Source organism: Tahibacter soli (assembly GCF_025717065.2).
GTDB lineage: Bacteria > Pseudomonadota > Gammaproteobacteria > Xanthomonadales > Rhodanobacteraceae > Tahibacter > Tahibacter soli.
In genome coordinates this window covers 570,178-626,309 of record NZ_JAOVZO020000020.1, presented here as the reverse complement: position 1 = coordinate 626,309, position 56,132 = coordinate 570,178, and the positions used below count along the sequence as shown (strand labels likewise).

55 protein-coding genes and 1 pseudogene (2 of these 56 only partly in view) are annotated in these 56,132 nt (G+C 68.0%); 31 read left to right on the top strand and 25 right to left on the bottom strand.

All coding sequences use genetic code 11. The features are described 5' to 3' along the window. The 3 genes from yajC to secF all read left to right on the top strand — a co-directional run. On the top strand, positions 1-200 hold the 3' portion of the coding sequence (gene yajC, locus OD750_RS23760) for a preprotein translocase subunit YajC (protein ID WP_263545182.1). The gene continues 136 nt to the left of window position 1, outside the view; 200 of the gene's 336 nt are visible here — the last part of the coding sequence; the start codon falls outside the window, past its left edge; its stop codon occupies positions 198-200. A 61-nt stretch (positions 201-261) separates the two neighbouring features. Next, positions 262-2,127: a protein translocase subunit SecD gene (secD, locus tag OD750_RS23755; RefSeq protein WP_263545181.1), complete on the top strand. Its 1,866-nt coding sequence runs from the start codon at positions 262-264 to the stop codon at positions 2,125-2,127. A gap of 15 nt (positions 2,128-2,142) precedes the next feature. Next, a complete protein-coding gene (secF, locus tag OD750_RS23750; RefSeq protein ID WP_263545180.1) occupies positions 2,143-3,165 on the top strand; it encodes a protein translocase subunit SecF in 1,023 nt (340 codons plus the stop codon). Positions 3,166-3,464: 299 nt separating this feature from the next. Here the strand turns inward: secF and OD750_RS23745 are convergent, their stop codons facing one another. Both OD750_RS23745 and OD750_RS23740 read right to left on the bottom strand, forming a co-directional pair. Then, complete coding sequence (locus OD750_RS23745) at positions 3,465-4,268, bottom strand: inositol monophosphatase family protein (protein ID WP_263545179.1); 804 nt, start codon at positions 4,266-4,268, stop codon at positions 3,465-3,467. Positions 4,269-4,448: 180 nt separating this feature from the next. Further along, positions 4,449-9,824 (bottom strand): pre-peptidase C-terminal domain-containing protein, encoded by a 5,376-nt coding sequence (locus OD750_RS23740; RefSeq protein WP_263545178.1) that lies wholly within the window; start codon positions 9,822-9,824, stop codon positions 4,449-4,451. 231 nt (positions 9,825-10,055) lie between these two features. Between OD750_RS23740 and OD750_RS23735 the strand changes: the two genes are divergently transcribed. Beyond that, positions 10,056-10,808, top strand: a complete 753-nt coding sequence (locus OD750_RS23735) for an RNA methyltransferase (protein WP_263545177.1) — start codon at positions 10,056-10,058, stop codon at positions 10,806-10,808. 64 nt (positions 10,809-10,872) lie between these two features. Here OD750_RS23735 and OD750_RS23730 read toward each other — a convergent pair whose 3' ends face one another. Both OD750_RS23730 and OD750_RS23725 read right to left on the bottom strand, forming a co-directional pair. After that, positions 10,873-11,478, bottom strand: a complete 606-nt coding sequence (locus OD750_RS23730; RefSeq protein WP_263545176.1) for an exopolysaccharide biosynthesis protein — start codon at positions 11,476-11,478, stop codon at positions 10,873-10,875. Positions 11,479-11,500: 22 nt separating this feature from the next. Further along, complete coding sequence (locus OD750_RS23725; protein WP_263545175.1) at positions 11,501-12,823, bottom strand: hemolysin family protein; 1,323 nt, start codon at positions 12,821-12,823, stop codon at positions 11,501-11,503. A gap of 116 nt (positions 12,824-12,939) precedes the next feature. Here OD750_RS23725 and OD750_RS23720 point away from each other — a divergent pair, with 116 nt between their 5' ends. Together OD750_RS23720 and OD750_RS23715 are read left to right on the top strand one after the other, a co-directional pair. Then, positions 12,940-13,566, top strand: coding sequence for a DUF47 domain-containing protein (locus OD750_RS23720; protein ID WP_263545174.1), 627 nt, complete (start codon positions 12,940-12,942; stop codon positions 13,564-13,566). A 16-nt stretch (positions 13,567-13,582) separates the two neighbouring features. Next, entirely contained in the window at positions 13,583-14,713 is a 1,131-nt protein-coding gene (locus OD750_RS23715) for an inorganic phosphate transporter (protein WP_425508266.1), read from the top strand. Between the two features lie 758 nt (positions 14,714-15,471). On the opposite strand, the gene OD750_RS23710 is transcribed toward OD750_RS23715, so the two are convergent. Then, positions 15,472-18,834 carry a S8 family serine peptidase gene (locus tag OD750_RS23710; protein WP_263545172.1) on the bottom strand — a complete coding sequence of 1,121 codons (3,363 nt, stop codon included), beginning with the start codon at positions 18,832-18,834 and terminating at the stop codon, positions 15,472-15,474. A 379-nt stretch (positions 18,835-19,213) separates the two neighbouring features. On the opposite strand from OD750_RS23710, the gene OD750_RS23705 reads away from it, so the two are divergent. From OD750_RS23705 to OD750_RS23695, 3 genes are all read left to right on the top strand, one after another. Continuing rightward, on the top strand, positions 19,214-20,095 hold the full coding sequence (locus tag OD750_RS23705; RefSeq protein ID WP_272842132.1) for an AraC family transcriptional regulator: 882 nt from the start codon (positions 19,214-19,216) through the stop codon (positions 20,093-20,095). A 151-nt stretch (positions 20,096-20,246) separates the two neighbouring features. Next, positions 20,247-20,612 (top strand): nuclear transport factor 2 family protein, encoded by a 366-nt coding sequence (locus OD750_RS23700; RefSeq protein WP_263540732.1) that lies wholly within the window; start codon positions 20,247-20,249, stop codon positions 20,610-20,612. Between the two features lie 26 nt (positions 20,613-20,638). Next, entirely contained in the window at positions 20,639-21,295 is a 657-nt protein-coding gene (locus OD750_RS23695) for a hydrolase (RefSeq protein WP_263540731.1), read from the top strand. A 174-nt stretch (positions 21,296-21,469) separates the two neighbouring features. Here the strand turns inward: OD750_RS23695 and OD750_RS23690 are convergent, their stop codons facing one another. The 5 genes from OD750_RS23690 to OD750_RS23670 form a co-directional block, all read right to left on the bottom strand. Further along, the gene (locus OD750_RS23690) at positions 21,470-21,874 is read right to left on the bottom strand and encodes a VOC family protein (RefSeq protein ID WP_263540730.1); all 405 of its coding nucleotides are present in this window, start codon (positions 21,872-21,874) and stop codon (positions 21,470-21,472) included. Between the two features lie 87 nt (positions 21,875-21,961). After that, entirely contained in the window at positions 21,962-22,567 is a 606-nt protein-coding gene (locus OD750_RS23685; RefSeq protein WP_263540729.1) for a TetR/AcrR family transcriptional regulator, read from the bottom strand. After that, positions 22,567-23,061 (bottom strand): hypothetical protein, encoded by a 495-nt coding sequence (locus OD750_RS23680; protein WP_263540728.1) that lies wholly within the window; start codon positions 23,059-23,061, stop codon positions 22,567-22,569. The genes OD750_RS23685 and OD750_RS23680 overlap by 1 nt, the downstream gene beginning before the upstream one ends. A gap of 242 nt (positions 23,062-23,303) precedes the next feature. Then, positions 23,304-23,720, bottom strand: a complete 417-nt coding sequence (locus OD750_RS23675) for a DUF1801 domain-containing protein (protein ID WP_263540727.1) — start codon at positions 23,718-23,720, stop codon at positions 23,304-23,306. A 149-nt stretch (positions 23,721-23,869) separates the two neighbouring features. Further along, positions 23,870-24,385, bottom strand: a complete 516-nt coding sequence (locus tag OD750_RS23670; RefSeq protein ID WP_263540726.1) for an HIT family protein — start codon at positions 24,383-24,385, stop codon at positions 23,870-23,872. A 484-nt stretch (positions 24,386-24,869) separates the two neighbouring features. On the opposite strand from OD750_RS23670, the gene OD750_RS23665 reads away from it, so the two are divergent. The 4 genes from OD750_RS23665 to OD750_RS23650 all read left to right on the top strand — a co-directional run bounded on the left by OD750_RS23665 (position 24,870) and on the right by OD750_RS23650 (position 27,580). Next, the gene (locus tag OD750_RS23665; protein WP_263540725.1) at positions 24,870-26,249 is read left to right on the top strand and encodes a serine hydrolase domain-containing protein; all 1,380 of its coding nucleotides are present in this window, start codon (positions 24,870-24,872) and stop codon (positions 26,247-26,249) included. Positions 26,250-26,317: 68 nt separating this feature from the next. Next, on the top strand, positions 26,318-26,692 hold the full coding sequence (locus OD750_RS23660) for a DUF6249 domain-containing protein (RefSeq protein ID WP_263540724.1): 375 nt from the start codon (positions 26,318-26,320) through the stop codon (positions 26,690-26,692). Further along, complete coding sequence (locus tag OD750_RS23655; protein WP_263540723.1) at positions 26,685-27,260, top strand: RNA polymerase sigma factor; 576 nt, start codon at positions 26,685-26,687, stop codon at positions 27,258-27,260. Before OD750_RS23660 ends, OD750_RS23655 begins: the two co-directional genes overlap by 8 nt. Beyond that, positions 27,257-27,580 carry a DUF5056 domain-containing protein gene (locus OD750_RS23650; protein ID WP_263540722.1) on the top strand — a complete coding sequence of 108 codons (324 nt, stop codon included), beginning with the start codon at positions 27,257-27,259 and terminating at the stop codon, positions 27,578-27,580. The genes OD750_RS23655 and OD750_RS23650 overlap by 4 nt, the downstream gene beginning before the upstream one ends. Before the next feature lie 60 nt (positions 27,581-27,640). Here the strand turns inward: OD750_RS23650 and OD750_RS23645 are convergent, their stop codons facing one another. Beyond that, positions 27,641-28,231, bottom strand: coding sequence for a helix-turn-helix domain-containing protein (locus OD750_RS23645; protein WP_263540721.1), 591 nt, complete (start codon positions 28,229-28,231; stop codon positions 27,641-27,643). Positions 28,232-28,326: 95 nt separating this feature from the next. Beyond that, entirely contained in the window at positions 28,327-29,343 is a 1,017-nt protein-coding gene (locus tag OD750_RS23640; protein WP_263540720.1) for an AraC family transcriptional regulator, read from the bottom strand. 115 nt (positions 29,344-29,458) lie between these two features. Between OD750_RS23640 and OD750_RS23635 the strand changes: the two genes are divergently transcribed. Together OD750_RS23635 and OD750_RS23630 are read left to right on the top strand one after the other, a co-directional pair. Continuing rightward, positions 29,459-30,127: a sterol desaturase family protein gene (locus OD750_RS23635; protein WP_263540719.1), complete on the top strand. Its 669-nt coding sequence runs from the start codon at positions 29,459-29,461 to the stop codon at positions 30,125-30,127. A 23-nt stretch (positions 30,128-30,150) separates the two neighbouring features. Further along, positions 30,151-30,618, top strand: coding sequence for an SRPBCC family protein (locus OD750_RS23630; protein WP_263540718.1), 468 nt, complete (start codon positions 30,151-30,153; stop codon positions 30,616-30,618). Between the two features lie 58 nt (positions 30,619-30,676). On the opposite strand, the gene OD750_RS23625 is transcribed toward OD750_RS23630, so the two are convergent. Next, positions 30,677-31,315 (bottom strand): hypothetical protein, encoded by a 639-nt coding sequence (locus OD750_RS23625; protein ID WP_263540717.1) that lies wholly within the window; start codon positions 31,313-31,315, stop codon positions 30,677-30,679. A 142-nt stretch (positions 31,316-31,457) separates the two neighbouring features. Between OD750_RS23625 and OD750_RS23620 the strand changes: the two genes are divergently transcribed. Continuing rightward, a complete protein-coding gene (locus OD750_RS23620) occupies positions 31,458-33,443 on the top strand; it encodes a choice-of-anchor Q domain-containing protein (protein ID WP_263540716.1) in 1,986 nt (661 codons plus the stop codon). Between the two features lie 58 nt (positions 33,444-33,501). Here OD750_RS23620 and OD750_RS23615 read toward each other — a convergent pair whose 3' ends face one another. The 3 genes from OD750_RS23615 to OD750_RS23605 all read right to left on the bottom strand — a co-directional run bounded on the left by OD750_RS23615 (position 33,502) and on the right by OD750_RS23605 (position 35,782). After that, a complete protein-coding gene (locus tag OD750_RS23615; RefSeq protein WP_263540715.1) occupies positions 33,502-34,077 on the bottom strand; it encodes a hypothetical protein in 576 nt (191 codons plus the stop codon). A 97-nt stretch (positions 34,078-34,174) separates the two neighbouring features. Further along, positions 34,175-35,056, bottom strand: coding sequence for an SDR family oxidoreductase (locus OD750_RS23610; RefSeq protein ID WP_263540714.1), 882 nt, complete (start codon positions 35,054-35,056; stop codon positions 34,175-34,177). 60 nt (positions 35,057-35,116) lie between these two features. Then, entirely contained in the window at positions 35,117-35,782 is a 666-nt protein-coding gene (locus OD750_RS23605; RefSeq protein ID WP_263540713.1) for an O-methyltransferase, read from the bottom strand. A gap of 83 nt (positions 35,783-35,865) precedes the next feature. On the opposite strand from OD750_RS23605, the gene OD750_RS23600 reads away from it, so the two are divergent. Next, a complete protein-coding gene (locus OD750_RS23600) occupies positions 35,866-36,498 on the top strand; it encodes a TetR/AcrR family transcriptional regulator (RefSeq protein WP_263540712.1) in 633 nt (210 codons plus the stop codon). Between the two features lie 23 nt (positions 36,499-36,521). Here OD750_RS23600 and OD750_RS23595 read toward each other — a convergent pair whose 3' ends face one another. Further along, positions 36,522-37,043, bottom strand: coding sequence for a hypothetical protein (locus OD750_RS23595; RefSeq protein ID WP_263540711.1), 522 nt, complete (start codon positions 37,041-37,043; stop codon positions 36,522-36,524). A gap of 191 nt (positions 37,044-37,234) precedes the next feature. Here OD750_RS23595 and OD750_RS23590 point away from each other — a divergent pair, with 191 nt between their 5' ends. The 4 genes from OD750_RS23590 to OD750_RS23575 are packed head-to-tail and all read left to right on the top strand — an operon-like array spanning position 37,235 to position 39,226. Further along, positions 37,235-37,627 (top strand): type II toxin-antitoxin system RelE/ParE family toxin, encoded by a 393-nt coding sequence (locus OD750_RS23590; protein WP_263540710.1) that lies wholly within the window; start codon positions 37,235-37,237, stop codon positions 37,625-37,627. Next, positions 37,599-37,901 (top strand): helix-turn-helix domain-containing protein, encoded by a 303-nt coding sequence (locus OD750_RS23585; RefSeq protein WP_263540709.1) that lies wholly within the window; start codon positions 37,599-37,601, stop codon positions 37,899-37,901. Before OD750_RS23590 ends, OD750_RS23585 begins: the two co-directional genes overlap by 29 nt. A gap of 52 nt (positions 37,902-37,953) precedes the next feature. After that, the gene (locus tag OD750_RS23580) at positions 37,954-38,745 is read left to right on the top strand and encodes an alpha/beta fold hydrolase (protein ID WP_263540708.1); all 792 of its coding nucleotides are present in this window, start codon (positions 37,954-37,956) and stop codon (positions 38,743-38,745) included. A gap of 4 nt (positions 38,746-38,749) precedes the next feature. Further along, positions 38,750-39,226, top strand: a complete 477-nt coding sequence (locus OD750_RS23575) for a DUF3606 domain-containing protein (protein ID WP_272842131.1) — start codon at positions 38,750-38,752, stop codon at positions 39,224-39,226. A 174-nt stretch (positions 39,227-39,400) separates the two neighbouring features. Here OD750_RS23575 and OD750_RS23570 read toward each other — a convergent pair whose 3' ends face one another. From OD750_RS23570 to OD750_RS23555, 4 genes are all read right to left on the bottom strand, one after another. Continuing rightward, complete coding sequence (locus tag OD750_RS23570; protein WP_263540706.1) at positions 39,401-40,036, bottom strand: Crp/Fnr family transcriptional regulator; 636 nt, start codon at positions 40,034-40,036, stop codon at positions 39,401-39,403. Between the two features lie 162 nt (positions 40,037-40,198). Further along, positions 40,199-40,423, bottom strand: a complete 225-nt coding sequence (locus tag OD750_RS23565; protein WP_263540705.1) for a DUF3309 domain-containing protein — start codon at positions 40,421-40,423, stop codon at positions 40,199-40,201. A gap of 139 nt (positions 40,424-40,562) precedes the next feature. Further along, positions 40,563-41,414 carry a BON domain-containing protein gene (locus OD750_RS23560; RefSeq protein ID WP_263540704.1) on the bottom strand — a complete coding sequence of 284 codons (852 nt, stop codon included), beginning with the start codon at positions 41,412-41,414 and terminating at the stop codon, positions 40,563-40,565. Between the two features lie 268 nt (positions 41,415-41,682). Continuing rightward, positions 41,683-41,997, bottom strand: coding sequence for a hypothetical protein (locus OD750_RS23555; protein WP_263540703.1), 315 nt, complete (start codon positions 41,995-41,997; stop codon positions 41,683-41,685). Between the two features lie 9 nt (positions 41,998-42,006). Here OD750_RS23555 and OD750_RS23550 point away from each other — a divergent pair, with 9 nt between their 5' ends. Next, a complete protein-coding gene (locus OD750_RS23550) occupies positions 42,007-42,162 on the top strand; it encodes a hypothetical protein (protein ID WP_263540702.1) in 156 nt (51 codons plus the stop codon). A gap of 478 nt (positions 42,163-42,640) precedes the next feature. Here OD750_RS23550 and OD750_RS23545 read toward each other — a convergent pair whose 3' ends face one another. After that, entirely contained in the window at positions 42,641-43,612 is a 972-nt protein-coding gene (locus OD750_RS23545) for a sulfurtransferase (protein ID WP_263540701.1), read from the bottom strand. A 317-nt stretch (positions 43,613-43,929) separates the two neighbouring features. Here OD750_RS23545 and OD750_RS23540 point away from each other — a divergent pair, with 317 nt between their 5' ends. Then, complete coding sequence (locus tag OD750_RS23540) at positions 43,930-44,331, top strand: DUF4357 domain-containing protein (RefSeq protein ID WP_263540700.1); 402 nt, start codon at positions 43,930-43,932, stop codon at positions 44,329-44,331. 57 nt (positions 44,332-44,388) lie between these two features. On the opposite strand, the gene OD750_RS23535 is transcribed toward OD750_RS23540, so the two are convergent. Together OD750_RS23535 and modB are read right to left on the bottom strand one after the other, a co-directional pair. After that, the gene (locus OD750_RS23535; RefSeq protein WP_263540699.1) at positions 44,389-45,072 is read right to left on the bottom strand and encodes an ATP-binding cassette domain-containing protein; all 684 of its coding nucleotides are present in this window, start codon (positions 45,070-45,072) and stop codon (positions 44,389-44,391) included. Further along, positions 45,065-45,751, bottom strand: coding sequence for a molybdate ABC transporter permease subunit (modB, locus tag OD750_RS23530; protein WP_263540698.1), 687 nt, complete (start codon positions 45,749-45,751; stop codon positions 45,065-45,067). Before modB ends, OD750_RS23535 begins: the two co-directional genes overlap by 8 nt. A gap of 256 nt (positions 45,752-46,007) precedes the next feature. Here modB and OD750_RS23525 point away from each other — a divergent pair, with 256 nt between their 5' ends. Further along, the gene (locus OD750_RS23525) at positions 46,008-47,717 is read left to right on the top strand and encodes a flavin monoamine oxidase family protein (RefSeq protein WP_263540697.1); all 1,710 of its coding nucleotides are present in this window, start codon (positions 46,008-46,010) and stop codon (positions 47,715-47,717) included. A 147-nt stretch (positions 47,718-47,864) separates the two neighbouring features. Here the strand turns inward: OD750_RS23525 and OD750_RS23520 are convergent, their stop codons facing one another. Further along, complete coding sequence (locus tag OD750_RS23520; RefSeq protein WP_263540696.1) at positions 47,865-48,623, bottom strand: AraC family transcriptional regulator; 759 nt, start codon at positions 48,621-48,623, stop codon at positions 47,865-47,867. Positions 48,624-48,906: 283 nt separating this feature from the next. Here OD750_RS23520 and OD750_RS23515 point away from each other — a divergent pair, with 283 nt between their 5' ends. From OD750_RS23515 to OD750_RS23485, 7 genes and pseudogenes are all read left to right on the top strand, one after another. After that, positions 48,907-51,237 carry a M9 family metallopeptidase gene (locus tag OD750_RS23515; protein ID WP_263540695.1) on the top strand — a complete coding sequence of 777 codons (2,331 nt, stop codon included), beginning with the start codon at positions 48,907-48,909 and terminating at the stop codon, positions 51,235-51,237. 290 nt (positions 51,238-51,527) lie between these two features. Next, a complete protein-coding gene (locus OD750_RS23510; protein WP_263540694.1) occupies positions 51,528-52,466 on the top strand; it encodes a proline racemase family protein in 939 nt (312 codons plus the stop codon). Further along, positions 52,463-53,596 carry an NAD(P)/FAD-dependent oxidoreductase gene (locus OD750_RS23505; RefSeq protein ID WP_263540693.1) on the top strand — a complete coding sequence of 378 codons (1,134 nt, stop codon included), beginning with the start codon at positions 52,463-52,465 and terminating at the stop codon, positions 53,594-53,596. Before OD750_RS23510 ends, OD750_RS23505 begins: the two co-directional genes overlap by 4 nt. After that, positions 53,593-53,838, top strand: a complete 246-nt coding sequence (locus tag OD750_RS23500) for a (2Fe-2S)-binding protein (RefSeq protein ID WP_263540692.1) — start codon at positions 53,593-53,595, stop codon at positions 53,836-53,838. Before OD750_RS23505 ends, OD750_RS23500 begins: the two co-directional genes overlap by 4 nt. After that, positions 53,831-54,715 (top strand): annotated as a pseudogene (locus OD750_RS23495) (NAD(P)/FAD-dependent oxidoreductase); the annotation flags it as partial. The gene OD750_RS23500 and the pseudogene OD750_RS23495, both read left to right, overlap by 8 nt. Positions 54,716-55,143: 428 nt before the next feature. After that, entirely contained in the window at positions 55,144-56,043 is a 900-nt protein-coding gene (locus OD750_RS23490) for a dihydrodipicolinate synthase family protein (protein WP_263540690.1), read from the top strand. An 18-nt stretch (positions 56,044-56,061) separates the two neighbouring features. Further along, on the top strand, positions 56,062-56,132 hold the beginning of the coding sequence (locus tag OD750_RS23485; protein ID WP_263540689.1) for an aldehyde dehydrogenase (NADP(+)). Its footprint extends 1,507 nt past the window's final position; the window shows 71 of its 1,578 coding nt (coding positions 1-71); it begins with the start codon at positions 56,062-56,064; its stop codon lies off the right edge, out of view.

The following is a 56,132-nucleotide window of genomic DNA, read 5'->3' as shown; positions in this document are numbered from 1 at the left end:
AGCGCGCCAAGGAGCAGCGCTCGATGATCGCCGCGCTCGTCAAGGGCGACGAAGTCGTCACCGCGGCGGGCATGCTCGGCCGCATCGAAGAAATCACCGATTCGTACGTCACGGTGGAAATTGCGCCGAATGTACAGATCAAGCTGCAGAAGCAGGCGATCACCGCCGTGCTGCCGAAAGGCACGTTGAAATCGGCGTAAACCGCGACGCGGAACGCAACGTCGCCGCGCGAGGGGCGCGGCCAATCCTGGGATTTACGGCATGAACGAGTTTCCCCGCTGGAAATACGCGCTGGTGGTGCTGGCGCTGCTGTTCGGATTTCTGTACGCGCTGCCCAATATGTATCCGAAGCAGCCCGCCGTGCAGATTTCGGCGAACCGCGGCTTCACCGTCGACGGCGCGCTGAAGGAAAAGGTCCAGGGCATCCTGGAGACGCAGAAGATCGCCTTCACCGCGGTCGAGCTCGAAGGCGACCGCCTGCTCGTGCGCGTGCCCGACCTCGAAACGCAGACCAAGGCGTCCGACGCGGTCAAGACCGGCATCGATTCGGCCGGCTACGTCGTCGCGCTGAACCTCGCGTCGACCGTGCCGGGCTGGCTCACGTCGATCGGCGCGCACGGCATGGCGTGGGGCCTGGATCTGCAGGGCGGCGTGCACTTCCTGATGGAAGTCGATCAGAAGAGCGTCGTCGACAAGCAGGAGCAGCACTACACCGACGAACTGCGCAGCCTCTTGCGCGAGAACAAGATCGGCAACAGCCGCGCCGAGCGCGGCGCTCAGGGCGTCGTCGTCACGCTGCGCTCGGCCGAAGACCGCACGAAGTTCGCCGGCATCGCGGGCAAGGCGTTCCCCGAGCTGATCATCACCGAGGGCGCCACGACCGGCGATGCGTTCGCGCTCGTCGCGAAGGTGCGTCCGGAGAAGCTCAAGGAGCTCGCGCTCAACACGATCCGCCAGAACGTCGGCACGCTGCGCAACCGCATCAACGCGCTCGGCGTCGCCGAACCGATCATCCAGCAGCAGGGCGACACGCGCATCGTCGTGGAGCTGCCGGGCCTGCAGGACACCGCAGCGGCGAAGAAGGTGCTCGGCGCGACCGCGACGCTCGAATATCGCGCGGTCGACATGACCAACGACCCGGCCACCGCCGAACGCACCGGCAACATCCCGCCCGACTCGCGCCTGTACCGCATGCGCGAAGACGGCCGCCCCGTGCTGCTCAAGAAGAAAGTGATCGTCAGCGGCGACGAGCTCGTCGACGCGTCGGCGCAGCCCGACCAGCGCACCGGCACGCCGGCCGTGCACGTCACGCTGAACGCGAACGGCGGCAAGAAGATGCTCGACTTCACGATGAACAACGTCGGCAAGAACATGGCCGTCGTCTACATCGAGCGCATTCCGGAAGTGAAGATCGTCGACGGCAAGGAAGTGCGCACGGCCACCGTCAAGGAGGAAGTGGTCTCCAACGCGGTGATCCAGGGCGTGTTCTCCAAGCAGTTCCAGACCACGGGCCTCGGCAGCATGAAGGAGGCGTCGGAAACCGCGCTGTTCCTGCGTGCCGGTTCGCTCGCCGCGCCCGTCGACATCGTCGAGGAACGCGTGATCGGTCCGAGCCTCGGCCAGGACAACATCGCCAAGGGCCTGTTGTCGGTCGTCATCGGCGTGACGCTGGTCGTATTGTTCGTCGGCCTGTACTACAAGCTGTTCGGCCTGATCGCCGACGTCGCGCTGCTGCTCAACCTCGTGCTGCTCGTGGCGATCCTGTCGCTGGTGCAGGCGACGCTCACCCTGCCGGCGATCGCGGGCATCGTGCTCACGCTCGGCATGGCGATCGACGCGAACGTGCTGATCTGCGAACGCATCCGCGAAGAATCGCGCAACGGCTCCACGCCGATGGCGAGTATCAAGGGCGGCTATGAAAAGGCGTGGGCGACGATTCTCGACGCGAACGTCACGCACCTCATTGCCGCGTTCGGCCTGATGGCGTTCGGCTCGGGCCCGATCCGCGGCTTCGCCATCACGCTCGCCATCGGCATCATCACGTCGATGTTCACGTCGGTCACCGTCACTCACGTTCTGGTCGGCCTGATCTTCGGCGGCCGCCGCGTGAAGACGTTGTCGGTCTGACGGGAGAAAGGGAACATGGAACTTTTCAAGGCCAATACCAACATCGACTTCATGGCGGTGCGCAAGCCCGCCCTGGCGATTTCGCTGATCCTCATGGTGCTGTCCGTGGCGATCATCTTCGTGCGCGGTCTCGACTACGGTCTCGACTTCCAGGGCGGCGCGATGATCGAGGTCGCGTACGAGACGCCGGCCGACGACTCCGCCGTGCGCGCTTCGCTCGAAAAGGGCGGCTTCCACCAGGCCGTCGTGCAGTCGCTCGGCAGCTCGCGCGAATACGCGATCCGCATCAAGCCGCAGCAGGGCGAAGCGCAGGCGGCCGCCATGCCGCCGGCCGATGCGAAGCCGGCCGACGACAAGGCCGCGGCCGAAGCCGCGCCGCCGGCCGATCACGCGGCGAACAACAAGATCGCCGACGAAGTGCTGAAGGCGCTCAAGGCCGATCGCGCCGACGTCGTCGTCAAGCGCAGCGAATTCGTCGGCCCGCAGGTCGGCGAGGAACTGCGCAGCGACGGTCTCGTCGCGGTGCTGTTCGTCATCATCGGCATCATGGTGTACCTGTGGATGCGCTTCGAATGGCGCTTCGCGGTGTCGGCGGTCGCGAGCGAAATCCACGACACGCTGCTCACCGTGGGCGTCTTCGCGCTGACCGGCCGCGAGTTCGACCTGCCGGCGCTCGCCGCGGTGCTGTCGGTGGTCGGCTACTCGATCAACGACAAGGTCGTCGTGTTCGACCGCGTGCGCGAAATCTTCCGCAGCTCGCGCAAGGGCGAGCCGTACGAGATCCTCAACCGTTCGATCAACTCGACGATGTCGCGCACGATCATGACGGGCCTGACGACGTCGCTCGCGGTCGGCACGCTGTTCTTCGTCGGCGGTCCGGCGCTCGAAAACTTCGGCCTGATCATGCTGATCGGCATCTTCATCGGCACGCTGTCGTCGATCTTCTTCGCCAACCCGATCCTCCTGTGGCTCGGCGTGTCGAAGCAGGATCTGATGCCGCAGACGAAGGAAGATCCGGAGCTGGCGCGGATGCCGTAAGGCGTCGCGTCGAAGCCGCAAAAACAAAACGGCCCGGGAAACCGGGCCGTTTTTTTGGCTTGAACCCTCTCCCCCAAGCTTGCTTGGGGGAGAGGGCAGGGTGGCCGCTCCTGTGCATCCTGCACTCGCGGCATTAGTACATCCATGTACGTCAAGGGGGCGACGTCTAGTACTTCTTCAAGCTCGACGAAGTGCGAAGCGCCGCCCCCTCACCCCAACCCTCTCCCCCACAAGCGTGTGGGGGAGAGGGAGTCGTACGTCCGATCGCCGTGCGGCGTTCGAAGCGAACGCGTCGCACCTCACCCCGCCAGCAACACCGGCGTCAGCGCCGGCGCCATCGTCTCGACCATGCCGAAAGCGACCTTGTGGCTGCCCGCGACGAGGTTGCCCGATTCGGGCAGGCCTTCGCGGCCGGCGAAATCGCAGTAGCGGCCGCCGGCTTCGCGCACGAGCAGGCAGCCCGCCGCCATGTCCCACGGCTTCAGGCCGGTTTCGTAGTAGCCGTCGAGACGGCCGCAGGCGACGTAGGCCAGATCGAGCGCTGCCGAACCGGTGCGCCGGATGTCCTCGGCGCTGCCGAGCAGCAGCTTCGTCGCTTCGAGCTGCGCGTCGAGATGGCGGCGCTGGCGATAGGGGAAACCCGTCGCGAGCAGCGCGCCGGGCAGGCCTTCGCGCTGGCTCACGCGGATGCGGCGGTCGTTGAGGAACGCGCCGTCGCCCTTGCTCGCGGTGAAGGTTTCGTCGCGCAGCGGATCGAAGATCACGCCGTACACCGGCTCGCCGTCTTCGAGCATCGCGATCGACACGCAGAAATGCGGAAAGCCGCGCAGGAAGTTGTGCGTGCCGTCGAGCGGGTCGATCACCCACTGCTGGCGCGCCCTGCCGTGCTCGCCCGATTCCTCGGCGAGAAACGAGTGGCGCGGATACGCGCGCTTGAGCTCGCGCATGATCAGCGCCTCGGCCGCGCGGTCGACTTCGCTGGCGAAGTCCATGCGCTCTTTTTCCATCACGACCAGGCCTTCCACGCGATTGAGGTTGCGCAGGATCAGGGTTCCGGCTGCGCGCGCGGCGCGCACCGCGACGTTGACGGCGGGTCTGGGCATGAAGGCTCCGGGAAGGCGGCTTGGAAAGAGCGTCGCCGGCGTCTGGGCCGGCGCGAGGGCGCGAAGGGTACCAGAACCGAGGTTCTGCGCCAAAAAGCCGGCAAAAAAAAGCCCGGCATCAATGCCGGGCCCCGAGGATGAGCGCCGCCGCGTACATTGCGCGGCGGCGCTTCTTGCGTTCTAACCGTACCGCCGGCGGCGCGCGCCGGCAAATGCCAGGCCGATCGCGAGCAGCGCAAGGCCGAACGGCGTCAGGCCCGGCACCGGCACGATCTGCACCGGGCCGCCGACGACGAAGTCGGTCGAGTCCGCCGGGCCGCCGACGCCCGGATCGTCGGTCGTCACCGTCGCGTTGTTGGTGCCGTTCGCGTCGTTGTCGAAGAAGATCTGACCCTGGTTGCTGACGGTGCCGGTCGCGCCGGCGTTGATCGTCGCCGTGATCGCGATCGTGACCGTGCCGGCCGGCGCGATCGTGCCGTTCCACGTCACCGTGTTCGTGCCGACGTTCGCCACGGCCGTGCCGCTCGTCGCGGTCGCCGATACGAGCGTCAGCTGCGAGGGCAGCACGTCGCTGAACTCGTCGCCCGGATTGTCGGCCTGCGCGCCGAGGCCGGCGTTCGTGAGCACGATCGTGTAGGTCACGGTGCCGCCGGCGACGAACGCGCCGGCCGCCGTCTTCGTGCCGGACACGCTCGCGGACGGACCCGCGCTGACGGTCGTCGTGTCGGTCGCGCTGTTGTTGGCCGGATTCGGATCGCTCGCGCCGACCGGCACCGCCGCGGTCGCGGTGTTCGTGATCACCGTGCCCGTCGGGACGGCCGCGCCGACCGGGCAGGTCGCCGTGAACGTCGCCATCGCGCTGACCGGAAGATCGACGCTCGCCGCGATCGCGCCGCTGCCGCCCGGCGGGCAGGTGCCGCCGCCGGTAGCCGTGCAGGTCCAGGTCGGCGCCGTGCATTCGGCCGGGAACGTATCGGTGACCGTCGCCCCGGTGATCGCGCTCGGACCGAGGTTGCCGACCGTGATCGTGTAGGTCGAACTCGTCCCGGCCACGACGGCGGTGAGACCGTCGGTCTTGGTGACGACGAGGTCGGCCGCCGCACCGAGCGCGAACGACGTCGGATCGCCCGCGACGCCCGTGCCCGGATCGTCGGTGACGCCGTTCGACTCGTTCGTGCCGTTGTTGTCCGCGTCGTAGGCGATCGTGCCCTGGTTGCTGATCGTGCCGGTCGCGCTTGCGTTCACGGTTGCCGTGATCGTGATCGTCACGCTGCCGCCGGCCGGAACCGGGCCGTTCCAGGTGACCGTGTTCGTCGCGACGCTCGCCACGGCCGTGCCGCTCGTCGCGTTCGCCGACACGAGCGTCAGCGACGCCGGGAGCACGTCCGAGAATTCGTTGCCCGGGTTGTCGCCCTGCGCGGCGCCGCCGGCGTTGTTCAACACGATCGTGTACGTCACCGTGCCGTTCGGCAGGAACGTGCCGGATACCGTCTTCGTACCCGTGACGGCCGCCGGCACGACGATCGTGTCGGTGTCGGTCGCGCTGTTGTTGCCCGGCGTCGGATCGATCGCGCCGGCCGGTACGGCAACGGTCGCGGTATTCGAGAGCGTGCCCGTCGCCGAGCCGTTGATCGCGCACACGGCAGTATACGTGACGGCCGCGCCGAACGGCAGGTTCACCGTGTCGGCGATGTTGCCCGAGCCGCTGCCCGTGCAGGTGCCGCCGTCGCTGCCCGCGCAGGTCCACGTGCAGGTGAGGCTGGCCGGGAACGTGTCGGCAACGGTCGCACCGGTAATCGAATTCGGGCCGGTGTTGGTCGCGACGATCGTGTACGTCGTCGAACCGCCCGCGGTCACGCTCGTCACGCCGTCGGTCTTGGTGATCGACAGGTCGGCCGTCGGCGTGATGCCGAAGGTCGTCGGGTCGTTCGCGGCGCCGGTGCCCGGATCGTCGGTCGTCGCGGTCGCGTCGTTCGTGCCGTCGCCGTTCGAGTCGTAGCTGATCGTGCCTTGATTCGAGACGCTGCCGCTCGCGCCGGCGTTGATGGTCGCCGTGATCGTTATCGTCACGCTGCCGCCCGAAGGAATCGTGCCGTTCCACGTCGCGGTGTTGCCGGCGGTGCTCGCGGTGCCGCTCGTCGCGGTCGCCGATACGAGCGTCAACTGCGCCGGCAGCACGTCGGTGAACTCGTTGCCGGGGTTGTCGGCCTGTGCGCCGCCCGTATTGCTGAGCGTCACCGTATAAGTGACCGTGCCGCCCGACGAGAACGTGCCGGACACCGTCTTCGTGCCCGAGACCGCGGCCGGCACGAGGATCGTGTCGGTGTCGGTCGCGCTGTTGTTCGCCGGATTCGGATCGGTGACGCCGCCCGGCGCCGCGACCGTCGCGGTGTTCGACAGCGAGCCCGTCGCCCCCGCACTGACGGTGCACGACGCGGTATAGGTGGCGCTGCCGCCGGCCGGCAGGTTCGCCGTGCTGTTGATGTTGCCGCTGCCGGATGCCGTGCAGGTGCCGCCGCCGGCGCCCACGCACGTCCACGTGCACGTGAGCGACGCCGGGAACGTATCGGCGACCGTTGCGCCGGTCGCGTTGCTCGGTCCCGCGTTCGCCGCGGTGATCGTGTACGTCGTCGAGCCGCCCGCCGTCACGCTCGCGACGCCGTCGGTCTTGGTGATCGACAGGTCGGCCTGCGGCGTCAGCGTGTCGGTGTCGGTCGCGCTGTTGTTGCCCGGCGTCGGATCGGTGACGCCGGCCGGCGCCGCGACGGTCGCGGTGTTGGAGAGCGTGCCGCTCGCGGCCGCGCTGACGGCGCAGGTCGCAGTGTAGGTGACGCTGCCGCCCGCCGGCAGATTCGCCGTGTCGCTGATATTGCCGCTGCCCGCGGCCGTGCACGTGCCGCCGCCGGCGCCGACGCACGTCCACGTGCACGTGAGCGACGCCGGGAACGTATCGGCGATCGTCGAACCCGGCGCGTTGCTCAGGCCGGCGTTCGACGCGGTGATCGTGTACGTCACGCTGCCGCCGGGCGTCGCGGTCGTCACGCCGTCGGTCTTCGTGATCGCGAGGTCGGCGTTCGGCGTCAGCGTGTCGGTATCGGTCGCCGAGTTGTTCGCCGGATTCGGATCGCTGATCGTAGACGACACCGTCGCGGTGTTCGACAGCGTGCCGGTCGCGCTCGCGTTGACGGCGCAGGTGGCCGTATACGTGACGCTGCCGCCGACCGGCAGGTTCGTCGCGTCGCTGATGTTGCCCGAGCCCGCCGCCGTGCACGTGCCGCCGCCCGCGCCGACGCACGTCCAGGTGCAGGTTTCGACGGCCGGGAACGTATCGGCGACGGTCGCGCCGGTCACGGGATCGGGGCCGGCGTTCGACGCGGTGATCGTGTAGGTCGCACTGCCGCCCGGCGTCACGGTCGTCACGCCGTCGGTCTTGGTGATCGAGAGGTCGGCGACGAGCGCGCGGCACGCGGTGACGGTGACGTCGTCGATGGCGGCTCCGCCGTAGTTGACCGTCCCGTTCGAGTCGAGATGGAACACGAGTTCCGAGTTCAGGCCCGCGAGCGCGTCGGCGCGCGCGCTGACGCGGCCCCAACCGGCGCTGGCGCCGATGTTCACGGCCGGGTTGCCCACCGCGTCGATCATCGTGCCGTCGAGCCACTCGAACATGCGCACGGGCGTCGCGCCGCCGACCTGGCGGAAGTCGACGCTGTAGTGGTCGTTCGACGCGGTCTCCATCTGGTAGCGCTGCGACCAGCTCACGACCACCGGCGCGGACAACCCGGCGAGATTGATCGCGGGCGAGACGAGATCCTGCGAACTCGTCGCGTCGTAGGTGTTGTCGAGATCGGTCTTCCAGCAGTTCACGCCGCTCGCGCAGGTGTTGAACGCCGCGACCGGCGTCGCCGTCGTCGTCGCGACGGTCGCCGGCAGGCCGAGCTCCCATTCGTCGGCCGTGCCGCTGTGCGTGAAGCCCGCGGCGCCGGATTCGAAATCGGTCGAGTACACGGTCTGCGGGCCGAAACCCGGCGGGCAGGCCGGCGGCGGCGGCGCCTCGCAGATGCGCAGGCTCCACGACGTCAGCGTGCCGCCGTTGGCGCCGGCGACGTCGTCGCGCAGGTCGAGCGTCCACGTGCCGCCGGCGTTTTCGCCGTCGAGCCAGGAGAGGCGGTAGGGCGATTCGGGCTTGAGCCGCGTGCCCTTGAATGCGGTGAACGTCGGCGTTATCGCCGCTTCGTCGTCGTAGACGACATCCATCTGCTGCTGACCGCCCGTCGCCGCGGCGCCGATGTCGGTGAACAGGCCGATGTCGTTGCCGGCCGGCGAACGCAGGTGCGCGTCGATGTCCTGCATCAGCGCGTGGTTGAGCACGATGTCGACGTCGACATCCGAAATGACCGGATTGCCGGGCACCGTGATCACCGAGCTGACGAGGCCGGTGCCCGGCCCGATCGTCTTCGGCACGTCGGTGCTGGTGTAGGTCGTGCAGGTCGGTTCCGGCGTCGGCGGCGGGGCCACGCTGACGCTGAGCGTATACGTCGCCGTCGGACCGCCGACCGCGGCGGAAGCGGAGTCGACGAACGCGAAATACGTGCCGCTCGTCTTGACCGTCATGAACATCGCTTCGGACAGCGGGTTCGTCGCCGAACCGGTCGAGGCGTCGTTGACCACGAGAATCTGGTTGCCCGCGTCGCCGAACAAGGCGATGCCGAGGCGGCCGTCCCATTGCACGTTGTCGCGCTCGGGGTCGACGTCGAGGCTGAGGAACACCGTGTCGCCGGCATTCGCCGTGAAGCTGTACCAGTCCTGCTCGGTCGCCGCGGCCGGATTGCGCGTGCCGCTGACCCAGCCGTTCGCCGGCAGCGGATTGGCGGTCGCCGGCGTGTCGTTGGCCTCGACTTCGGGCGTCGGCGCGCCCGACTGCAGGCGCGCATGCAGGAAATACGGACGTATCGTGTTGGTGTCGTCGAACTGCTTGACCTGCAGGTAGTACGTGCCTGCGGTCGGCAGCGTCGCGTTGGCGATGGACGGCGCCAGCGTGCCGAACGAGCCGTCGTCGTCGTCGAACTCGATCAGCGTCGTGCCGTCGGACGCGAACACCCGCAGTTGCGCGTCCGTGCTGGTGCTCGCCGTGGCGCTGGTCATCGCGGCGGCGTAGATGCGGTCGCCGGCCTGCGCGGTGAAGCTGTACCAGTCGACGTCGGCGACCGGGAAGACGTTGCCCTGGATCTGCACGTAGCCGCCGGCGTTGAACGTCAGCGGCGTCGCGGTGGCTGGGACTCCGTTCGGCTCGACTTCGGCCGGAAACTCGCGCGAGAACACGTTCGGCGCGCTCGATCGCGGATTGGCGGCCGGGCGCGGCTGCGGCGTCGGCTTGACGCCGCCCGAGGTTTCGCCGGCCGCGGCGACGAGCGGCGACAGCTCCAGATCGGCCGGGCCGGGCAGCGACGGCGCGGGCGCCTGCGCCTGCACGGTGGCGCCGAGACTGCCGGCGACGGCGACGACGAGCATGACGCAGAACGTCAGGCCGCCGCGAAGAATGCGGTTCCTGGTGAGCACGTAGTTTTCCCCTTGGTCCGGCCGCGCCGCGCCGCGCCGCCGATGCCTCTGTTCGATCGAATCGCGACAGCCCCCTGTGGCTCTCGTGCGCGTGTGGAAAATACGCCACCGTTTGGTCGAGTGCCACCGTTATTTCCCCCAGGCCTCGCGCGTACTAGCGCAAATCGGCATACCGGACCGTCAGGCGGCCGTACGGCGTATGCTTGCGCCCCCGCCGCCAATGCTTCCGCCATGCCCGACGCCGTGCTCGCCGACCGCTTTCGTTTCGTCCTGGTGCGCACCTCGCACCCCGGCAACATCGGCTCGGCCGCGCGCGCGATCCGCACGATGGGCTTTGCGCGGCTCGTGCTCGTCGCGCCGCAGCGCTATCCGCACGACGACGTCACGGCGATGGCCGCGGGCGCCGACGACGTGCTGTCGCGAATCGTCGTGGTGCCCGACCTTGCGAGCGCGATCGCCGACTGCCGGCTCGTGCTCGGCGCCACGGCGCGGCAGCGCAACGTCGCGCTGACCGAGCACACGCCGCGGCAGGCGGCGCCGGTCGCGCTCGATGCGGCGAAGGCCGACGGCGAAGTCGCGTTCGTGTTCGGCAACGAACGCACGGGACTGGAAAACGACGAGCTCGCGCTATGCCACGGCGCCGTGCATATTCCGGCCGCGCCGGATTTTTCGTCGCTCAATCTCGCGCAGGCGGTGCAGCTGCTCGCCTACGAGGCGCGCATGGCGCTCCTGGACAATCCGGTGGCGCCGCCGCCGAAGAAAAGCGATCCGCCGGCCGATGCCGCGGCGATGGAGGGCTTCTTCGCGCATCTGGCGGCGACGCTCGACGATATCGAATTCCACAAAGGCCGTTCGCCGCAGACGATACTTCTGCGCTTGCGCAAATTGTTCCTGCGGGCGCAGCCGGACGAGCGCGAGCTGCGGGTGCTGCGGGGGATCCTGAGCGATGCGCAGCGGATGGCGAAGTTGGCCAAAGAGCGCTGAGGGCTTTGCTCCCTCTCCCCCAAGCTTGCCTGGGGGAGAGGGCTATGGAGTCGCGCGGGTACGTCTACCCCAGAAAATGCCTCACCGCCAGAATCATCGCATTGCTGATGCTCGCGGCGAACACGAGCGAGGCGACGATCGACGCCCACATGATCGCCATGAGCCCGCCGTCGTGCTCGATCAGCGCGACCCCGCACAAGAGCGCGAGCATGCCGAACGGGTAGTTCGTGAACGGAATCGGCAGCGCGAGCAGCACGCCGAGCACGATCAGCAAAAAACCGCTGACGCGGCTGTACGGGTTGTGCGTCAGGCGTTCGAGCCGCGGCTTGCAGACACGCTCGAGCCGGTTGAACAGCGGCGCCATGTGCTCGACGAAATGCTCGACCGAACTGCGCTTGAAGCCGTAGTTGCGCGCGAATTTCGGCAGCCACGGGCGCTCGAAGCCCCACAGCAGCTGCACGCCGATCAGTACGACCAGCGACCCCGTGGCGCCGCCGGCGCCCATCGGAATCGGAATGAAGTTCGGCAGCGCCAGCAGCACGAGCAGAAAGCCGAAGGCGCGCGTTTCCAGCGGCGCCAGAAACTGCTCGAGCGTGATCGTGTCGCCGGTGTTGTGCGCCAGCGCGTCGCGGATCAGGTCGGTCGTTCGCGGTTCGTGGGGACGGGTCATCCGTGGTCCGAAGTGGCGCGCGTCACGCGACGGGGCTGTCGGCGTCGTGGCTGACCTGCGCGTCGACGCGCCCGATCAGCAGCTTGTCGATGCGCGGCCCGTCGAGATCGACCACCTCGAAACGGAATCCGCGCCATCGGAACGATTCGCCGACCTGCGGTATGCGGCCGAATTGCGCCATTACCATGCCCGCGGCCGTGCGAAAATCGTGGTCTTCCTCATTCGGCAGCTGCGAGATGTCCAGGAGCTCGCGCAAGTCGTCGGTATTGAGTCCGCCGTCGACGAGGTAGCTGCCGTCCTCGCGCTTGACGATCGGCGCGCCGCCGACGTCGTCGCTCGACGCCGCCACGGTGCCCAGCACCGCCGCGAGCACGTCGTTGACCGTCACGAGGCCCTCGACGTCGCCGTATTCGTCGACCACGAGCGCCATCGTGGCTTCCCCTTCGCGCAGTTCTTCGAGCACGTCGAGCGCGCGCGCCGTGGACGGCACGAAGATCGCCTTGACCAGCTTCTTGAACAGATCGACCGTCGGCGCGCCGAGCGAATCGAGCAGCGACTTGGTTTCCAGGATGCCGACGACGTCCTTCTGGCTGCCGCGGTACACCGGATAGCGCGAATACGGCGTGTCGCGCATGACGCCGAGGTTTTCCGCGAGCGGCGCCGACACGTCGAGCCATGCGATGCGGGTGCGCGGCGTCATCAGGCTCGCCACCGAACGATCGCCCAGGCGCAGCACGCGGTTGACCATGTTGTGCTCGTCCGAATCGATCACGCCCTGCTCGGCGCTTTCGGCCACGAGCAGGCGGATTTCCTCTTCGGTCACCGGATCGCGTGTGCCGCGGTCGAGCCGCAGCACGCGCAGGAAAACGCGCGTGGAATGCACCAGCACCGCGATGAACGGCGTCGCGATCGCCGCGAAGATGCGCATGGGCACGGCGATGAATCCGGCGATGCGCTCGGGCGCGACGAGCGCGAGGCGCTTGGGAATCAGCTCGCTGAAGATGATCTGCACATAGGTGATGACCGACAGGCTCACGGCCATGCCGACCCAGCCGGCCACTTCGGGCTTCATGCCGTAGCCCTGGAACGCGACGCCCAGGCGATCGCCGATCGCCGCGCCGCCGTACAGGCCGGTGACCAGCGTGATCAGCGTGATGCCGACCTGGACCGTGGAGAGGAACCGTTCGGGATCCTGCGCCAGCTTCAGGGCGTTCTGGGCACGCGTACTGGTTTCCGCCATCTGCTTGAGGCGCGATTTGCGCGCCGTGACGACCGCCATCTCCGACAGGACGAAGAAGCCGTTGAAGAGGGTGAGGAGCAGAACGACCAGTATTTCGGTGGACATCGTGCGGCAGGCAGCCAAGGGAGGGTCAGTGTAGCAGCCCGGCATGACCGGTTTCCGTCCGGTGCCGGGCGTGCGGTAACATGAATGAAATACAACTGACACAAAGCGACCCTCGCATGTTCTCGCTCCAGACGATTTTCGGCAAAGGCGACAAGTTCTACGGTCTGCTCGAGGCGAGCGCCGCCGCGGCGCGCAACAGCGCGACCGCGCTGCGCGACTACCTCGACCGCAAGGGCGCCAACAACTCGCTCGAAGAGTTCCGCCTGGCGCGCCAGCGCGAAAAGGAAATCTCCGCGGAAATCAGCCAGTCGCTCGTCAATACGTTCGTCACCGCGCTCGAGCGCGAAGACATCGAAGCGCTCGCGAGCGCGCTGTACAAGATCCCGAAGGTCATCGAGAAATTCGCCGAGCGCTATTCGCTGATCGGCGACCGCCTGGGCGACGTCGACTTCGCCTCGCGCGCGGCGATGCTCGAGAAGGCGTGCGAAGTGCTGCAACAGATGGTGGGCCAGCTGCGCTCGATGAAGCTCGAGTCGATGAAGGATCTCAACGACCGCCTGCAGATCATCGAAAGCGAGGCCGACCGCCTGATCCTCGAGCTGTACCGCGACATGTACCGCAACGAGGCCGATCCGGTGCGCTTCCTGCTGCGCAAGGATTTGTTCGAAATCCTCGAAAAAGCCATCGACCGCTGCCGCGACGCCGGCAACGTCGTCTACGCGATCGTGCTCAAGAACTCGTAAGGGGCGCCGCGTGGAACTGTCCCTCGTTATCGCGGTGGTACTCATCGCGCTCCTGTTCGAATACATCAACGGCTTTCACGACACCGCCAATTCGATCGCGACCGTCGTCGCGACGAAGGTGTTGAGTCCGGGACAGGCCGTCATCCTGGCCGCCGGCATGAACCTCCTCGGCGCGCTGTGGGGCACGGCGGTGGCCAAGACGATCGCGTCGGGGCTGATCGACACCGGCGTCGTCAACGTCGGATCGATGATCATCATCTGCGCGCTGCTCGGCGGCGTGATCTGGAACCTCATCACCTGGTGGTGGGGCCTGCCGTCGTCGTCGTCGCACGCGCTCGTGGGCGGCCTCGTCGGCGCGGCGTTCGCCGCGGCCGGCGACAACTGGGATGCGATCATCTGGAACATCCCAGGCGGCGAGCACTGGTGGCAGGGCAAGGGCCTGCTGCCGAAAGTGGTGATACCGATGATCCTCTCGCCGCTCGCGGGGTTCATTCTCGGCATCGCGATCATGGGTACGCTGTTTGCGATCTTCTCGTTCCTGGCCGACCGCCAGGGATTTCTGCAGCAGATCGGCAAGCCGCGCTTCGCCAACGCGCTGTTCGGCAAGCTGCAGATCGTTTCGGCGAGCGCGATGGGCTGGGCGCACGGCTCGAACGACGCGCAGAAGACGATGGGCATCATCGCGCTGGCGCTTGCGTCGGCGACGGCGGCGGGTCAGCTCGACGGCATGCCTCAGTGGCTCAACTTCCTGCGCATCGAATCCGAAGCCGGCAAGCAGTTCGAAATCGCGCTGTGGATCAAGCTCACCTGCGCGATCGTCATGGCGGCCGGCACGGCGGCGGGCGGCTGGCGCATCATCAAGACGCTGGGTCACAAGCTCGTAAAGCTGCACCCGGTGCACGGTTTCGCGGCGGAGTCGGCGTCGGCGACGATGATCCTCACCGCCTCGTCGATGGGCATTCCGGTTTCCACGACGCACAACATCTCGGCGGCGATCATGGGCGTGGGCGCGGCCAAGCGCCTGAACGCCATCAAGTGGACGGTCGTCGAGCGCATGGTGTGGGCGTGGATACTGACGATTCCGATTTCGGGGATATTGGCTTATGCGCTGGTGAGGCTGGCGCACAACGTGGGGTTGCCAATTTGATATTTGTCGCTTTGTAGCTAGCGTTCGACTTTGAGCAGGCGTTTCGCTCGCTGCCGCGAGCGAGCACTTGCTCGTCATCCCAGCGAAAGCTGGGATCCGGCTCTTGATTGTCGCTTTTTCACTGCTTCAGACAAAGCGTTCCGCTCGCTGCCGCGAGCGAGCACTTGCTCGTCATCCCAGCGAAAGCTGGGATCCAGCTCTTGATTGTCGCTTTGTCGCTTTTGCCCGGCTTTAGACAAAGCGTTCCGCTCGCTGCCGCGAGCGGGCAAGGAGAGGTTGCTTGCCCAACCCCTCCCTGCACCCTCCAAGGGCACCCCGACGGCCGCGGTTTGCGGGCATCCGTGCCCGCAAACTCCGCGAGATCGCTCCGGGGTTCGTTGATGGGCCATCCATGGCCCGTCAACGAACTGCGCACATCCTGTGCGCACCCGCTGCGCGGGCTTTTCCTCCGCAATCTCGCCGCGACCGACGGGGCCCCGGGTAGAGCGGGCGGCTTCCTGCCGCCAGAAGCAACGGCAACACCAACAGCAACGGCAACAGCAACGGCAACGGCAACGGGTGGCGCTTCTACGGAGCCGTCATACCGGCGAAGGCCGGTATCCAGCCTTTTTGCGCGACGTAACCACGTAGACGTCAAGTTACGCCATGCATAGCCCTCTCCCCCAAACGCTGTTTGGGGGAGAGGGTTGGGTGAGGGGGCGACGTGTCCGCCTTCGTTGTTGTGTGATCGGGCGAGAGGCTACGAGTTCGCTACGCCGTCACTCGAACCCATTCGCGAAAATCGCATCCGGCGGCGGCGCGCCGCAGCCCTGCACCTTGATGTCGTCGACGTACCAGCCGTGCGGCATCCGGCCCTGCGAGCCGTCCGTCGTCATGCGGAAGCGCAGCTTCACCGACTGCCCGGCGTACGCGTCGAGCGCCACCACCGAGCGCAGATACGCCTGCGGGTCGCCGCACCAAGCCGGTTTCCCCTCCGCCGGGTTGCCGCTGCCGAGCGTGCCGTCGTACGGGTCGGTCTGCATCGCCGCACTCGGTATCGCGGTGAACGTCGTGCCGTCGGTCGAGATTTCGAGGAACCCGCCGTCCCAGCATCCGCCGGTGCGCGTTTCCATCGTCTGGTCGCTCTGGAACTGCAGCGTCAGCGGGCTCTGGCCCGTCGGCAGCGCGATCGTCGGCGAGGTCAGGCGCTGGTCGGACGTCGTCGTCACGTCCTGCGCGAGCCACGCGCTGCCCGTGCCCCCGTACGGCCGCGCCGTGCTGATCGCCCATTGCGCCGAACCCGTGCCGGCCGTCGTGGTCCAGCCGCCGACGCCGTTGTCGACATTGTCCGAGAACACCGTCGTCGCGACCGTGCCGAGGCCGCAGTCGCCGGGCGCCGCGAGCGTGTTGAACGTGCGCACGGCCGACGGCGCGCCCGCGCCGCAGACGTTGCTCGGCCGGACGCGCCACCAGTACGTCGTGCTGCTCGCAAGGTCGGTCGTCGGCGTCGCGCTCGTCGCCGTGCCGGTATACGTGTAGACGATTTGCGCGAACGCCGCGTCGGTCGCGACTTCGAGCACGTATTCGTCGTCCTGTGCCGAGGCCGTCCACGTGAACGTCGGCTTCAGCGCGACGTTCGGCGCGTTGTCGGCCGGCGCCGTCAGCGGCGTCGCCGCCGGCACGGCGTTCGCGAGCGTCAGCGCGAGATCGCGCGAACGGATGCCGGACGTCGAGTTCGCCTTCAGTGCGAACGTGTAGCTGCCCGGCGCCACGCTGCCGAGCTGGCTCAGCGCGATCGCGGCGGCGCCCGGCGGCACGACCGAGTTCGGCGTGACGGAGCCCGCCGCACCGGCCGGCAGGTTTTCCAGCGACAGCGCGACCGGATCGCTGTAGCCCATCAGCGCACCGACCTGCACCGGATAGTTCGCCGTCGTCGTCGTGGTCGTGCAGACCTCTTGCGCGAGCGTCGGCGTCGTCACCGTGTAGTCGGGCTGCGAGACGCAGTTGACGCAGACCAGCGCGAAATCCTGGTCGGTCGCGCCGGTGCGGTTCGGCAGCGCGTCGGACGTCAGGTTCTTGGCGACCACGCGCACCGTCAGCGCGCCGGCCGCGGACGATACCGCCGGATCGAAGACCACCGACTCGATGTTGTTGCGGTCGTCGGCGGTGCCGCCGCTCGCGCTGTAGCCGCTCGCGGCGAACACGTTGCCGCGATACACCGCCGCGCCGGCCGTCACTTCGAGATCGAGATCGTTGTTCCACGCCGGCGTCGTGCCGCCGAGACCGTGGCCCGGCGCATCGCTGTACGTCAGCACGAGCTGCACGGGCTTGGCCGGATCGGACGGCGCGACCGTGGTGGTCCAGTCCTCGCCGGTGTTGTCGAACGTGCGCGTGTCCTGGTCGAAGTACAGCACCGGCGCCGACGGATTGATCAGCCAGTCGCTGCGCAGGCGGCCCCAGCCCTGCTTGCTGTCGGGGCGATGGCCGAGCGTGCCGCCGTCGGCGTCGAGCTTGCCCGACAGGTCCTTCGTCGATGCGACGAGCGCCGCCTTGGTCAGCGCCGCGCTCGGCGTCGCGCCGGCGTGCGTCGTGCGGTAGTACTGCACGAACAGCGCGACCGCGCCGCTGACCTGCGGCGACGCCATGCTCGTGCCACACATCGTCTGGTAGCCCGTCGCGCTCGCGGCCGAGTCGACCGAGCACCCGGGCGCGACGAGATGCGGAATGCGGCGGCCGTCGAGCGCCGGGCCGTGCGCGCTGTTCGAGGAAATATCGTCGAACGCGGCGATGGCCGCGCCGGCCGAGGTCTGCGCCTTGGTCGAGCCGACCGTGATCACGTTCTTGGCTTCGTCCGGCGTGCCTTGCGAACTCGTGCCGCCGTTGCCGTTCATGATCGACAGCACGTAGGTGAGCGGCTGGTCGCCGGCGATGTCGGGCTTGGTGTCGCGCGAGCCGACGTCGACCTGGCGCGTATCGGCGTCGTAGCCGCGCGGCGTCGCCGCCGGACCCCAGCTGTTGCCCGAGAGATACGCGCCGTTGTCCTGCGACTGGCGCATCAGCTTGAGCATGCCGCCGGCCTGGGTAAATGTGGGACTGTATACCTGTTCGATCAGACTCGCGCCCGGCGCCATGCCGAGACCGCGGCGGAAGCCGTTCGCGTCGTTGACGCCCGAACTGCCGTCGCCGGCCATGATCGCGGCGGTATGCGTGCCGTGCGCGTCGGTCGCCGCGTTGCCGCAGGTATCGCCGACGCAGGGCAGCATGCGGCCGACGAGGTCGGGATGCGTGTCGAAGATGCCGCCGTCGACGTTCGCGATCTTCACGCCCGCGCCGTTGATGCCGACGGTCGTCAGCCACGCGAGATAGCCCGGCACCGGCAGGTTCGTGGGCCCGAGGTTGTTCGCGGTGATCTGCTGCGCCAGCTCGCCGCGCAGGCCGCCGTCGCGCGGCACCGGTTCGATCGCATAGATCCCCGGCATCTGCGCGAGGCTCGCGATGGCCGCGGCGTTCGCCTGCAGCATGACGATGTCGAACTGCGCGTCGATCTGCGCGCGCGCGGTGACGCTCGCACCGCTCGCGCGCAGCGCCGTCGCGTCGAGCCCCGCGCCGCGATAGACCATCGCGTGCCATTCGGTCTCGTTGCGGCTGACGCCGTCGGCGACGTTCGCGGTCTTGTATTCGGGCAGGAAATCGCCGGTCCAGCGCACGGCGCTCGTGCGTTGCGCGCGCTGCAGCGATGCGGCGTCGGCCCACACCACGTAGGTGAACGGCGCGATGTACTGCACCGGCGCCGCGCCGTCGGCCGCGAGCGCGGCCAGCCACTCGGCGCGGATCGGCCCGTCGAACTGCACCATGCGCAACGCGCGGTCCTTGCCGTACACGCTTGCGCGCGCCGTGGCGTCGGTCAGCGGGTCGAAGACGCGACCGCCGAGGTCTAGCGAAAAAGCGGCGGCCTCGTCGACGCCGGCGCCGCTGTTGCGGATCCACGCGAACGTGCCGTAGTCGTGCACGACGGTGGCGCCGCGCGCGACGGCGGCGGCCACGTCGCCGCGCGGCAAGGAAGCGAGGTCTGCGGCGGATGCGGCATTGGAGAGAAGTGCAAGAACGGCCAGGGCGAGCGTGTTGCGATGCGGTAGCGGCATGTCAGGAACCTTCGGTCGGCAAGATCGGCGGGCGTCCCCTGAACGAATGACCGCGCGCACCCACACCGCACGGTCAAGATCGCCGATCATGCGCTGCCCGCGACCGAAGTCAACGGACCTGGGGCATGACGACGCCTCGGTCTCGCGTCGCAGCCGATCGCGCACGCGTCATTCCATTGTGTCTGAACTGGACAAGTGAACAGTTGCGCCCGTCGGCGTCAGGCCGGCCTGTGCATCACTGTCTGGCCGCGATTGTGCTGCCGACGGAAACAGCGTTTTCCCAAGGCATCCGTCGCTCATGGAATCGAGCCGGCGTACATTGGACGCCGGTGCTTCAACGCCTGCGCCGCGTGACGCCCTTCTTGAGGAGTTCCCGTCCGTGCAACCCCGAGTCGACCATCCGCCGCCATTGCCCGAGAACGTGCTGAGCCTTTCGCTCATGCAGCGCGCGTGGAACGGCGTCGGCGTCGACGCCTGCGAATACCGCTGCGCTGGCCGCGTGCTCCATCACATGGGTTACGAGACGCACGCGCGCCTCAACGTCGTGCTGGAAGAGGTCGGCAGTCCCTGCGAACCGCGGCTGCGCGAAAACCTGCCTTGCGCGGTCGATCACAAGCCCCGGCACATGTTCGTCGCGCCGGCAGGCCTGGAGTTGTGGGGCTACAGCGCCGACGCGCGCTTCGTCAAGGACGCCACGCTGCTCTTCGACCTCGCGACGCTGCGCGAACGGCTGGCCGCCGAACTCGACGCCGACGCGATCGCAACGCCGCGCATGCGCTTTGCCGACGATCGCCTGTGGACCCTCGTGCGCCTGCTCGCCGATGCCGTGAACGATCCCGACCCGTCGACGCAGCTCTACGGCGACGGCCTGACCGCCGCCATCGTCGCGCGCCTGTTCGCCGCCACGCCGGAGTCGACGGCGGTCGTCCAGGGCCTCGCCGCGTGGCAACTGCGGCGCGTGGTCGAATATCTCGACGCGCACCTGCCCGGACGCGTCGAACTCGCGCGGCTGGCCGAACTGGCGGGGCTGTCGCAGTCGCACTTCAGCCGCGCGTTCAAGGCGTCGACCGGCATGGCGCCGTATCGCTGGCAGCTCGACGCGCGCATCCGGCGCGCGCAGGCGCTGCTGGTCGACACGCAGGCTTCGCTCGAAGAGGTGGCCGAACGGACCGGCTTTGCCGACGCGGTGCACTTCGGCCGAACGTTCCGCAGGCTCGTCGGCGCGACGCCCGCCGCATGGCGGCGCGATCGAAAAAGCTGAGCGATCGCGCAGCGGATTCGAACTGCCGAACGCAGGATCGAACAGTGCCTTGTGTCGAATGGGGGCGCATATTCGTTCGACCGGAACGGCCAGCGAATACAGCGAGCATCGATGCGCGGCCCGTCCGGAATCCGATCCCGGAAGGCGCACGATGATCGACTACGACGGCCCGATGCAGGCGAATCTCACCAAAGTGTTCGGCGAGCGCGACGCCGCGCGGCGTATCGCGGCGATCCGCGAGTTGTACGCACAAGACGCCGTGCTGCACGAGCCGCATGCCTCCGCCGTCGGCCATGCCGCGATCAGCGCGGCCGTTACCGAACTACTCGCGAGCCTGCCGCCCGGATTCGTCTTCCGTGCGGCCGGTCCGGCCGTCGGTCACCACGGCGCTGCGCGTCTGCAATGGCGAGCCGGACCGCCCGACGGTCCGGTTGCCGTCACCGGCACCGACGTCGCGCAGTTCGAAGGCGACCGCATCCGCGTCCTCCACGTTTTCCTCGACCCCACCGGCGCCTGACGCGCCGCCATCCAAGGAGCGTTCCCATGTCCAAGACCCCCAAGACCGGTCTTGATGCGCTGCTTCGCCCGGAAGACAGCGTCCTCGTGCTGATCGACCATCAGCCGTACCAGTTCACGAACCTCAACAGCCACGAACCGGCGATGATCGTGAACAACGTCGTCGGCCTCGCCAAGACCGCGAAAGTGTTCGGCGTGCCGACGATCCTCACTACGGTGATCGAAGAACGCGGCGGCTATCTGATCAAGGGACTGCAGGACGTGTTTCCCGAGCAGAAGCCGATCGACCGCACGTTCATCAACACGTGGCAGGACGAACGCGTGGTCGCGGCGGTGAAGAAGACCGGGCGCAGGCAGCTCGTGCTCGCCGCGCTGTGGACCGAGATCTGCCTCGCGATGCCGGCGATCCAGGCGCTGGGCGAGGGCTACGACGTGTTCGTCGTCACCGACGCGTCGGGCGGCGTCTCGGCCGAAGCGCACGACATGGCGGTGCGCCGCATGGCGGCGGCCGGCGCCGTGCCGATCACCTGGATGGCCGTGATGGGCGAATGGCAGCGCGACTGGGCGCGCGAGGAAACGGCGGCCGGCCTGGCCGACGTGCTCGGCGCGCACGGCGGCGCTAGTGGCGTCGCTTTCGCGTGGGAGATGCAGCTGCTCGCGGCGCGCGCAGGGAAGGGTGTCTGACGCGCTTTGTGGCTTTTGAAACGCGTGGATTTCGCCCGCTGTCGGCAGATCGGCAGAACCGACGGCGGTTTTCTCGCGATGGCTCGAGGTCCGCCTTCCGTCGGGCGGACCTGCTGCGTCACGCGTGCACCGGGTGTCTGTGAAAAGCCGGGCGATTCGGGCAAGAGAAGGGCTTCAGGCGCCTTTGTTCTTGGCATCCCACAGCATCGGTTCCCAAAGTTCCACTTTGTTGCCGTCCGGATCCATGATCCACGCGAACTTGCCGTTCTCGTGCGACTCCGCGCCGCCGACGACGGTCACGCCGTCCGCGCGCAGTTGCGCGATCAGCGCGTCGAGGTCGTCGACGCGATAGTTGATCATGAACGACGAATCGCTCGGGCTGAACCACTGGCTGTCGCTGCCGGCGACGTGCCACACGGTGAGGCCGCCGTCTTCGGCCTTGTCGTCGGGCCAGCGCAGCACGGCGCCGCCGAAGTCCGACAGTTCCATGCCGAGATGCTTGCGATACCACTGTGCGAGCGCGGCGCGGTCGCCCCTGCTCTTGAAGAACACGCCGCCGATTCCGGTGATCTTTGCCATCGTCGTCTCCTGCGTGGAGCCTGCGCGCCGGCGGGATTGCCGGGCTGCCGGAGTCTGCGAGCGCGGGTGAGGGCGAGTCAACGCGGTCTATGCCGCCTTCAGACGCTCGGTAGACAGCTTCGCGATCGTCCAGAACAGCGAGGCGTCGCCGGCGGCGCGGGCGGACAGCATCGCGCCGTGTATCGACGCCATGAAGACGGCAGCGTCGGCCGACGCATCGTCGGTCAGTCGCAGGCTGCCGGTCGAGTGCCCCTGTTCCAGCGTCGAGGCGATCCACGCATGGAGATCCTCGAAATGCCCCCGCACTTCGCTCGCGACCTCGGCCGGAACGGCCGGCAGTTCCGCCGCGAGCAGCGCACAGATGCAAATGGGAGGACTGGATTTTTCGATGCATTCCGCCCAGTAGCGGCAATAGGCAACGAGGCGTTCGAAAGGATCGGCCTTGGCCGCGTCGAGCGACGCAAGGCCGCGCCGCGTCGCATCGCGGTGCAGGGCGACCGTTGCCTTCACCAGATCCGCCTTCGCCGGAAAGTGATGATGGATGCTCGCCTTCCTGACATCGACCAGCTCGGCGATATCGGCGTAACTGAAGCCGTTGTAGCCGCCCGATGCGAGCAGCTCGTTCGTTCGCGCGATGATCTCCTGCGCCTTCGGCGAATACGGCGCCTGCGGATCGGATCGGGATGTCGCCATCAACTGCCTGCCTCGCCGGGAATGGCTTTGCGCCGGTACAGCGCCCGCATCTGCAAAGGGATGCCGACGATCAGCGCCAAAAATAGCGCGCCCTGCGCGCCGAGCAAAAGCGGGTCCTTCAGGTCGGTCACCAGCGGGTTGCCGACGGGCAGCCGGCGCAGGCTCTCGGTGACGGTGGGCACCATCAGCAGGAAGACGCTGATGCTCAGGCAGATCGTTTCGACGTACTTCGCCCATCCCTTCGCCGCGAACCCTCGCGAGATACCGTATCCCAGCAGCAGCACGACGAGCGTGACGGTCGCGACGATTGAGCTTACGGGCTGATGCGCGATCGGATAGATCGTGAGCACGCCCAGCAGCATGAACCAGAAGTACGCACGTCCGGCGTTGGTTTGCGGCGCGATGCGCCCGTGCTTGACCAGCATGTACGCGGCGAGCGGAATGGCGGGAAGGCTGCCCAGCGTGTGCAGCCAGCCCAGCGGAGAGATGCCCATGGGGATTTGTCCGGTAGAGGGAAGTTTAGTCTGCCTACCAGTAGGTAGGTTGTCAATCGGGCAGCCGCGCGCGTTGCCGGGCTTGCGCCGGACGGGATGCGAGGCGGGGTGATGCGATGGAAGCGGCGAGGCGACGCGACGATCGTCTCGCTCGGGTTGTGCGGGATGACTCGGGCGAGCGCGGATCAGGAACGCCCGGCGTCGAACTCGCCGGACGTCGAACGAGAATCACGCGTGCCGCGCTACGGATACCGGCGTTTGACCTCGGCGACCGACCCGGCGATCAGCGCTTCCAACACCTTGACGTCGATGTCCGCGAGGCGTTTGAAGTACAGGCACGCCTTGCCCATCTTGTGCTTCCCGAGCCTGGCGAGGAGGGCGGCCTGTTCGGGGGTATCCGACACGATGTAGACGACGAGTTCCCTGCCGCGCACGGCGAAGCCGATGATGCACATCTCGCCCGAGTGGCCGCTGTCGTAGCGGTAAGAGTACGAGCCGTAGCCGACGATGCTCGGCCCCCACATCTTCGGCGACTGCTTCGTCACGCGCTTGCAGATGGCCATGAGGGCCTTGCAGTCCGCCAGTTGTTCGGCACTGGCGCGGGACGCGAGATAGTCGTCGACGCTCACGGCCGTGGGTTTGGTTTTGGTCTCGGCCATTGGAGACTCCGGGCGAGGGCAAGGCGGGGTGTATTCGGCAGCGGAAAGCGCCGACATCGGACGCGACGGAGTTATACCGCATCCGCTACAGGCCGGCGCACCGGCACGGGACGAATCGCGGCCTTGATCGTGGAGCGATACAGAGCCGGTTACTTCGGCAGATTCGACCGAATGCGATTCGCGGTTTCAGCCAGCTGCCTGGCAGAGACCTGAACCCGCTCGCGACGCTGCACATCTCCGCCGGGATCGTGCGGCGTACCTCTTTGGCGTCCGGCGCCGTCGAACGTCGCGAGTTGCGGCGGGCCTATGCCCCAATCGCTCCCCTTCTGCCGGGGCACGACATGGAAATGGAAGTGCGGGGTTTCCTGTCCGCTGTAGACCCCGTTGTTCTGAAAGGTCAGTATTCCGAGGGGCTCGTAAGTCTTGACGAGCGCTTCCGCGACTCGCTTGGCCGAGGCCAGCACCGTCGCGCATTCCTCGCGAGAAAGATCGAGCAGCGTCGCGACATGCCGGCGCGTGATGACGCAGCATTGGCCGACTTCGAATTGCCACGGATTGATCACGGTGAGCGTATGTTCGCTTTCATCGATGATCGCCCAGCGTTCTTCGCGACCGGCCATTCCTTCGCACAGGTCGCACGGGTCTCTGACGGGAAGCTCGATCAATGGCCTTCTCCGATTCAGCCGGCGGGGCGGCGGGAAGACGCTTGCAGGTCCGCGCCGGCCGCGTTGACAGGTTCAAACGTACGACGTCCCCGGCGTTTGCCGCAACCCGTGTCGCGTGGCACTCCCGTCCGCGGGCCAGGTCTTCGTCGCGGCCACTGGCGCCATTCCGACATCGCACCATCGCTCCGCATTCCCCGCGATCCGCCGGCCCGACCTCCGCTGAATCCGATCCCGCTGATCGACGCATCCAATGTCCGAACGCCGCAAGCGCTGCGAGCCCGCAGCCCTTCCGGTTCCGCCGTCCATCTGCCTCCGGGCGGATGCACCGGGTTGCCACAAGGACGCACCGATGAATGCTTCGATTCCGTTTCGCACGCGCATACGCAGAACCCCGCTGATTTGCGCCCTCTTGGCCACGGGCGCATGGCTATGCCCTGTACCGGGCATCGCAGCGGCCAAAGCCGTTGCCTTCCCGGATACGCCCGTGGGCCAGCTGGGCGCGCAGGTGATTCGTCACATCAACGCCGACAGTCCCGCCGACATTCGGCAGTGGGCGACCGGGATTCTGTCGTCTGCGATCCCGTCGGAGGAAAACGCCGATTTCGTCGCGAACCTCGGTTCCGCGGCGAAAGACAGCGGCGGCGTCGATCTGTTCGACGTGCGCACCGATCCGCGCCGGCCCGGGGTGCTTCAAATGGTGGTCAAGGCGCGCCGCTCCGGGCAGTTGGGCGTGCTGTTTCTGACGGCCGATCCCGAGCGTCCGACGCAGCTGGCGCAGGCGGGTATCGCGCCGATGGACGATCCCGCGCTGTACGCCGACTGGCCGAAAGCCGCGGTATCGCATACCGAAATGGCGCGGCTCATCCGCGGCACGCTCGACCGCCTCGTGCGCACGTCCGATTTCTCCGGTTGCGTCACGGTCGCCGTTCGCGCCGAAACCGTGTTCGACGAATGCCGCGGCATGGCCGACCGCCGTTTTGCCGTGCCGATCGACGGGCAGACTAAATTCCACATTGCATCGATCGGGAAGATGTTCACGGCGGTGGCGATCGCCCAGCTCGTCGAAGCCGGCAAGCTGTCGTGGGACGCGACGCTGGCGCAGCTCGTGCCCGAATACCCGGACCGCGGGGCCGCGAAGGCGATCACGGTGTGGCAGCTGCTGCATCACACGGCGGGCCTGGGCGACTTCATGGTTCCGGAATATTTCCAGCGCCGCGACGATTTCGTCGATCCGGTCGACTACCTGGATCTCATCGCCCGGCAGCCGAAGGCGGGCGAGCCCGGCAAGGAATGGAGCTACAGCAATGCCGGCTACGTGCTGCTCGGCCGCATCATCGAAAACGTCTCGCACGAGAACTACTTCGACTACATCCGGCGCCGCGTATTCGCGCCGGCCGGCATGCAGGCCAGCGGCTTCGACCGTCTGGACGACGTCACCCCCAAGCTGGCCGTGGGATATTTCCACGACGGGATTTTTTCCAGCGAATGGAAGGCCGACTGGTTGAAACTGGGCGTCAAGGGCAGCCCGGCGGGCGGCGGCTATTCCAACAACGCCGACCTGCTGCGTTTCGCCGCCGCGCTGCGCGACGGCAGGCTGGTCAAACCGGCAACGCTCGACAAGATGTTCGAAGACCAGGTGCCTGCCGGCCCCGGCGGCTATGCCGCCGGATTCGGCGATCGCCTCTCGCACGGCAGTCCCATTCGCGGCCACAGCGGCGGTATCGAGGGCACGACGGCGAACCTGCAGATGGTCTGGAACGCCAACGCCGCCGTCGCGCTGACGAGCAATCAAGGCCCCTCGCAGACGTGGATGCTGGCCGAGCGCATCGCCGACCTGCTTGCCGTGCAAGGCGCGAAACCCTAAACAGTCGGCATGCGTCCGATCCGCGACGCCGGATCGGACGCGCCACAAACCTCTTCCGGAGCACGCTGATGGAATCCCTTTTCTTTTTGATCCCGCTGGTCGTGATGGCGGCCCCGGTGCTGATCGTCCTGACGGTTTTGCGCTACCGCTACCGGCAAACGCAGGCGCGCTACCAGGCGCTGATGCAACTGGCCGACAAAGGCGTGGAGCTGCCGCCGCAGTTGCTGGTCGAGCCGCAGATCGCCTATTCCGAACGCCGCCGCGCGCTGGTGCTCATCGGCGGCGGCATCGGCGTGATGCTGACGCTGCTCGTCCTGCCGGGCGAGTTCGACAACGGCCACAGCGTGCGCGAACTGTGGGGCCTCGGCCTGCTGCCGCTGACGACGGGCCTGGGCTATCTCGCCAGCTGGTGGTTGAACCGCCGCGGTGACGGGCGTGGCTGACAGCGCCGCCGAGGCGCGCATCGACCAGGCGCTGGTCGCGCGCGCCCTGCTGGGTGACGACCGCCGCGCGTTCGAACAACTCGTGCGTCGACATCAAGGCATGGTGCGCGCGCAGTTGTGCCGTCTCCTGCACGGCGACCACGCGGCGGCCGACGACCTGGCGCAGGAGACGTTCCTGCTGGCATGGCGCAAGCTCGACCAGTTCCGCAGCGAGGCACGTTTTTCCACATGGCTGCATCGCATCGCCTACGCCTGTTTTCTGCAGATGTGCCGCACGAAATCGTGGGCGGCCCGCGATGCGCAGGACGAGGGGATGGAACTGCTGCCGGCGCCCGCCCATGCGATGGATCTGCGCATGGACCTGGCGCGGGCCATGCGGCACCTGTCGGCGGCGGAACAAACGGTATTGTTGCATTGTGTGCAATTGGGGCTGAGCCACGACGAAGCGGCGTATGTGCTCGCAATGCCGCTCGGCACCGTAAAGACCCATGCGACGCGCGGCAAGGCGAAACTCAAGACATGGCTGTCGGCGTGGCAACATGCCGCCGGCGAGGAGAGCGTTCCATGAACCCGATCGACGATGACGACATCGAGGCACTGCTCAGACAGTCGTTCGACGGCCCCGCACCGGACGCCGGCTTCAGCGACCGCGTGATGCGGCAACTGCCGCCCCGCCGCCGCCGCTCCGCGTGGCCGCTGGTGGCGGGCGTAGTTGCCGGCGCCGTCCTGTGCGCGCTCAGCCTGTTCGCCTCGCCGCTGTGGAGCGCGGCGTGGCAGGCGTGGCTCGCCGGTGAATGGTCTACGTCGACCCTCGTCACGCTGGGGGCGATGGGCGCGATGTCGCTGCTTGCGCTCGGATGGTCGCTGGCGGAAGCCGACGATCATTGAGCCGGGCTGTTCGCTTCGGGTCGAAAGCGGTCCTTCCGACGCCGATAGCGCGATGTCGAATCAGAGCACGAGCCAATAGAACATCAACGCGCCAACCAGTCCCGCTCCGACGAGATAGGCGTATCCGGCGAAATGGCCTGACCAGGTCCGAGGGAGTTGCGGTAGCTCCGACGAAGCGCCATCGGCGTCCGGCCAACGCCGGCAGGCGTCGCCGATGCGCACGAACACCGACACCAGATATCCGCATGCCAGTGCGACGAAGGCCCCCGCGCGCGCCGCCTGCGCTGCCGATGCGGATACCGCCAGCAGGGAGACCACGAACGCCATCGCAGCGCATGCAATGCAAAACGCCTCGACCCAATACGCATCTCGCCGACTCAACCCCGCCCCGCCGAACCGCCGCGTGTCATCGAGCAGCCGCACCCATCTCGGCATCTCGACGAAATCGTCGGTCGGCTTGTTCACGGCGTAAAGCTCCCGCTCCAGCGCATCGACGTCGCCGTCGAACGCCGCCGCCAGCGCCCGCAGCGACGCATAGCTCACGCGGTGCCCCGCATCGAGGCGCTGCACCGTTCTCAGGCTCAACCCGCTGATGTCCGCGACGCGTTCCTGCGACAGTTGCCTATGCGCTCTCCACGCTCTGAACGACATGCTCGTCTCCTGTTGCCGTCGCGAGCACCGTAGCGGCGATCGGGCTTTGTCGGTGACGCCAAATACCCGCCAAAACCCGCCAGCCGCGTTGCTGACTACCCATCGCGACCCGACGCCGCCCGCCATTCCCCCGGCGCCACGCCCAGCCACCGTTTCGCCGCGCGGCTCAGACTGCTCGCATCGTGATAACCCATCCGCTGCGCCGCTTCTTCGAGCGACGCGCCTTCGCGCAGCAGCGTCTTCAGCGCGTCCTGCCGCGCCGCGTCGACCAGCGCCGTCCAGCTCGCGCCTTCGTGATGCAACTGCCGCTGCAGCGCGCGCACGCTCATGCCGATCGCGCTCGCGAGATCGTCCACGCGCATCGCGCCGCTGACGCGCGCCGTCAGCCATTGCCGTGCGAACGCCGCGACCGATCCTGCCTGCGGCAAGCCGGCGAGCTGCCGGTCGAGCAGTTCGCGATGCACGCGATGCAGTTCGGCGTCGGCCTGCGGCAGTCGCCGCGCCATTTCGGCTGCCGGCAGTCGCAGCACGTTCGCCGGCGCGTCGAACCGCACGTCGCAGTCGAAGAATCGCCGATAGGTTTTCGCATCGCCCTGCGGCGCATGCGCGAACGCGACGTGCGTCGGCGCGAACGTGCGTTCGGCGAGGCCGCGCGCCATCACGAGGATGCCGCCGACGATCGCTTCCACCTGTTGCGGCAGCAGCCGCACGCGCCGCAGTTGTTCGGTGTAGACGATCGCGGTGTCGCCGTTCGCGTCGCGCTGCGCCGTGAGCGCGCCCGATTCGCTGACGAGGCGGTAGTAGCGCAGCATCAATGCGAGCGCGGCCTGCAACGATGCGCTGGTCGCGGCCGCGAGGCCGAGCGCGCGGAACGTCGACGGTCGCGCCGCCGCGGCCACCTTGAGGCCGAGCAGCGGATCGCAGGTTACGGCGAGACCGCGTTCCCAGATGCGGTGCACGAGTTCCGGCGCGATGCGGCCGTTCGGATCGTCGAGCGCCGCGTCGTCGAGCCGCAGCGACGCGCGCAACGCGGGCACGTCGACGCCTTGCGCGTCGAGTACGCCGAGCAGCGTGCGGACGTACGGATTCGAGACGGTGCGTGCTTCCAGCATGTCCGCAAGAACAATCCCGTTGGCGCGAAATGTCAATGCCGCGATGCGCGACGGTCAATGCGACCGGCGCCGGCGCGGCGCATCATCGACGCCGCACGCAACACGGAAATCCGCGATGACTCACGACACCGAAGCGTTCCGCACGCGCTACCGCGCCGGCATCAGCCGCTGGTACAACGCGTGGCTGCACGGCGGCTTCGTGCTGGCGTTCGGCGTTGCGGCGCTCGCGGTGCTGATCGGCAGCCTCGACGACGTGCGCGTGTGGGAATGGCTCGCGATTCCCGTCGGCATCGTCGTGTTCAACTGGGGCGAGTACACGGTGCATCGCGCGTTCGGGCACCACAAGCAGCGCGGCATCGGCGGGCTGTTCTACAAGCGCCACACCGGCGACCACCACAGCTTCTTCGACGCCGCACGGATGCCGTACGAACAGGCGCGCGACTGGCGCGTGATCTTCTTTCCGGCGTGGCTGATCGTGCTGTTCTGCGCGGGGCTCGTGCCGGCGTACTACGCGATCGCGTGGTTCGATGCCGACGTCGCTGCGCTGTTCTGCGCGACGCTGCTCGGCGGGTATCTCACGTACGAGATTTTCCACGCCTGCGAGCACCTGCCGAACGAACATCCGGTCGCGCGACTGCCGTGGTTGCGGCAAATGCGGCGTTTGCACCAATTGCATCATCGACGCGACCTGATGCAGGCGCGCAATTTCAATCTCGTGTTTCCGCTGACCGACTGGCTGCGCGGCACGCTGCACTGGGAACCCGAAGAACCGCGCAAGCCCTGAACGCGCACACACGGAGCCGAATCATGCCGTCGCACACGTCTCATACGCCGCTCGCGGCGACGCCGCAGGACGCCTACGACTACCTCACCGTGCCCGCCTGCTGGCACGAGTGGCACGCCGCGTCGCTCGGCACGGTGCCCGACGCGCGCGTGTCGCAGCCGAAGGATGCGACGTTCGACGAGAACATCCGCACGGCCGGATTCCGGCGCCGCCTGCACTGGCGCGTCGTCGACGCGCGGCGGCCGGACTACTGGGAAGCCGCCGCGACGATGGACGACGGCAGCCGCGTACGCCTGCGCTACGACTTCGCCGCGAGCGGCGAGGGCACGGTGTTCACGCGCACGCTCGACTACACGGTGCGGCCGTGGTGGCTGCGCGTGGTCGATGGGGTGTTCGGGCGGCTGCGCATCCGCCGCGAATCGGCCGTCGCGCTGGCGAAGCTGCAGCGGCGTTTCGAGCGGCCGGCGGGGAATGACGCGCCGCGCCGGTAGCCGGGCGAGTACCGGAGTCTGCGCATCGATCGACAATTGCCGGCATCTACTCGCCGCGTCAGCGCTCCACGAAGCCGTAAAAGACGAACGTGCCGAGCAGCCCCGGCGCCACGTCGAGCCCGCGCTCGCCGAGCGCCGTCGGGTCGACGCTCCAGCGTTCGGCCAGGCGCATGACGTCGTCCTCGTTCGGCACCGGGACGTCGTCTTCCCATGACGGGTCGCCCGACATGCGCTCGTCGTAGAAATCGAAGCCGAGTTCGCGTTCGGCGGTCGTGGGTTCGCCGTAATTTTCCAGCGTTCGTCCCGATTCGCCGACGAACCCGTAGGCGCGCAGCGTCTTGCCGTTCTTCGCGCATCCCCACGCATGCTGCTCGACGATGCGATGCGTCGCGAAGTACTGCACTTCGGCGCCGTCGAGCGCGGCCGACAGCGTGGCGAGGAACCCGCGCAGCGGCGGCCCCGATCCTTCGATCGCCTCGCTCAGGCGAAAGCTCGCCGCGAGCGTCCAGCCGTCGACCGGACCCATGACGAACAGCGGGGCCGCGGCCTCGTCGCCGAGTTCGTCGGCGGCGTCGAGTCCTTCGTCCCAGCCGGTTTCCACGACGTCGGCCAGGCGCAGCGCCGCGGCGAGCGCACGGGGCGGCGTGTCGCGTACCGCGATCCACGAGGTTTTGTAGCCGAAGCCGATAGCTTGCATGCGGGATTCCTTGGGATGGGACGGTCGTGGACGGCCGATGGCGCAACTCGCCGCGCTTCGTCGTTCGAACGGAACACTGAAACGTCCGCAGCGCCGCCGTCCGAACGCGGCGCGGGCCGGTCCGCAGCCTACAAGGAGCATCATGACATTTTCCACATATTCGGCGAGCGTCGGCGCACGCCGCTTTCGCGGCCTTGCGGCTTGCGGTTTCCTCGTCGCCTCAACCGCCCACGCCGCGATCGTCGTGACCGACACCGGCGCGTCGTCGGCGAGCACCTGCACGCTCGCGCAGGCGATCTACGCGGCGAACCGCGCGAACAATCCGACCAATGCCACGCCCGCGGGGGCGACCACCGCGGAGCCGCTGTCGCTGTCCGCGGCGACGGCGATTGGCGTCGGCACCTGCACCGGCGCGATCGCCGGCGCGAACACGATCGCGCTGCCGGCCGGCGCCGCGATCGCGTTCAACACCGATGCGCCCGACAATTTCTGGTACGGCCCGAACGCGCTGCCGCCGATCGCCAGCGCCATCACGATCGACGGCAACGGCGCGACGTTGTCGGTGACGCTCGGTGCATCGCCGCGACTGCGCTTTTTCTTCGTCGGCGCCGACGCGGCGAGCAGTGCGACGCCCGGCTACAACACGCCGGGTCGCGGTGCGCTCACGTTGCGCCATCTCACGCTGACAGGCGGACGCCAGCGCGGCGGCGACGGCGCGGGCGGCGGTGGCGGCGCCGGTCTCGGCGGCGCGATCTACAGCCAGGGCGCGCTGACGCTCGACGGCGTCACGCTGACCGACAACCGCGCCACGGGCGGCAGCACGGCGTCCGGCGTCAGCAGCAGCGGCGGCGGCATGGGCGGCGATGCGGGCATGGGCGGCGCAGTGCCGCTCGGCACGAGCGACCGCGGCGAAGACGGCATTCTCGCCACCGGCGACGGCGGCGCGGGCGGCGGCATCGCCAACGGCATGGCCGGCGCGGGCAGCTACAACACGCCGAGCAGCGCGCCCGGCCTCGCCGGCAACGGCGGCGGCGGTGGCGGCGGCAGCGGCGACGATTCGATCTACTACAACGCCGGCGGCGGTGGCGGCTTCGGCGGCGGCGCCGGCGGGATGAGCGCCCGTGCCGGCGCGTCCCTCCAGCCCGGCGGCGGTGCGTTCGGCAGAAGCGCGGTGTACGGCGGCGGCGGTGGCGGCGGCGTTGGCGGCGGCGGTGCGGGCTCCGGATCGTCGGTCGCGGCCGGCGGCGGCGGTTTTGGCGGCGGCGGCGGCAACGCGTTTCGCGGCGGCAAGGGTGGCTTCGGCGGTGGCGGCGGTGCCGGCGCCAATTCGGCCGGCGGCGTCGGCGGCGGCGCGGGGCACGGCCAAGAGGGCGCGGTCGGCGGCGGCGGTGGCGGCATGGGCGGCGCGATCTTCAACCACGGCGGCGACCTCGTCATCGTCAACAGCACGCTGACCGGCAACACGGCCGCCGGCGGTCGTTCGGGCAACGGAACCACACCGTCGAACGAAGGCAAGGGCGGCGCCGGTTTCGGCGGCGCGGTGTTCAATCTCAACGGCGCGCTGACGGTTCGCTACTCGACGCTCGCCGGCAACGTCGCCACGGGCGGTGGAGGCGGGGGCGGCAGCGGCACCGGCGCCGGCGGCGCGATTTACTCGTTCGCGTACAACGGCGCGGCGAGCACCGGCAGCACCAGCGCGGCGCTCGCGATCGAGAACAGCATCGTGTCGAACTCGACCGGCCTGTACGACCTCGTCGTCGACAAGCCCGATGCCGCGATCGGCCCGCTGCCGAACGTGTCTACGGCGACGACCGTGGCGTCCGGCGGCAACATCGTGATGACGTCGTTCGCGGCCGGACTCGCACCGGCGCTGCCGGCGTTCACGTCGACGGCCGATCCGCAGCTCGCCCCGCTCGCCGACAACGGCGGGCCGACGCCGACGAGGGCGCTCGGCGCGGCGAGTCCCGCGATCGATGCGGCGTCCGGCGCGTGTACGCCCGCGACCGACCAGCGCGGCTACGGGCGCGTGGCCGGCGCGGCGGCGGATCTCGGCGCGTACGAGTTCAACGCAGTGGAGAGCGACGTGCTGTTTGCGAGCGGGTTCGAAAGCGGCGCGGGTTGTCCCTGAGGGCGATGCGGCGGCCGCGCGCGGCGTTGCCGCGTGCGGTGGTCGCGCGAGCGACGGCCTACGCCAGCAGCGGATACGCGAGCGCGGCGGCGGTCATCAGAACGTAGCTCACGATGTTTGCCGTGCGAACGCCGGAACGCATGGCGGCGCGATCGCTGAACGGCAGCGAGATCGAGAGCCACCAGCGCTCGACGACGATCGAGGCGATGCACATCGGAATCGCAAGCACGACGAACGCTGCGTAGACGTTCCATGTGCTGACGTCGACGAGCCATGCGACTGTGAAAGGAAACAGCGGAAGCGGGATTCTCGATGTCTGGAGCGTTTCGGGCGAGAGCACGAACACGCCATAGACGACGAGAAACTGCAACGCGAGCATCGCCAGCCACGCGACCGGAACGCCGACGAGTGACGACCACAGATTGGCTTTCGCGACCGGCCAGACGAGTTCGCGATACGGCAGGCCGATCGCGCGCGCGACGAGCGCCGCTTCGAGCGCCACGATCGGGAGCAGCGCAAGCCAGTGCACCGGCCACGCGAACGCGAGCAGGGGAACGCCGACGTTCGCCGATGCGATGCCCGGTATCGGAATCAGCAGTGCGAACGTGGCGAGGTTGCGGCGGCGTTGTGTCATTGTGGAATCTGATCATTGAAACGCATGCGTCGAGCTTAGCTCAAGGCGTCAGGCACGCGTATCGTCGTCAGCGTTCCGACATCCGACACATCGTCGCTCAGATCGACGAACCGGCGTAGTAGCCCGCCTGATCCAGATCGGCCAGCAGATCCGGCCCGACCGGCTCCCAGCGCAGGCGTGCGCGCGTCTTCGCACTTGACGCCCACATGTCCGCGCCGGCGAAGTTCGCGAACCAGCCGAAGTGTTCCGGCGCGCGCGATTCGACCGGCAGGCCGAGCCGGCGGCCGATCGTTTCGGCGATGGCCTTGAACGCGACGCCTTCGTCCGCGACCGCGTGATAGACCGGATCGGCCACGCCGTGCTCGAGCGCGAGCCGGTAGACGCGCGCGGCGTCCGACCGGTGCACGCCGGCCCAGCGGTTCGTACCGTCGCCGATGTAAGCCGACACGCCCTTCTCGCGCGCCAGACGAATCAGCAGCGGCACGAACCCGTAGTCGCCGACGCCGTGCACCGACGGTGCGAGCCGGATCGTCGCGACGCGTACACCGCGCTCGGCCAGTAGTTGCGCCGCGGTTTCGGATTGCCGCGGCGATGCCGGGCCGGGCACGTCGTGCTCGGTCGCGGCGCGGCCCTGTGCGATGCGCGCGAGGCCCGACGTGACCAGCAGCGGACGTTGCGAGCCTTCGAGCGCGTTGCCGAGCGTTTCGATCGCGAGGCGATCCTGCGCGGCGTTCGCGGCGAACTTCGAGAAATCGTGGTTGAACGCGGTGTGGACCACGGCATCGGCCGCCGACGCGGCGTTCCGCAACACGTCGAGATCGTCGAGCGTGCCGCGGACGACGCGCGCGCCGGTCGCCGCAAGCGCGGCGGCCTTGTCGTCGCTGCGCGCAAGGCCCGTGACGGCGTGGCCCGCCCGCAGCAGATCTTCGACGACGGCCGAGCCGACCCAGCCGGTGGCGCCGGTAACGAATACGTGCATGGTTGAAACCTCTGTTGAATATTCAGGGATGAGAGCCGTTCGGCAGCGGCGGCGGGCGCGTCAGGCGAGCCGCATCGACAGCTCGACGTCTTCGGCGAACGGCACGGACAGGTAGCCGTTCGCGGGATCGCGCACGTGCGCGAGGTAGTCGGGACTATAGTCGGCGTTGTCGGCGACGACGAGCGCGCCGGGGCGCAGACGGCTTTCCACGAGACCGAGGATTTCCGGATACAGCGCCTTGGCGCCGTCGAGCAGCAAGAGGTCGATCGTATCGGGCAGGCCGTTGCGCAGCGTCTGCAGCGCTTCGCCTTCGCGGATGTCCACGAGGTCCATGACGCCGCCGGCGGTCAGGTTCTCGTGCGCCCGGGCGATCTTGGACGGTTCGAATTCCGTCGTGATCACGCGCCCGCCGCCGTTGTCGCGCAGCGCGGCGGCGAGGTACAGCGTGGAAACGCCGAACGACGTGCCGAACTCGACGATCGAACGCGCACGGCTGTTGCGCGCGAGCATGTAGAGCAAGAGGCCGGTTTCGCGCGAGACGGGCAGCGGCAGATCCTTCATGCGCGCGTAGTAGTCGAGATACTCGGTCTTGCTGCGCATCAGGCGCTCGCGTTCGTCGCGCGACAGCGCGGCGACGGCGGGATTCGACATCGGCGACGCGGCGGCGGCTTCGTCGAACAATCGGTCGAGCAAGGGGGCGATCGGGGCGGCGGTGAGGGTGGTCATGCGGGTCTCCGGTGCGCGGGTTTTGCGTCCGGCGTAGAATGCGACGAATTCGTCACATTCGCTATTCGCATTCGGGAACGCTCATGAACGACCGCCGCAAACCCGCGATTTCGCTACGGAAACAACCGAAGCAGGCCCGCTCGAACGAGCTGATGGCCGTGATCCTCGAAGCCGCGGCTCAGGTTCTGGCGAAGGAAGGCGCGCAACGCTTCACGACGGCGCGCGTGGCCGAGAAAGCCGGCGTCAGCGTGGGGTCGCTGTACCAGTACTTTCCGAACAAGGCGGCGATCCTGTTCCGGCTGCAGAGCGATGAATGGCGCCAGACGTCGGAACTCTTGAGCGACATTCTTGAAGATGTGGAAAAACCACCATTGGAACGATTGCGCGTGCTGGTGCACGCGTTCGTCCGGTCCGAATGCGACGAAGCGCAGATGCGCGTGGCGCTCGACGACGCCGCGCCGCTGTACCGCGACGCGCCCGAAGCGCAGGAGGCCAAATCGTCGGCGGATCGGGCGTTCGTGGCGTTTCTCGAAGAGGTGCTGCCCGAGGCGTCGGAAGCGACGCGCGAACTGGTCGGCGATCTGATCACGACGACGCTGGCGTCGGTGGGGAAAAGTTTTTCGGAGAGTCCGCGGACGGCCGCCGAAATCGCGGCTTACTCGGATGCCATGGCGGATATGTTTTGTGCGTATCTCGATAGCCTCGGGACGGGTTGACGAAAAGCCGATCGACACCGCCGTCACTCCAGCTTGCGCTCGCTGCTGTTCGGAATAGATGTTCGCAGTGCCGGCGAGTGTATGTTTCTGCAAGAACAACGAAGACCTCGGCGTCGCCCCCTCTCCCGACCCTCTCCCCCAAGCAAGCTTGGAGGAGAGGGCTCAAGCGCCGCGACGCTTGAATCCTCGGCTCCTTCTCCCCCAACCGCGTTGGGGGAGAAGGTCGGGATGGGGGCGACGCGCAGGATCTCGTCGAGTTTTGGTTTTCGTCGTTGCCGTGAGGCCCAGCGAGGATCGCAGGACAAGTCGCGCCCCGTCGTGCAGGCCGATAAATCAAACAGGATGCCGGTTTTCCGCTGTCCTTCAAAAATATTCCGGATAGCAGTGAGCTTGCGCTGGAACGACGGGCAAAGAGAGAAGCCAAAGCTCAGCATTGAAGGCGACATCTTGCTCGCCGGGTTCCACGCAACACTCCGAATTTTCGCAGCAAACATCGCGACGAAATCCAATATCGCAGGGCTCGGGTCGTCGATAGATTCGACCACGCAGCCCGCGCTCGATCGCCGACCGACGCCCGAAACGGGAACGCGTCTCCGCTCGATCAACGGCCAAAGAAAACCTCGTCTGCCCCGCGCCGCGCCGCCGTTCCGACCGTCCGGTCGAGTGCCGCCCGGCAAGGCGTTTCTTTGCCTGTTGGCAAGTATGCCCGTTTCGGGTATGGTTCGGAGAAAGAGCAATGCGCATCATCAAACGAAAGGACTTCGCACGGTGGCAGGCGGGCGAGCGATTGCCCGATGCCGCATTGTGCAAAGCGGTCACGGACATGGAGCGCGGCCTGATCGACGCGGATCTCGGCGGGTTTCTCTACAAGATGCGGATCGCCAGACCCGGCGGCGGAAAAAGCGGCGGCTATCGCACGCTGCTGTCGGCCCGAATCGGCAACCGCTACGTGTTCCTGCACGGGTTCGCAAAAAACGACCAGGCGGACATCACGCAGAACGAAACGAAGGCACTGCAGTTCGCCGGCAAGGTGTTCCTGGAACTGTCCGGAGATGCCTTGGCGAAAGCCCTGCAGTCAGGCGTGCTATTGGAGGTGTGTTGTGAGCAAGATTATCGATTCTTTGCGTGACGATCTGGCCGCGCTTCACGAAGCCGGCGCGATCGGCAAGGTGACGATGCGCGAGTTCGACACGATCTGCCCGCCGCCGGTGCGGGCGTTCAGCGCCGCCGACATCCGGCGCCTGCGCGAAACCTTGAAGTTCAGCCAGCCGGTGTTCGCGCTGCACCTGCACACCACGGCTTCGACGGTGCGCAAGTGGGAGCAGGGCGAAACTCACCCCACGGGGCCGGCGCTCAAACTGCTCAACATCATCGCCGACAAGGGCTTGCAGGCTATCCTCTGACGCCGGCGCGATATTTTCCCGTCGCCGGTCTGCCCGCCGCTCGAGAATACCGATGCACCTGCTTTGCGAAGACATGCGTATCGCCGCGCCGGACGGCCGGCTCTTCGTGCGCCGCTGGCGCGATCCCGATGCTGATGACACCGCCGACGTCCCGATCGTGCTGCTGCACGACTCGCTCGGCTGCGTCGAGCTGTGGCGCGACTTTCCCGAGCAGCTCGCGCGCGCGACCGGTCGTACGGTCGTCGCCTACGACCGCCTCGGCTTCGGTCAGTCCGATCCGCATCCGGGCACGCTCGACGCCGGGTTCGTCCGCAACGAGGCGCGCACGTCGTTCGCGGCGCTGCGCGACGCGTTGCGGCTCGATCGTTTCGTGCTGTTCGGCCACAGCGTCGGCGGCGGCATGGCCGTCGCGTGCGCCGCGCACTTCGCCGACGCGTGCGACGCGCTGATCACCGAATCGGCGCAGGCGTTCGTCGAAGACCGCACGGTGCGCGGCATTCTCGATGCGAAGCAGGCGTTTGCGCGAGAAGGGCAGGTCGACCGCTTGCGCAAGTATCACGACGACAAGGCGCCGTGGGTGCTGAGCGCGTGGATCGACACATGGCTCGCGCCCGACTTCGCGCAGTGGAACCTCGACGACGACCTGCGCCGCGTGCGATGCCGCGTACTCGCGCTGCACGGCGATCTCGACGAGTACGGCTCGGTCGAACATCCGCGGCGCATCGCGTCGCTCGCGGCGGGGCCGGCGCGAGCGGTCGTTCTCGAGGGCTGCGGTCACGTGCCGCATCGCGAGCGGGCGGGCGTCGTTTTCGAAACCGTTGCGGAATGGCTTGCCGGCGCGTAGCCGATTGAACGTCGCCTGTTGGGCTCGGATCGCAAACGCGGCCGCGTCGGCCATTGCCGTTGTTTTCGCGCGGCGCCCATCGGTGCGCTGGCGAACAGACGCGAGAGCCGCGCGGGAGCAGTCTCCTCGCCGGCATGCGACTTTCTCCGCGAATCGGAGCGACGCAGCTTGCGGCATTCGAGGAGTCCGTCATGATGAAGAGCTATTGGAAGCGCCCCCCGACGAGGCGGCGAACGCGCCCGGTCTCACGCCGTTGGATCATGTGAACGACAGCGGCGAGCCGCCGAAGAGCGCCGTCGAACTGTCGAGTGAAAACAACAAGCCCGAAGTCGAGACGCTCCAGGGCAAGCGTATCGACGTGACGAGGGAAGATCAGCTGCAATACTGGTCGACGTATTTCGGCGTAACGCCGGCGGAACTTCGACAGGCGGTGCGTGTTGTCGGTCCCTGGGCGCGCGCGGTCAGCGCCCATCTGAAATAGTCGCCGTTGCCGATGCGAATGCGCTCCTTCGCAAGCCGGAGGGCGCCATCGCCCATGCGGAATTGACGCCGGGTCGCAGAAGCCAGGCGCGATCGGGGGGCGTTGCGACAGCATTGGAATTGTGCGACGTATTTCTAACATTAGGCCGAAGCCGTCTGCAGCCCGATGGGCTGGCTAGCCCAGGGCGCGCTCATACAAGGTCTTGGCGGCGACATAGCAGCCGCAGGAGCCGGCTTCCAGGGCGGACCGGTCGAGAATCCAGATGTGTCCGCGGCTGTAGTGAATGACCGATCGCCGCTGCAGCGACGTCGCGGCCTTGGTGATCCCGACGCGACGCGCCCCCAGCATATGGGCGAGAAACACATGTGTCGCGCAGAAGTCGTCGGAATGCGCGCGATCGTGAGTCGTCAACAGCCAGCGCGCCAGCCGCTCTTCCACCCGATGGAACCGCGCACAGGCCGCCGCTTGCGCCATCTGGTGCATCTTCACGTACAGATAGCGATTGAGCCGGCGTCGCACCGCGGGGCCGCGATCCAGCTCGCGCTGCAACGACAGCGCGTCAATGCGCAAGGCGCGGCCCGAGGCTTGAACCAGATGGCGCAGAGGCGATTCGGAAACGCCGAGCAGCGACGACACGCCCACCATGCCTTCATCGCCGACCAGCGCCACCTCCAGACCGAAGCTGTGTTCCAGCGGCGTCACGAGCGAGATCAGCGCGTCGATCGGGAAATAGACGTGACGCAACGGGTCTCCGGCCGTGTGCAGAACGTGTTCGGACGAAAGCTCGACCTCGTCGCAGCAGGCCAGCATCCGGCGTCGATCTCTTCCCGGTAGTCCGTCCAGCAAACGATTGGTCGATGTCGGAGACCGGGTGCCGGGCACTTGGACCTCCTGCGAGCGGTGAAATCGAGCCGCGGGAGCCGGCCGCGATTTTCCCGAAGCCGGCTCGCTCGCGTCGGCGCTTGCCGACGGCTACACGCGACCCAGCGCCACCAGCACGATCACGAGCAGCAACACGACGCTCAGACCTGTGCTGGGTCCGTAACCCCAGTTCTTGCTATGGGGCCAGTTGGGGATCGCTCCGATCAGGAGCGCCACCACGACGATCAGTAACAATGTTCCCAATGTAATTTCAATACTCCTTTCGCTCAAGCGCTTTCGCTCCGTGCGCAATGCCGAACCTTGCAGGTTCGGCATTGCGGATGGTGCGATGTTCGATATGACGTTAGCGCAAGCGGATACCGCGCTCCGTTCGGTAACGAACACTGTGCGGACAATCAAGCCGGTGCGCCGAGGCCGGCTGTCGGGCAACCTGCCTCGAGGGATCCGCGCGGGTCTAGCCGACCGTCAGACCGCGGGCTTCCACCTTCTTGACCCCGCGCACGTCCTGGGTGACGCGGACGGCGAGTTCGCGTTCGGCCGTGCTGTCGACGACGCCGTTGAGCGACACCACGCCGTCGAGCGTCGTCACGGTGATGTGAAAGCTCTCGACGCCGCGCGTGAACATCAGCGACATGTTGACCTTGGAAGTGATCCACGAGTCCGACAGCGGCTGTTCGGCTCTCGCGTTCGCCGCCTTGGCGCGCGTCGCCGCGTCCATCCGACCGGTGAGCGCGATCTTGTTGATCACGCCGACGACGCCCTGCGTGCTCACGGCGACGCGCCCGGCCAGATCCTTCTCGGCGGCGGTGCCTGCCGTTCCTGTCAGCGTCACCTTGCCGTTGACCACGTCGACGAAGATGTCGAGGCCGTCGGTATGCGTATTCCACAGGAGCCTGGACTTCACCGATGCGGAGATCGTGGAATCGCTCGCTTTTTCGCCGAAGGAACGTTCGCCGGTGCCGTTCACCGGACGCCGGTAGTCGGCATCGACGACGATGCGGTTGTCGACGTGCTTGATGCCGTCCGCGCCCTGGGCGATCTGCTCGGCCAGATCCTTGGCGATGCCGTCTTCCACGCTGCCGCTGAGTACGGCCTTGTTGCCGTCGACGGCGACGGCGAGATCGAAGTTTCGAAGATGCGGGTTCATGCTCAAACCCGTCTGGATCTGGGCTTCACGACGCGCGTCGGAATACTTCTCGCTCCTGGCCTCGTGCGAGGTCGGATCGGCCGCGGCGCCGATGTTGAAACTGCCGAGCGCCAATGCGACGGCGCCAGTGAGTATCGTGGTGCGGAGAGTCTTGTTCATTTGTATATCCATGATCGAGGGGGAAGGCGGCAAAGCTGCGCGGATGAAAGCCGCGTCGATGCCGTAGCACGCAAAGCCAGGGAGTTGACGCGGCGTTCCGCGCCGGCGATGCCGTCGAAATCGTTCTTCGTGCGAGGCGCGACCGCACCGCGAGCACGCGTGCACCGCTCGTTCGCGGGACGCACGGACATGCGGTGCTGTTGCGGCACCCGGTCGTTGCAATGAGGGTGTGGCGCAGGCCGTTCCGCCGGCGATGCCGACGGAATTTCTAGGCCGGCACCTTGGGCTTGGCGACGCGCGGCCTGCCGAGGCTGAGCGAGGCAAAGAAGAAGACGAGGGTAACGACGAAAAGCGCCTTGGCCGCGCCGCCGACGACGGCACCGAAATCGCTCAGGCCGAGTATCGTCGCGATGAGCGAGATGATCAGCAGTACCAGGCTCTTGTGCAGCATGACGTTGTCGTCTCGCCAGGCGGTCGCGTGGAACGCGCCGTGTAGAACCGCACCATACACGTACCCGGGACCTTCCTCGGTACGCTGACGCACATAGCAACCGCGCGGCACATCGATCGTACGCACGATCACGACCGGTTCGTGTCGCGCTCGCGCCGTGCGTGGTACCGGCGCATCAACGGCTGCGCCGTCAGGCCGTGCGTGACGATCGACGCAGCCACGGTCCACGTCGTCAGCGATACGATCGTCTCGGCGATGTCGCTGGCGACGCCGTACCGCGGGGCCAGCAGCAGGTAGAAGATCGAACCGATCCCGCGAATGCCGAACCAGCCGATCAGCAGGCTGAAACCCTGGCGATCGGACTTCGCGCCGAGATCGGACTGAATGTCGGTCGCGAGTACCGGATCGGTCGACGCAAGAATGAGCGACTTCCGCGATCCGCTCCAGGACGATCACATTCGTTGTCGGGTCGGGGTGCGGGACATTGGCACCCCAGGGAACCGAGCAGGCATCCGAGCACGAGGTAGACCATCGCGCTGCTCAGCGGCAGGCGGCCCAGCAGCGTGCCGGCGAGCGCCATGAGGATCAGCAGCAAGCCGACGACCACTGACCGTTCAGCGACGGACATCGGTCGCAAGCATCCGGGTTGCGTCACTGCGGACCAGTGGAAACACGGGCGCGCTCCGTGGCGGATTCCAAATCATGCGAATCCACCGGTCGCCGCAGCGCCGGAGCCGCGTTTGGGGTGGGTCGAAGTGAAAGGGCCGTATACCGGCTAGCTTTTCGGCGCGGTGTCGAGCCGTTTTTCCAGCGCCTCGATACGCGCCTTGAGCTTGTCGATCTCGTCGGCCGCGCCGTCGGCGTCGAAGTACGTGACGTCTTCGGCCGGCAGGTCGAGCCGGTTCGAATACTCGCGCCAGCTGCCGTCGTACATGCGCACGTTGCGGAAGCCGAGGTCGCGCAGCACGACGTACGTCGCGGCCGAACGTCCGCCGGACTGGCAGTAGACCACCGTTTCCTTGCGCGGGTCGAGACCCGCGAACAGCGCCTCGAGTTGGGCGCGCGGCCGCAGCGCGAGCGACGCCGTCTTCGCGTCGGCGTCGGGTTCCGTCTCGCGCAGCGACTGGAACGGGATGTTCACCGCGCCCGGCAGATGTCCGCCGCGCCAGCCGCCGCGCGACTCGCCGCGGAATTCCGCCGGCGAACGCGCATCGACGAGCTGCACGTCGTGCTTGCGACGGCGCGCCTGCAGCTGCCGCAGGTCGATCAGCATCTCGTCGCGCACGTCGCGAATCTTCACGGCGGTGCGCTCGGGCGTGGCGACTTCGGTCGACACCGGCAGCGCCGCGGCGTTCCACGCCTCGATGCCGTCGGCGAACACGGCGACGTCGCGCGCGCCGTAGTACGCCAGCGCGAACGCGACGTAGTACGGCGTCGACGATCCGCGCGCGCCGTAGACGACGAGCGGCGCGCCGTCGAGCGCGACGCCGAGCGCCGAGATCGTTTCGGCTGCGGCGGCCGGCGCGAGCAGGTTGTCGGTCGCGCGATCGGTGAACGCGGCGTAGCCGGCAACGAGCGATCGCGCGCGCGGCACGTGCCCGGCGTCGTAGGCGTTGGCCTTGCGCACGTCGACGAAGACGGCGCCGCGATCGAACAGCGCGTGCGCCTGCCGCGCGTCGACGATGGCCGGTTCGCGGCCGTGCGCGGGCAGGACGAAGACGAGGAGGACGAAGGCGAGACGGCGCATGACGTGGCTCGTGAAGGTCGGCGGTTCACTATAGCCACGCCGTGCGCCCTGTCGCCGACGATGCGGCGAATCGTATCGCCGATGCGCCGCCCGGTTGGCGCAAGGCCGCGAATTCCTCGACCGGGGCGCGCCCGCGCCCGCTTTATGCCTGTCGTGTGCTGCGTTGCCAAAAAAGGTCGCTGGACATATAGACGTTGCTTCCTTAACTATCCGAAATAAGCAAACAATCCGCTGGGGCCGCGCCGTGTCGAAGCCGCGAAGCCATGCCACAGGAAGCCGCCTTGTATGACCCACACGCTTGCCGCGAAAGAGTCGCGATGGAGTTGCTGGCCGAACAGCAGGCTGCTGAAAATGCGCCTATCTTCGAACTCGTGAGCGCCAAGCACAGCCTGCAGGCAACGGCGCGGGAGATCGGTCGGCAGTTCGTCGTGCTCAAGGGCTCAAAGGCGAGGCCGGTTTGGATCGGCGAGGACCACAGCTATCGGAATCTTCGACAAGCGCTGATCGAATCGGGCGTGCTCCGGCCGGACAGTGCCGGAAACTTCGAATTCGCGCATAACGCCCCGATGGGTAGTCCGAGCGCGGCGTCGGCCGTCGTACTGGGGCGGCCCGACAACGGGCGACTCTCGTGGCAACTCAAAGGTACCGCGCAAACCTATGCCGATTGGCAGAAAGGATTGCCTGCCGATACGCCGGTGAGCGGCGATCAGGAATCCTAGCGGCAGCTTGTTGACCGCCGCAGGACGGCAGTCCGCATTCCCGGAATAGCCGAGCCGCTACGCATGTGCCGGCGGCATGCGTCTCGCGAATTGTTCGCGGGTCACCAGATCGCGTGCTGCGCCGTCATCGAGCAGCACCACTTCCTGCGCGAGCGCGATCACTTCCTCGGGCTGATGGCTCACGAGCAGCGTCGGAATCGCAAGCTCGGCGTTGAGGCGCGTGAGGTACGCGAGCACCTGCGCACGCGCCTCGCGGTGCAGGCCGACCAGCGGTTCGTCGAGCAGGAGCGCGCGCGGTCGGGCGAGCAGCGCGCGGCCGATCGCGACGCGACGCGCTTCGCCGCCGGACAGCGACGCCGGCCAGCGACCGAGCAGGTCGGCGAGCCCGAGCAGCTGCACCGCGGTGTCGACGTCGATGGCGTCGCTGCCGGTGCGGGCGCGGCGGCCGTAGGCGAGATTGTCGCGGACGCGCAGATGTGGAAAAAGGCGGCCGTCCTGGAAGACGACGCCGAGCCCGCGTTCGGCGGCCGGCACGTCGATGCCGGCGGCGGTGTCGAACAGCACGCGGCCGTCGAGCGCGATGCGTCCGCGGTCGGGGCGGCGCAGGCCGGCGATGGCGAGCAGGCAACTGGTCTTGCCGCTGCCCGACGGGCCGAACAGCGCCAGATGCCGCGCGGTCGACGCGATCGTCACGTCGAGATCGAAGTCGCGCGTGCGCCAGGCGATCGCAAGATCAAGCATCGCGTTCTCCGGCGCCGTTGCGAGGCCGCAGCAGCGCGGCGGCGAGCGACGCCGCCACGGCGACGCCAAACGCGGCCCAGACGAGCCGGCCGAGACCGGCTTCGCCGCCGGGCTGGTTGAGCAGCTCCCAGATCGCGATCGACAGCGTGCGCGTTTCGCCGGGGATGCTGCCGACGAAGCTGATGGTCGCGCCGAATTCGCCGAACGCGCGCGCGAACGCGAGCACGCACCCGGCCAGAACGCTGCGCAGCGACAGCGGCAGCGTGACCGTGGCGAAGCGCCGCCAGGCGCCCGCGCCGAGCGATTCCGCGGCGGCTTCGAGGCGCCGGTCGACCGCGTCGAAGCCGGCGCGCACCGAGATCACGAGCAGCGGAAAGCTCATCACGGCGGCGGCGAGCGCCGCACCGGTCCAGCGGAACGAGAACACGATGCCGAATTCGGCGAGCCAGCGCCCGGCGGTGCCGCGCGCGCCGAACGTCACGAGCAGCGCGTAGCCGGTGACGACGGGCGGCAGGATCAGCGGCAGGTTCAGGAACGCCTCGACGAGCGACTTGCCCGGAAACCGCGCGCGCGACATCGCATAGCCCAGCGCCAGCGCGAAGGGCAGGGCCACGGCGACGCTGATCAGCGCGATGCGCAGGCTGAGCGCCAAGGCTTGCCATTCGGCGGGGGTGAGCATGCGGAGCGCGATAGCCGGTCGGGAATAACGCCCGAAGTGTAACCGAAGGCGACTCCCTCTCCCCCGCGGGCCTGCGGGGGAGAGCGAGAAGTCCGGTGCCTCGCACGTCCGCGGTGCGGCGGAGGGAGAAGTCCGGCGCCCGGCACGATAGGCGTTCGCCCCGTTCTCCGCTTTGCAATTCGTGCACTATTTCTTTTGTGAGTTATGCTCGCGTCTATCGATCCCGGACCGGGATCGCGCACAGGGGAGTCGGGCCATGAACGAGGAAAGCAAGCCAGTCACACGCCGGCAGTTTCTGGAAATGGTCGGTGCCGCGGGCGGGGCCGCGGCGGTGTATGAGACGATGGTCGTGCTGGGCATGCTCGCGGTGCCCGACGCGTTCGCCGGGCCGCCCGACACGTCGGGCAATCCCGGCAAGGGCAAGACGGTGGTCGTGCTCGGCGCCGGCGTCGCGGGCCTCACCGCCGCGCTGCGGCTTCGGGAAGCCGGCTATTCGGTCGTCGTGTGCGAAGCGAGCGATCGCGTCGGCGGTCGCAACTTCACGGTCAGCACGGCGAAGGTCGACTCGCGCAACGTCATTCGCCAGAAGGGTCGCGCCGACCAGGAATGCAAGTTCGACGGCAGCCCCGATACGCAGTATTTCGAGGCCGGCTGCGGCCGCATTCCGTATCACCACATCGCGCTCCTTGAGCTGTGCCACGAACTCAAGGTGCCGCTGCAGCCGTACATCATGGAAACGCGCGCGAATCACTTCCAGACGAAGGACGCGTTCGGCGGCAAATACGTCAAGAACCGCCAGCTCGCGAACGACACGCGCGGCTACATCGCGGAACTGCTCGCCAAGGCCGTCAACAAGCACTGTCTCGACGACACGCTGAGCGAAGCCGATCGCACCGCGCTCCTGAGCCTCCTCGAGACGTTCGGCAACGTGAGCAAGGACAGCGGCTACGTCTACAACGGCTCGTCGCGCAGCGGGTACATCGAAGATCCGGGCGTCGAAAGCCCCGGCAAGGTGATGCCGAAGCTCGCGCTCGACCAGCTGCTGAAGTCGACCTTCTGGAAGCACCGCTTCTATCAGGCCGAAGACTATCTCTGGCAGACGACGCTGTTTCATCCGGTCGGCGGCATGCGCAAGATCGTCGATGCGCTGCACGCGAAACTCGGCGGCATCGTCAGAACGAGGATCGAGGCGAGGCGCATCGTCAACAGCGACCAGGGCGTGACCGTGACGTTCGCGAGCGGCGCGCCGATCACGGCGGACTACTGCATCTCGACGATTCCGCTGCCGATCCTCAAGACGCTGATCGACGCCGGAACGTTCAGCCCGGCCTACGTCAAGGCCGTCGGCGCGGTGGAGTTCGCCAAGACGTGCAAGGTGGGCTGGCAGGCGAAGTCGCGGTTCTGGGAAGCGCTGCGCGGCCCGAACAACACGAACGGCCCGCAGATCTTCGGCGGCATCAGCTGGATCGATCATCCGATCACGCAGATGTGGTATCCGTCGGCCGACTATTTCGCGCCCGGTCCGGCCATTCTCACCGGCGCGTACAACTACGATGCGAAGGACAATCCGGTCGCGACGAAATTCGGCAACGAAGATCTGTCGAAGCGGCTCGACATCGGTCTTGAAGGCGGCACGCTGCTGCATCCGGAGTTCAAGCAGTTCGTGCCGAAGGACAAGGGCCTGTCGATCGCGTGGCAGGAAGTGCCGTTCATCGGCGGCGGCTGGGCCGAGTGGGATCGCGCCAATCGCGACCAGGCCGAGGCGTACAAGCTGCTGCTCAAGCCCGACAAGCGTTTCATCGTCGCGGGCGACCAGGTGTCGTATCTGCCGGGCTGGATGGAAGGCGCGGTGCTGTCGGCGTATCACGTCGTCGACGTCGTCACGGGTCGCGTAAAGGTGCGCGCGGTCGAAGGCGTCGAGGAAGTCGTGGCGCCGGATTCGGCGTCGGTTACGGGCGCGGGCTGATCGGGTTGAAGCCCTCTCCCCCAAATGCTTTTGGGGGAGAGGGTTGGGTGAGGGGGCGACGCTTGGTATCGCTTCGGCCTCGACGAAATACGCGGCGCCGCCCCCTCACCCCGGCCCTCTCCCCCAAGCAAGCTTGGGGAGAGGGAGTCAGGCCATCTCCGGCCGCATCATCTGCCGATACTGCCGCGGCGCGAAGCCGGTCACCTGGCGGAACTGCCGCGACAGCGCGCTCTGGTCCGAAAAGCCCGCGTGCTGCGCGACTTCGGCGATCGCCATCTCGGTGGCCGCGAGCAGCCTTGCCGCGTGATCGATGCGCGTCTTGATCAGGTACTGTCCGGCGGAAAGGTGGAAAATTTTCTTCATGCGCCGCTCGAACTGCGCCTGCGACAGTCCCGCGCGCTGCGCGAGGTCTTCCATGCGCAGCGGCTGGTCGTAGTGCTCGAGCATGTAGTCGACCGTGTCGGCGAAGCCCGCGTCGATGAGGCCCGCGCGGCTCGGTTCGATCAGATCCTTCGAGATGCACGCAAGGCCGATCACGCGGCCCTGCGCGTCGTACAGCGGCTCCTTCGTCGACAGGCACCAGCCGGCGCTGCCGTCGCGATAGACCGTCAGGTCGAGGTTGTCGACGATCGGCTTGGACGTGCGGAACAGCCGCTCGTCCTGCTTGGCGTAGCGCTCGGCCATCGGCCGCGGGAACAGTTCGAACGCGGTCTTGCCGATCGCGTCCTGCTTGCGCTTGAGTCCGCAGCGCACGACCGCCGCTTCGCTCATCGAGACGTAGCGGCCCTGACGGTCCTTGATCGAGAACACGATGTCGGGCAGCCGGTCGAACAGCGCCTCGACGTACCAGGGCGTGGCGACGCGCGCCACGAACGCTTCGCGCCAGCGCGCGAGTTCGCCGTTCATGCCGACCGTCCGCGAAGACGGATTGCAGGGCGACGATAAATATCGATCGATCTCATTGGGCCCACCCTTGCGCGCGCCGCGCGCCGCTGCCGCCAGCGCATCCTGCGCTTTGTGCGGATTGTTTCGCCGTGATGACGGAAACCTGCAAGACCATTCTGCCGGGTACTGACAGGCTTGTGTCGGCTGTTCGGAAGGGAGGCGGATGCGTTGCAGCGCACCCGCCTCGAGTCCCCGAACAGATGCGGCACACAACCACATAAGCACGACGTTCGGGGAGTAAAGAATGTATTCGATCAACCGGCTTTTGCAAGCCGGCGCGGGACTGGCTTTGTGCCTGTTCGGCGCCGCGTCGACCGTTTGCGCGGCGGACGACCACTTCAACCAGGCGCGGCCGATTCCGGCACCTGCGAGCACGCACGACATCGCACGTGTCGAACACGTGCAGCATCGTGCCCTGACGTGGGACGAGCGCGCGCCGCTGCCGTCCTCGCGCGATCATCTGTATCGCGACTACGACCGGCCGCAGCGCGCCGACGCCGCGCGCCTGGCGTGCGACGACAACCTGTTCGCCGGCGTCAGCGGCGCCGCGCTCGTTGCGGCGGTGAAAGCTTCGACGACGACGTGCGTCAACGCGCTGTTCTCGATCGACGGCGCGCTCGGCGCACAGGTGTTTCCCGAAGCGAAGATGACGACGATCGCGAACGCGATCCTCGCCGACGCGCCGGGCTACACCGGCGACAACACCGGCAGCATGCTGCAGCTCGTCCTGTTCCTGCGCGCCGGCTACTACGTGCAGTACGGCTATCCGGCGCAGGTCGGTTCGTACGGTGCGACGCTGCGCGCCGCGATTCGCCCGGCGCTGAACGCGTTCGTCGCCAACGGCCACTTTCAGGACGTCAACGATGCGCACGGCGCGGTGCTGTCCGAATTCGTCACGCTGATCGACAGCTCGGGCGAAAACGCCGAGCAGCTCGGTACCGTGCGCGGCATTCTCGATCGCTACGGTCCGTCGTATCACGCGTCGTGGAACATGAAGGCGTCGGTCAACAACGTGTTCACCGTGCTGTTCCGCGGCCACTACCTGCCGGAGTTCCGCACGCTCGTGCAGGGGCCGGGCGCCGGCGTGCTCGACACGCTCGTCGACTTCATCGCGCGCAACAAGGCCGCCGACATCGGCAGCAACCGCGAGTACATGCTGCAGAACGCCGCCGGCGAACTCGGCCGCTTCCTGCAGTATTCCGGTTCGTTCCACACCGTGGCGCATCCGAAGGTCAAGGCGGTGCTCGATTCGCTGACGCTGGGCGGCCCGGGCGGCGGCATCTACGTGCGCATCGCGAGCGTCGCCGACTACTACGACAATGCGCATTGTGCGTATTTCAACCTGTGCACGTTTGCGCAGGATCTGGAAGGGGCGATCCTGCCGGCCGCGAACGCGCGCGACTGCAGCGCGACGCTGCGCGTGCGCAGCCAGGCGCTGACGGCGGCGCAGCTCGACACGGTGTGCAGCATCGTCGGCAACGAGGAAGGCTATTTCCACACGCAGGCGCAGACGAACAACGTGCCGGTCGCCGACGACAACAACACGAAGCTCGAGATGGTGATCTTTCACTCGAGCACCGACTACGAAACGTATTCGGGCGTGATCTTCGGCAACGACACGAACAACGGCGGCATCTATCTCGAAGGCGATCCGTCGGTGGTCGGCAACCAGGCGCGCTTCCTCGCGTACGAGGCCGAGTGGGTGCGTCCGACGTTCGAGGTGTGGAACCTGACGCACGAATACATCCACTATCTCGACGGCCGCTTCAACTGGCACGGCCGCTTCGCCGACTACCCGATGGACGCGCCGGCCTCGGCGATCTGGTACATCGAAGGTTTCGCCGAATACATCTCGTACTCGTACCGCAACCTCGTCAACGCCGACGCGGTGGACGAAGCCGGCAATCCCGACACGTTCACGCTGGCGCAGCTGTTCGACACCGAATACAGCACCGACTACACGCGCACGTACCAGTGGGGCTATCTCGCCACGCGCTTCATGTTCGAACGCCATCGCGACAAGATCGCGAGCCTGTACGCGCTGACGCGCGTCGGCAGCTACGACCCCGGCTACGCGAACTGGCTCAATCCGATCCGCACGACGTACAACGCCGAGTTCCGCGCATGGCTCGTGTGCTTTTCGACCAACGACGGCGACACGTCGAGCTGCGGCGGTCCGGCGGGCGACAAGATCTTCGCGGACAATTTCGGCGATACCCCGGCGCCGCCGGAAACACCCGAATGCACGCAGGCGGACGTGCGCCAGCTCGACAACGGCTGCAAGCGCAGCAACCTTGCGATCGCCGTGGCGAACCAGCGCCTGTACCTGCTGATTCTCGTGCCGGCCGGCAAGACGAGCCTGACGTTCACGATGTCCGGCGGCACGGGCGACGCCGATCTGTACTACCGCGGTGGCGCGTGGCCGAACGACACCACGTACGACCAGGCACCGCAGCTCGCCGGCAACGCCGAAACGGTGACCGTATCCAATCCCGCGCAGGGCTGGCACTACCTGATGCTGCGTCCGAAGACGGCGTCGTTCGAGGGGGTGCAGGTTTCGGCGGCTTGGCAGTAGTGCTCAAGAACCCTCTCCCCCGAGCTTGCTCGGGGAGAGCGCAGGGTGAGGGGGCGACGCCTCGCACGCGTTGACCTCGACGCGTTGCCGAGCGCCGCCCCCTCACCCCGGCCCTCTCCCCCGCAAGCCTGCGGGGGAGAGGGTGTCGTCAATGTCCACGCGTCATTGCCGACGGTTAGACCATCGCGATCCAAAATTTGCGAATCGCCCCGCCCGGGCAGCGCCAGGCGCCAAGCCTCGCCGCGCGCCGAGGCCTAGCATTTGTACATTCCTTCCCGCAGTCCCGTTCAATGACCCCCATTCGCGTTATCGATTCGCATACCGGCGGAGAGCCTACTCGCGTCGTGATTTCCGGCGGTCCGGACCTCGCCGGCCTCGATCCGGCCGCCGCGCGCGAACGCCTCGCGCGCGACGACGATCGTTGGCGTCGCGCGATCGTGTGCGAGCCGCGCGGCTCCGACGTCATGGTCGGCGCGTACCTCCTGGCGCCCACGCGCGCCGACTGCGTCGCCGGCGTCGTGTTTTTCAACAACGTCGGCTACCTCGGCATGTGCGGACACGGCACCATCGGCGTGATCGAAACGCTGCGCCACCTCGGCCGCATCGCGCCGGGCGAATTCAAGCTCGAAACGCCGGTCGGCGCGGTCGACGTCGAACTCGCGGACGACGGGCGCGTCGCGATCGACAACGTCGCAAGCTACCGCCACGCCGCGAACGTCGCGGTCGACGTCGACGGCTACGGCCGCCTGCACGGCGACATCGCCTGGGGCGGCAACTGGTTCTTTCTCGTCGACGACCACGGCCTCGCGCTCGATCTTTCCAACCTCGAACGCCTGACCGACTGCACCGTGAAGATCCGCCGCGCGCTCGAACGCGACGGCATCGCCGGCGCGGACGGCGCGGTGATCGACCACATCGAACTCGTGGGACCGTCGTCGACGCCCGGCGTCGATGCGCGCAACTTCGTGCTGTGCCCCGGCCTCGCATACGACCGCTCGCCGTGCGGCACCGGCACGAGCGCGAAGCTCGCATGCCTCGCCGCCGACGGCACGCTCGCGCCGGGCGCGCGCTGGCGCCAGGAAAGCGTGGTCGGCAGCGAGTTCGAAGGCAGCTGGCGTCGCGGCGCCGACGGCGCGGTGCTGCCGCGCATCGTCGGCCGCGCGCACGTCTGCGCCGACGCGACACTGCTGTTCGATCCGGCCGATCCGTTCGCCTGGGGCTTCGCGTGAATTACGACGCGATCATCGTCGGCGCCGGCATCGTCGGCTGCGCGATCGCCGACGCGCTCGCGCGCGCGGGGCTCGCGGTCTGCGTCGTCGAGCGCGACACGATCGGCGGCGCCGCGACGGCCGCGTCGATGGGCCATCTCGTGGTGCTCGACGACGATCCGGCGGAACTGGCGCTGTCGGCCTATTCGTGCGAACGCTGGCGCGCACTCGCGGCCGAACTGCCGGCGGCGTCCGACTTCCGCGCGACCGGCACGCTGTGGATCGCGCGCGACGCCGAAGAACTCGACGAAGCGCGGCGCAAGCAGGTGCGCCTCGCGCAGGCCGGCATCGCGAGCGAGATCGTCGGCGGCGCCGCGCTCGCCGCGCTGGAACCGGCGCTGCGCGCGGGTCTTGCCGGCGGCCTGCGCGTGCCGGGCGACGCGATCGTGTATCCGCCGGCCGCCGCCGCGTATCTCGCACGCCGCGCCGCGGCGCGCGGCGCGCGATTCGTCACGGGCGTCGCCGTCGATGCGCTGACCGGCGACGGCGTCGCGCTCGCCGACGGCCGCACGCTGCGCGCGCCGGCGGTCATCGTCGCCAACGGTTGCGCCGCGCCCGAACTCGTACGTTGCGTTCCTATACGAAAGCGCAAAGGTCACTTGTTGATAACCACGCGTCCGCCCGCGGGCACGGCGCCGCTCGCGAACCATCAGCTGATCGAGCTCGGTTACGTCAAGAGCGCGCACGGTGCCGACGGCGAATCGGTCGCGTTCAACGTGCAGCCTCGGCCGACCGGCCAGATCCTGCTCGGTTCGACGCGCCAGTTCGACGACACCGGCAGCGAAGTGACGCCGCGCCTGATCGCCCGGCTGCTCGAACGCGGCATCGAATTTCTGCCGGACCTCGCGCGCCTGTCCGCGTTGCGCGCGTGGACCGGCTTCCGTCCGACGACGCCGGATCACCGGCCGCTGATCGGCCGCTGGCCGCCGCGCGATGGCGTGTGGCTCGCGTGCGGACACGAAGGCCTCGGCGTGACGACCGCGCTCGGCACCGCCGATCTCCTCGCCGCGCAGTTGCTCGGCAGGCCGCTGCCGTTCGACGCCGCGCCGTTCGACCCCGCGCGCTACGCGCCCGAGGCCGCGACGGCATGAGCGCGACGATCGCGATCCGCATCGACGGCCGCGACGTGCGCGTCGCCGCCGGCATCAGCGTCGCCGCGGCGATCGCGCAGGCCGGCGTCGTCGCGACGCGCCGCGACGTCGCGGGCGAACCGCGTGCCGCGTGCTGCGGCATGGGCGTGTGCTTCGAATGCCGCGTGCGCGTCGACGGCGAAGAAGCGCTCGGCTGCATGGCGCGCGTCGCGCCGGGAATGGAGATCGTCACGGATGGCTGAGATCAGTACCGAAGTGCTCGTGGTCGGCGCGGGCCCGGCCGGCGTCGCCGCCGCCGTCTGCGCCGAGCGCGCCGGCGCGCGCGCGCTCGTGGCCGACATGCAGGCCGAGCCGGGCGGGCAGATCTGGCGTGGACAATGGAACAACGCGACGAACCGCGATGCCGCGCGCTGGCTCGGCGCGCTCGCGTCGTCGCCGGCCGCAACGCTGTTCGGCGCGCGCCTCGTTGCGCTGCCGCGCGCCGGCCACGCGCTGTTCGACACGTCTCGCGGCGCCGTGCACGTGCGCTACGAACGCGCCGTGATCGCCACCGGCGCGCGCGAACTGCTGCTGCCGTTTCCCGGCTGGACGCTGCCCGGCGTGTTCGGCGCCGGCGGCCTGCAGGTGCTCGCGAAGAACGGCTGGCCGGTGGCCGGCAAGCGCGTCGTGGTCGCAGGCTCGGGACCGCTGCTGCTCGCCGCGGCCGACACGCTGCGTGCGCGCGGCGCGCGCGTCGCACTGGTCGCCGAGCAATGTTCTCGCGGTGCGCTCGCCGCGTTCGGTGCCAGGCTCGCGCGCACGCCGCGCAAGCTCGCGCAGGCCGCGGGCCTGTTCGCGCGGCTCGCGGGCGTGCCGTATCGCACGAACGCCTGGGTCGTGCGCGTCGAGGACGACGGCACAAGTCGCCGCGCGCTCGTGCGCGTGGGAGCGCACGAGCGGCGCATCGACTGCGATCTCGTCGCGGTCGGCTACGGACTCGTGCCGAATCTCGACGTCGCGGCCGGCTTCGGCTGCGACGTCGCCGGCGGCAGGGTCGTCGTCGACGGCCATCAGCACACGAGCGTGCCGGGCGTGTACTGCGCCGGCGAAGGTACCGGCATCGGCGGCGTCGACCAGGCGTTGGCGCAGGGCGAGATCGCGGGCTACGCCGCGGCCGGCCGCGCCGAACGCGCTGCCGGCGCGCTCGCGCGCCGGGACGCCGCCGCGCGCTTCGGCGCGCTGCTGGCGCGCACGTTCGCGCTGCGCGACGAACTGCGCGATCTCGCGGCCGACGACACGCTGCTGTGCCGCTGCGAAAACGTCGCGTTCGGCGACGCGGCCGCCTGCGCGGAGGCGCGCGAGGCGCGCCTCATGACGCGCCTGGGCATGGGCCACTGCCAGGGCCGCGTCTGCGGCGCCGCCGCGCAGTGGCTGTTCGGCTGGAACGCGGGCACGCCGCGGCCGCCGTTCGCGCCGGTGCGCATCGACAAACTGGATTTTTCCGCTTATTCCCCTTCCGACGGCGTCTGACCGTCGGCTCCGCTCCCATCCGTTCGAGGAAACGACTCATGAGCACCCTCTGGCAAGGCGTCCTGCCGGCAATCACCACGCCGTTCGACGAGAACTACGCGATCGACCACGCGTTTGTCGCGAAGCACGTCGACTGGCTGATCGGCCACGGCTGCCGCGGCATCATTCCGTGCGGTTCGCTCGGCGAAGGCGCGACGCTCACGTTCGACGAGAAGGTGGCGCTGATCAAAACCTGCGTCGCCGCGACGGGCGGTCGCGTGCCGGTGATTCCCGGCATCGCCGCGCTCTCGACCGACGAGGCGGTGGCGCTCGCCAAGGCCGCGCACGCGGCCGGCTGCGGCGGCCTCATGGTGCTGCCGCCGTACGTGTATTCGAGCGACTGGCGCGAGATGAAGGCGCACGTCGCGGCCGTGATCGCCGCGACGCCGCTGCCGTGCATGCTCTACAACAACCCGCCGGCATACAAGACCGATTTCGTCGCCGAACAGGTGGCCGAGCTCGCGGCCGAGTACGCGAATCTCGAAGCGGTGAAGGAATCGTCCGGCGATTCGCGCCGCGTCACGGCGCTCGTCGCGCTCGTGGGCAGCCGCCTGCGCGTCGGGGTGGGCCTCGACGACATGGTCTGCGAAGGCGTCGCCGCGGGCGCGACGTTCTGGGTTGCCGGCACGGTGAACGCGCTGCCGGCCGAATCGGTCGCGCAGTTCGAACTCGCGTCCGCCGGCCGCTGGGACGAGGCGCGCGCGCTGTACCGCTGGCACCTGCCGCTGCTGCGGCTGGACACCGTCGTCAAATTCGTGCAATTGATCAAGCTCATACAGCAGGAAGCCGGCATGGGCTCCGAACGCGTGCGCGCGCCGCGCCTGGAAGTGGTCGGCGCCGAACGCGACGCCGCGCTCGCGATCATCCGCCGTGCGCTGGCCGAGCGGCCCGCGGTGTAACCACGCAAGAGAGACCTGATGTCCAACTACGAACTCGAAGGAACCTCGCTGATCGGCGCCGAGCGCGGACTCGGCGCCGGCGCGAGCTT

Bases quoted from the DNA above. Each gene is read 5' to 3' on its own strand.
- secD (WP_263545181.1), top strand. From the start codon at position 262: ATGAACGAGTTTCCCCGCTGGAAATACGCGCTGGTGGTGCTGGCGCTG.
- secF (WP_263545180.1), top strand. From the start codon at position 2,143: ATGGAACTTTTCAAGGCCAATACCAACATCGACTTCATGGCGGTGCGC.
- OD750_RS23745 (WP_263545179.1), bottom strand. From the start codon at position 4,268: ATGCCCAGACCCGCCGTCAACGTCGCGGTGCGCGCCGCGCGCGCAGCC.
- OD750_RS23735 (WP_263545177.1), top strand. From the start codon at position 10,056: ATGCCCGACGCCGTGCTCGCCGACCGCTTTCGTTTCGTCCTGGTGCGC.
- OD750_RS23730 (WP_263545176.1), bottom strand. From the start codon at position 11,478: ATGACCCGTCCCCACGAACCGCGAACGACCGACCTGATCCGCGACGCG.
- OD750_RS23725 (WP_263545175.1), bottom strand. From the start codon at position 12,823: ATGTCCACCGAAATACTGGTCGTTCTGCTCCTCACCCTCTTCAACGGC.
- OD750_RS23720 (WP_263545174.1), top strand. From the start codon at position 12,940: ATGTTCTCGCTCCAGACGATTTTCGGCAAAGGCGACAAGTTCTACGGT.
- OD750_RS23710 (WP_263545172.1), bottom strand. From the start codon at position 18,834: ATGCCGCTACCGCATCGCAACACGCTCGCCCTGGCCGTTCTTGCACTT.
- OD750_RS23700 (WP_263540732.1), top strand. From the start codon at position 20,247: ATGATCGACTACGACGGCCCGATGCAGGCGAATCTCACCAAAGTGTTC.
- OD750_RS23695 (WP_263540731.1), top strand. From the start codon at position 20,639: ATGTCCAAGACCCCCAAGACCGGTCTTGATGCGCTGCTTCGCCCGGAA.
- OD750_RS23690 (WP_263540730.1), bottom strand. From the start codon at position 21,874: ATGGCAAAGATCACCGGAATCGGCGGCGTGTTCTTCAAGAGCAGGGGC.
- OD750_RS23685 (WP_263540729.1), bottom strand. From the start codon at position 22,567: ATGGCGACATCCCGATCCGATCCGCAGGCGCCGTATTCGCCGAAGGCG.
- OD750_RS23680 (WP_263540728.1), bottom strand. From the start codon at position 23,061: ATGGGCATCTCTCCGCTGGGCTGGCTGCACACGCTGGGCAGCCTTCCC.
- OD750_RS23675 (WP_263540727.1), bottom strand. From the start codon at position 23,720: ATGGCCGAGACCAAAACCAAACCCACGGCCGTGAGCGTCGACGACTAT.
- OD750_RS23660 (WP_263540724.1), top strand. From the start codon at position 26,318: ATGGAATCCCTTTTCTTTTTGATCCCGCTGGTCGTGATGGCGGCCCCG.
- OD750_RS23650 (WP_263540722.1), top strand. From the start codon at position 27,257: ATGAACCCGATCGACGATGACGACATCGAGGCACTGCTCAGACAGTCG.
- OD750_RS23645 (WP_263540721.1), bottom strand. From the start codon at position 28,231: ATGTCGTTCAGAGCGTGGAGAGCGCATAGGCAACTGTCGCAGGAACGC.
- OD750_RS23640 (WP_263540720.1), bottom strand. From the start codon at position 29,343: ATGCTGGAAGCACGCACCGTCTCGAATCCGTACGTCCGCACGCTGCTC.
- OD750_RS23635 (WP_263540719.1), top strand. From the start codon at position 29,459: ATGACTCACGACACCGAAGCGTTCCGCACGCGCTACCGCGCCGGCATC.
- OD750_RS23630 (WP_263540718.1), top strand. From the start codon at position 30,151: ATGCCGTCGCACACGTCTCATACGCCGCTCGCGGCGACGCCGCAGGAC.
- OD750_RS23625 (WP_263540717.1), bottom strand. From the start codon at position 31,315: ATGCAAGCTATCGGCTTCGGCTACAAAACCTCGTGGATCGCGGTACGC.
- OD750_RS23620 (WP_263540716.1), top strand. From the start codon at position 31,458: ATGACATTTTCCACATATTCGGCGAGCGTCGGCGCACGCCGCTTTCGC.
- OD750_RS23615 (WP_263540715.1), bottom strand. From the start codon at position 34,077: ATGACACAACGCCGCCGCAACCTCGCCACGTTCGCACTGCTGATTCCG.
- OD750_RS23610 (WP_263540714.1), bottom strand. From the start codon at position 35,056: ATGCACGTATTCGTTACCGGCGCCACCGGCTGGGTCGGCTCGGCCGTC.
- OD750_RS23605 (WP_263540713.1), bottom strand. From the start codon at position 35,782: ATGACCACCCTCACCGCCGCCCCGATCGCCCCCTTGCTCGACCGATTG.
- OD750_RS23600 (WP_263540712.1), top strand. From the start codon at position 35,866: ATGAACGACCGCCGCAAACCCGCGATTTCGCTACGGAAACAACCGAAG.
- OD750_RS23590 (WP_263540710.1), top strand. From the start codon at position 37,235: ATGCGCATCATCAAACGAAAGGACTTCGCACGGTGGCAGGCGGGCGAG.
- OD750_RS23580 (WP_263540708.1), top strand. From the start codon at position 37,954: ATGCACCTGCTTTGCGAAGACATGCGTATCGCCGCGCCGGACGGCCGG.
- OD750_RS23570 (WP_263540706.1), bottom strand. From the start codon at position 40,036: ATGCTGGCCTGCTGCGACGAGGTCGAGCTTTCGTCCGAACACGTTCTG.
- OD750_RS23565 (WP_263540705.1), bottom strand. From the start codon at position 40,423: ATGCCGAACCTGCAAGGTTCGGCATTGCGCACGGAGCGAAAGCGCTTG.
- OD750_RS23560 (WP_263540704.1), bottom strand. From the start codon at position 41,414: ATGAACAAGACTCTCCGCACCACGATACTCACTGGCGCCGTCGCATTG.
- OD750_RS23545 (WP_263540701.1), bottom strand. From the start codon at position 43,612: ATGCGCCGTCTCGCCTTCGTCCTCCTCGTCTTCGTCCTGCCCGCGCAC.
- OD750_RS23540 (WP_263540700.1), top strand. From the start codon at position 43,930: ATGGAGTTGCTGGCCGAACAGCAGGCTGCTGAAAATGCGCCTATCTTC.
- OD750_RS23535 (WP_263540699.1), bottom strand. From the start codon at position 45,072: ATGCTTGATCTTGCGATCGCCTGGCGCACGCGCGACTTCGATCTCGAC.
- modB (WP_263540698.1), bottom strand. From the start codon at position 45,751: ATGCTCACCCCCGCCGAATGGCAAGCCTTGGCGCTCAGCCTGCGCATC.
- OD750_RS23525 (WP_263540697.1), top strand. From the start codon at position 46,008: ATGAACGAGGAAAGCAAGCCAGTCACACGCCGGCAGTTTCTGGAAATG.
- OD750_RS23520 (WP_263540696.1), bottom strand. From the start codon at position 48,623: ATGAACGGCGAACTCGCGCGCTGGCGCGAAGCGTTCGTGGCGCGCGTC.
- OD750_RS23515 (WP_263540695.1), top strand. From the start codon at position 48,907: ATGTATTCGATCAACCGGCTTTTGCAAGCCGGCGCGGGACTGGCTTTG.
- OD750_RS23510 (WP_263540694.1), top strand. From the start codon at position 51,528: ATGACCCCCATTCGCGTTATCGATTCGCATACCGGCGGAGAGCCTACT.
- OD750_RS23500 (WP_263540692.1), top strand. From the start codon at position 53,593: ATGAGCGCGACGATCGCGATCCGCATCGACGGCCGCGACGTGCGCGTC.
- OD750_RS23490 (WP_263540690.1), top strand. From the start codon at position 55,144: ATGAGCACCCTCTGGCAAGGCGTCCTGCCGGCAATCACCACGCCGTTC.